The organism is Methylocystis sp. (genome assembly GCF_021731785.1).
Classification (GTDB): domain Bacteria; phylum Pseudomonadota; class Alphaproteobacteria; order Rhizobiales; family Beijerinckiaceae; genus Methylocystis.
Genome location: NZ_JAKFWS010000031.1, coordinates 57,672 through 112,999, shown reverse-complemented (window position 1 = coordinate 112,999; position 55,328 = coordinate 57,672). Strand labels below are relative to the sequence as shown.

Sequence of the window (55,328 nt, the reverse complement as noted above, 5' to 3'; positions counted from 1 at the left end):
CGAAACCCACAATATCCTCGCGGCGGCGAAGAGCCAGAACGATCAAAACCGGCTCGCCATCGCTCGCCTCGACGAAATCATCGCCCTCCTCACGCCCAAGGACAACGCCGGGGAGCCGACCCTGAGTGAGTTGCTCGCCCATCTGATCGCCCAGGGACGCGAACAACTTATCCTCACGCGCAAGGCCGTCGATCTCCTCATCGACATGCAGCAAAACCTGCCGAGCAAGACCGTCGAGGCGCTCGAGACGCACTTCTCCGCTCTTGCAAAGGCCTGACGATGATCACCTTTCGCAAATTCGCCGCCGGCTCCAACGGCAAGCTCGTCCGTATGTATTTCACCGAGGCCAAAATCGGTCAGTCCGCCGCACAAACGCCCGAGGCTCCCGGTCGCCCGCTCGAGCCCGGCAGCCGGCTCACCGACTATTACGCCGGCTCCGACAGCGGCCCGCAATGGCGACGCGACATGCCGCTGCCGATCGCCCGCGCCCTCGGCGTCAATTCTCATCATGCGCCGAAAGACGAAGAACTCGACCGCCTGTTCGAAGGCAAGCGCGCCGACAATGGCGAGGCCTGGTCCAAACACAAAAGAGACATCAGCGGTTACGACTTCACCTTCTCGCCGCACAAATCCGTGACGCTGGCGGCCGAATTCGCCGCCAGCCCGGCCGAATCCGCCGCCATCCGCACCGCCATCGCTCGCGCCAACGACGCCGCCATGCACTATATCGCCCGAGAAATCGGCTGGGCCAGGCGGGGACGCGCGGGCGAGAACGGCTCCGATCCAGGTGCGGTCACATGGGTCAGTTTTCGCCATTACATCGCCCGCCCGACCCTTCCTGTCCAAGACGGTCGCGACGGCGCCACCTATCTCCTGGAAGCGCCGATCGCCGGCGACCCGCACGATCACATTCACAACGCCATGTTCAACATCGTCGTCACCGACGACGGCCATATCGGCTCGCTCGACACCCAGCGCCTACACTCGCGTGTCCACGAGTTCGGCGCCTTCGGTCAAGCCGTCCTCGCCGACGAATTGCGGGCGCTCGGTATCCGCGTCGCCTATGACGCAAAAGAAGAAGCCGTCGTCATTGCCGACATTCCTCAATTCGCCAATGAGGCGTTCAGCAAGAGCCGCCATCAGGTCCTGCGCAACGCCAAAGCCTTCGCGACCAGCCAGGGCCTCGATTGGGACGACATCTCCGCTGAGAAAAAGGCCGAAATCCTTGCAGAGGCTGGCGTCGCCGCGCGCCTCGCCAAGCACGGCGAGAAAAACGATCATCAAATCTGGCGCGCCCAGGCAGAGGCGATCGGCTGGGAACACACGACCGTGTTGGACGACGTCCAACACAAGACGCTCACCGACGCCGAGCGTTACGAACAGGCCTACGCCTTCGCGGCGAAGCATCTCGCCGACGAATTCCACACATCGGCCGTCATCGACCACGACAAACTTCGCACCCACGCAGCGCGCGGACTAATCGGGGCCGGCGTCGGCGGCGGCGCGGAGGACATCGACCGCGTCGTCGAACTGATCGAACGCAAGGGCATCGAGCTCAGAGGCGAACATGTCGATCTGGTGATGGCCTGGGCCAAACGCGATCCGGCCGACGACGAGGCCAGAGAAGTGCTGCGCGTCACCAACTCCGCGCAAATCCGCATCGAGGCGGACTTGCAACGACGCGCTACGCGCGCGGCCCTCGACATCTCCGGCGCTCTCCCCACAAAAGCCATTCGCGACGCCATCGACGCCTCCGGGCTCGATTTCGATAGCGAACCGGAACACGGCGCCGCCCAGAAAGCCGCCATCTACGCGCTCGGCCAGGGCGGCGCGCTCACGCTGCTTACCGGCGTCGCCGGCTCCGGCAAGACCACGCTCCTGCAGCCGCTTGTCGCCGCCTGGAAAGCCGACACGCGTTTCGACGCGGGCGGACGGGAAATCGTCGGCGTGTCCACCGCCTGGAGCCAAGCCGACCAGTTGCAAGTCCCCGGCGTTCAATGGACGCGGGCGCTCGAACCCTTCTTGAATACTGTCGAATCGGGGGAATTCATCCCGACCCGCAACACGATCCTCGTCATCGACGAGATCAGCCAGATCGCCCCGCGACCGATGCTGCGGCTGCTCGAACTGCAAGCCAAAACCGGCATGACCATCAAGGCGCTCGGCGACCGCGAGCAGGCCCAGGCGATCGAAGCCGGCGACACGATCGAGATCATGCGCCGCGCCCTGCCGCGGACGGCGCAGCCCGAACTCCTGACGGCCGTTCGCCAGATCGACAGGCGCCATCGCCAGATCGCCGGCCTCTTTCGCGACGCCAAGGCGCAAGAAGCCCTCTCCATGAAAAGGGAAGACGGCTCGGCCATGCTCGTCGGCGGCGACTACGACCAGGTCGCCAGCAAAATCGCCGGCTTCTATCTCAATCGACGCGATATGTTGCGGGCTGGGGGCGCGACACGCAGCGTCACCGTCTCGACACTCACCAACGAGGACGCCGCCGCCATCAGTGTGGCGATACGCCACCGCCTGAAAGCGCGCGGCGAAATCGGCGATGACGAGACGATCCACAAGGCCGTCGCCCCGCGCGGCTCCAACGAACCGCACACCTTCGACCTGCCGATCGCCACCGGAGATCATCTGCGCCTCTATCGCTATACTTGGGCGCGCATCGACGGCAAGCAGGGGCCGATCGGCTATAACGGCCATGTCGTCAAAGTGCTCGGCAAGACGGACGAAGGGCTGGTTCTTCAAAACGCAAAAGGGCAAATCGGCGAGGTCGAGTGGCGACGGCTGATCGATCCGAAGACCAAACGCCTCATGCTCGGTTTTGGTCACGCTCTGACCGTCGACGCCGCGCAGGGCCGCACCTCCGACGAACATATCGACGCCCTGCCGCGCGGCAGCGCCGGCATCACCGCCTTCAAGGCCTACGTCGCCGAAAGCCGCGCCAGAGGACAAACCTGGACGATGATTTCCGAAGCCGCCGTCTACGAGGCCGAGAAAAGAAGCCGGGCGCTCGGCGACGCCAAGCCGATCGAGAGCGAGGACTTATGGCGGCGCGTCGCCGCCGACATGGCGCACAAGCCTTATAAATCGCTCGCCCTCGATCTCGTCGAGGCCTACCGACGGACCAAGGAGCGAGGGATCGACGCCTTCATCAAACAGAGCCACGCGTTTCATAAATGGGCGTCGGAATGCAAAGACGCCGGACGGCAGGCCCGGGAACGAGCATGCTCGAACATCCTCATCGACCATCTGGCGCGGCACATCGCCGAATTCGGTGAGGACGCAAAACGCAACTCCGCCTTGCTTCGCGACACGCTTCAAAGTCTCGACGCCGGGTTGCTTCAACAGCGCTCTGCGCCGCGCGCTCGACCGAGGACAGCCGATCAGCCGGCTGCCGACGCTCCTGTTCCGCGACGTTCTTCCCCCTCGCCCGGGGGCTGAACCGGCGCGCATCGAATATCTCTCGGCCTCCGGATCCCGCCATCTCGCGTCGGAACATCTCCGCGCCCCGCCACGAGTCGCATCAGGCCGCGCCAAAACGCGCGATCATACTCTTCCCGACTCATGCTGCCGATCTCCACGAAATCGTGCATCACGACCGGTGCGCCGCCGAGCGCGGCGCTCATCATCGCGTGCATCCGCGTCTTGCGGGTGCGATAGCTCGCATCTGCGAATCCCATCGTCTCGATGATCGCGATCTCATGCCCACCGTCGCCGACGCCCGTCGCGCGCAACACGAAATCCGGAATGCAGACCCCTCGTCCCACTGACGAATTTTCCCCTTCATCGACAGGTCCCAGTTCGAACACCGGCTTTTCGATCGTGAGACCGACGCCGCGTTTTTTCTCGAGCCATTCCTGGAGACTTCGCAATTGCGCAAGAGTCCGCCTCTCGTAATCGCTGTCGACGAGCATCAAATGGTCCGCGCTCGCGCAAGGATGCGCATAGGCCGACAAGACTTCCACTGGCCCGTCGTCCTCCGCACGCCCAACTACACAAGCCGCGAGATAGGGCGCTCGCGCATTGTCCGCGAGCGATCCACCACGCCCTGCCCGCTCCCCGAACACGGCGATGCGTCCGCGCACCGGAATCGGATCGCCGGCCATCGGTTCGAGCGCGCCCGAGTGAATCGCCTCGAGGCGCGCGATCAATACGCCGTGCGGACGGGTGCACGTGAAGCGTCCCGGCCTCGTTTTGCCGATCTTTTCGACTAACTCCCCGAGCTTGCGCGCACTGGTGCAAAAGAAATCCGGAAGACGCACATTGGAGTCCAAATACACGCCCCTGGCCGCCTCCCAGAGCGCCGCCGACTGGTCGCGCAGCGACGGTGGTTTCCGCCAGCCGGGCGGAATCTTCTGCAGTCCCGCGTCATCGACGATCCGAGCGAGAAGACGAGCCAGCGTCGGCCGGCTCCTCGCAACGGACACCCCAACAAACGCTCGCTCCAACTTTGGACCCGGCTCTCCGAACGCTCTCGCCAATCGGATCGCGTCATTACCGGATTCGCGCCGGTAGCTGCGCAAGATGGCGCATTGCTGTTCCGGGTCGCGGAAAAAATCGCATGCCTCGTCATGCCCCGGCCAGATCCCATCCTCATGCCGACGGATGTGCGTTTGGGAAACCGGAACCAGCACCGGAAAGCGGCCACCGTCTTCACGACAGCCACAAACGAACCACATGCCACCGCCCATCTGCTGATAGCGCGCCACGACCAAGGCCGCATCGGCTCGCGCCTGCGCCTCTCCGCCATAGCGTCCGAAGGCTTCGCGAAGAAGCTGGTCTTCGACCGGCGTCAGGCATTGCGTCGACGCATCGGCGTCTCCCTTGGGAGCCGCACGAAGCAACGCAATGTCATATGATTTGTCGTTCATCACGAGACCTCTCACGTTGATCAGGTCCCGAGATGATTTGTCGTCGAGGCGCGAATGGCCAGTCGCGGCAATTCGCGTCGTTATCGATGATCGCGCCCGCGCATGCGGCGCAACCGGAATGAAGATCAGCCGCAGCGAACCGCCACGACGATCTCCGCTTTGTCGATCACCAAGTTCAGGCGGTCGCCGCGGAACTCCATCGTATAGGCCCGCCCAAGCTCCAGTTTCCGAACCGTCGCAGCGCCGACGGCGAGGCGCGTCGCCTCTGCGAGCGTGTCGGTGTAACGCCGGCCGACGGCCGAGCCGCCGTTCAGAGCATAGCAGCCGTCGGCCCAAGCGCTCGCGCCACTCGCGATGAGACACGTCAGCGAGCCAATCGTCCGCATCAAACCCGGCCAAACCATTCGACTATTTCTTTCCCGCGTCATAGGGCCCCTCTCACGCCGCCGACGGGCTCCCCGAGGACGCCGGCAAACTCTGTGACGCCTTGCGCCAAAATCAAACCGCCCATCACCCACAAAATGCCGCCGATGCAGATACAATGTGCGACACGCGAATGAGCGCACACGCACCCTGCGCCTTTCAAAACGAGCGCGGAGCCGAACGTCCTCTTAGTGAAAGACGTGACGAAAGACATTGTGGGCAATCTCGCGGCCGATCCCCCATCCGACGCCGTGCATCACGGATTTTTCCAAACCCTTTCCGTCGCCGCCGGCATAGGCCGCGACCACGACGCCGACGAGAGCCACGGCGACCAAAATGGTAAACGCATTTCTCATAGTCGCTCCATAGCTTTGAAACCGGTTCTCGCCGATCCACAATCGACGCCGCCGTCGGCCAGCATCTTCCTGACCGCGCTCGCCGAGTAACTGCGTCGAGCCGACACGCGCAGCAACGGCAACCCGATCTCCGCGAACACCGTATTGACGAACACGTCCCGCTCCTGGCGATGGGAAAGCAGATGCGTTCGGTCGTCGACTTCGATCGCCGCCGCCGGCTCCAATGTCGCCGCGGCGCAAATCACGAAATCGACGCTCTTGCCGAATACGGGCCGCATCGCTCGCCATCGTCGTGGCTCGCGCGGGCCCGCATCGACATCGAGGAGATCGGCGAGCCGCACTTGCGCAAAAACGCGATAGTCCTCCCCCACCGCCTCGTCCAGGGCGCAAAGGAAGCGCTTCTCGTTTTGGGAAAGAAAGCGTCCGCGCCGGTAACGCGGCGGGCGCGTCCGAAGGGAGAGAAACGCCAGACAAAGGAACCCGACGGCGCCGAGCGCGATGAGCGCCGTCCCCCTGTTGCGCGCCAGCGCCTCAACGAGACCGCCGAGCCCCGCGCCAAACGCTTCGCTCCCACTAAGCATCTTCGCGGCGGCGCCGCCAGCCCCGCAGAATCCAGCGCAACAAAAGGGCGACAATAAAAATGAGCGGCGTCCACGGCGCCGCCATCAGCGCGAAGCGAAGCGCCGCCGCCGCGCTCGCCCCGATGATGTTCGCCGCGCGCCTCCACACCTGTTCGATCGGAGCCAGCGGCCCGCCGGACGGCGCTTCCGATTGAATGAAGACGCTCACCAGCTCGGTGTCGACGCGTTCCTCCAGCTTACGTCGCTGCTCGTCGATTTCTTCGATCTGCGACTGCGTGCGCGACAGTTCGTTGGCGATCTTGATCAGATCCTCCGCCCGCGTATCCGCGCGCCCCTCCAGCGCCTTCAGACGATTGCGATAATCGTCCAGCTGCTCCCGTCGCCGTTTGGTATCGGCGAGCGGCTGGCCGAGATCCTCCAACCGTGTCGCCGACCGGCTCACCACAAGATCGCTCTGATTTTCCCCCTCGACCGCCGTCGTCACGATCTTCGTAAACGCGGCGACCGACCCGTGGGGAAGCCGCACCTGGAGATTGGCGCTCGGGCGAGAGGGGCCGCCGTCGTTCAGATTCGTGCTCGCGTCCAGCAGGACGCATCGCAGTGACGCGTCGCTCGCGCATAACGACTTCGCTCGCTCGAAATGCGGCCCCACCCAGCGCGGCGCCACCACAATCCACAATTCATGGGTATAGGCGAATTTGGCGGCGTCAGTCGGGCGCGCAGTCTGAACCGGCCCAGCCCCCGCGAACGGCCGTGGGGCCTGCGCCGTCATGAACGTCTGCGGCCGCTGCCGACTCTCCGCCTGTTCCTCGTCTTGGCATCCCGCGAACGCCACAGGCAACAGCGCAATTCCCAAAATCGCCGCGCCGCGCCGAAGCGCGCCCGCACGTCTCTCTCTGTTTTTCAAGGCGACGCTCCCATGCTTCGTCTGACCGCCGGCTGCGCCTCATCGACATCGGCCCCTCCGGCGATCACGCGCATCTCCAAATTCTCGCGCAATTTAGAGGCGGTCGGAGGTGTTGGTTTCCGACCGCCGAATTCCTTCACCGCCGCCGCGACCCGCGCCATCAGAGCCGACACATTTTCTCGCGCTTTCTGCTCCGACGCTCCGGCGGTCGTCTCGATCTCGACGAGCGTGGTAAAAAGCCTGGCGTCGCCAGGATCGAGCAGCGCCACGACATGCGCCGATTCTCCCGGCGTTCCATCCACCGCCGACTCCAGCATCGGCGCGAACCGCGCCTGCCATCCGCCCGTCTCGCCAGGAGCGAAGGGAACCCTCCCGGCGGCCGCGATCGCCGCATCGACGCACGCCCGCCCGTTGCCGCCCTTCTCCAGCTCGTCGCGGAACCCCTCATACATAGCCCGTAATGTCGGCGACATTGGCTCCGCCCCACCGGCCGCGATGATCCCGTTCTCGATCCGGCTCGCGATCTCCCGAATGCGTTCCCGATGATCCTGGACCGTTTGACGCGCGGGTAGCTCCAGCGGAACAGGCCGCACCAGCCGCTTCGGCCCGGTCTTGTCCACCACCGCATGAAACACCTTGGCGTGAATGCGCCGGTCGCCCGACAGAATGATCGCCTCGCCCTCGATCAGGCGCTGAAGGTCCCGCCAGTCCACGCGCGCCACCTGCCGCACATCGGCCTGGCGCGTGTCGTGATATTCGCCGATGTCCCCGCCACGATAGCTCGTCGCCTGAGCCACATCCGCCTTGCCCGACGTCTCCTCTATCCATTGACGCGTTCGATTGGCGTCTTGCAAACGCATCGCCACGGTGAGAGCAGCGTTGCCGAGCAGCGTGTATGTTCTCTCGCCGAGCTCGGCGAAAATGCCCGAGACTTCCTGAAAGCCAAGCCAGAACGAAATATTCAGGGCGCGACCCTGCCTCAACATCCGCGCCAAATCGCTCGTCGCGTAAGACGAAACCTCGTCGAACACCACCGGATAAGGAGCGTCCGGCCCCAGCATCGCCCTCGGCGTGCTCAACATCTGCGCCATCATGCCGCGCACTGACGTCACCACGATCTTGCCCAGCCCCGCCAACGTGTCGGACGAATTCTCCAAATCCGGCAAGGAGACCACGAGTATGCGCCGATTCAGGATCACGTCGCGCATGTCGATGTCGCCCTGCTCGACTTTGAAGATGTGTCCGAGCGACACCCCCAACTGCGTGAACATTTCCGTGAAGTAGAATCGCGCATAGCCATGCTGCTTCGACGGATCGTCCGATTTCTGCTTGTTGTAGTCGAGCTCCGTATCATAGCCTGGAAGCTCCCCGAGATAGGCTCTCAGCGGGTAGACGACGTCCTGCGGCAAATCCAGCCGAATGTCCCTCGTCTTGCTCGTCGCCGGATCGCGCAGCTCGTAATCGCCCTTAACCGCCAGTTTCCAGATCACGCGCAATTCCAGCGCGTCGCGAATCTTCTCGATGTCGATTCCTATGCCCGCGTGATCCCTGATCCACGTCAAAACCGGTATAACGGCTCCAATCAGCGCGACGGCGCGGCTGCGGAACACGCCGTTCGAATCATTGGCCGCTTGTTCTCCGAGTTGGCTCACCACCATCTCGCGAATCTGGTCGGCGTTGCCCGTCGCGAAAGGATTGAAGCTGTGGCTCTCCTTGCTGCCGCTGGCGACGAGCAGATTGAGATGCAACACGTCGTCCTCGCGCCCGAACCGCCGCGCGAACGCCATCACCTCGCCGAACAGCTCGCTGTCCCCCTTGCCGTCGACCAGGACGAAGCCGCTCCCATGAGTCAGGGCGTTGCATAAGAAACTCAGGATCGCCGTCGTCTTTCCCGCGCCGGTCGTTCCCGGAATCGTCCCATGTTGGCGCGCGTCTGGCGCGGTGATCCACAATTCCTTGCCGTTCACGTCGCGGCCGAGATACACTACGCCCGCCGCCCGCCGCGGCTGCCGGTTTTTCGGATCCGGGTCATTCCAATCCTTCATCCCCGCGCTCTTCGGCAACCGCAGCGGCAATTTGACTCGCCGCGTCAGCACCAGACCAGCGTAACCGATAGCCGCCGGAACGATCACCTCGACTGCGGCCGGCTCGAACGCCATCACGCCGGCGGCGACCGCGAGCACAGCCCCCGAAAATTCGCTCATCAACGCGGCCCACGCTCGCGTCGAGATCGGCCTCAAGTCACGCAACGCCTGAGCGCCCGAGCGCTCGAACCGATCCTGCGGTCCTGAAATCTCGCGCGGGATCATGCCTCGCCTCCGAGGAGCCGCGCCGAACCTGCGCCGATCGCGTTCGCCGACGCGATGCGGCCTGGCGACGACATCAAATCCGAGCCGTCCGAACGCGCGCACGTCGTCCAGCCGCGCGCCCAACAGAACAGAGCATAAGCGGCGACATCCAAGGGATCGCCTTTGGCGACGTGTCTCGTCAATTCGGATTGGCAGGTTGTCCGCCAATCCTCATATTTCCAACCCGTCGAATGACCATATTTTTGTTGCGCTCGAACCAATTTCGCTTTCAAAGCGCTCGCAAACTGTTCGACGGCCGCCTCGGTTTCCGGATGCAACACATTCGGATCGCAATCTCGCGCTTCCCTCATCGCCGCCTTCCGTTGTCCATTGAAATCGCGACCTCGCCCGCGCTAGTCGTGCAGTCCGAAAGATGCCGGACCAGATGGCGCGCCGGACTTCGTCGCCGCCCCCGGCGGCGGCGTGATCTGCGGCGCCTGCTGCAACTCGCGGGCGAGCGCCTCCGGCAACGCAGCGGGCGCCGTATCCGTCGGATGATTAGGCGGCCGCACCGCGGCGGCGAGGCGGGGCGACGAGACTTGTTGGGCCGAAGAGACGATCCCCGCATGATAGCCGCCGTAACCGACCGCCAGCACGCCGGCCGCAACCACGAGACTGGTGAGCAACGGCCGCTTCGACCTCTCGCTGGCCGCTGGCGGCTGGTCAAATTCGCGAGATGGGGCGTCCCGCTTATCCGCTACGGGCGCAACGCCGACGGCCCCATCGAGATGAACATGCACATCGATATGAATGTGCGGCGGCTCGACGATGATTTTCGACCGGCCGTCCGCCGCATCCGAGAAAGGCGCCTCCATCAAAACCTCCTTACTTGCGTTCGCGACACATGATCGAACGGCCTCGCGCGAATAAAATCCCTCGATATTTCCGTCGCCGCCGCGAAATCCATCGATCGCCTTTCCGCCAAATTTGTCGGCTCGGATCGCCCCTCATGACTCGCTTTGCCCCTCCCGCAACGCCCCCGAACACGGATTTGCCGATATGCGAAAACTCAAACCTGTGACGCAGGGCGACAATCACGCAGCCGCCGCCCCACCGGTCAACTCGATCCTCGCCGTCGTTACGACCGCGAACTCCCTGCGCAGCCATCAGGACGATCGGAGCGCGGAGAGGGCGCGGTCGATCGACGGGAGAGACAAAGCTTCGCCGAGCATCCGTTCCGTCGCCCAATGATCGCGCGCGCCGAGCGCCTCGACGCGCGGCGTCGGATGGAGTTGCGGATTGAACATGTCGGCGGGATATCCCAACGAATGCAGCGCATACCAGAGCCGGCGGTCGACCAGCTTCAAAAACCCGAATTGCGACGGCGGTAGAACGCCCCCTTCCAGCCGCGCCGCGATCAACACGCTCATCGCCGCCGTCGTCGTGAAACCGTGCATGCTCATCGTGTCGACGAGCGGCTGTCGGAAATCGCGCGAACCAAGCAAGTCATCGGCCTTGGCGATCAGGGCAACCGGGAAAGCGAGCCCCTTTGCGGGGCCCCCGCGCCCTTCCTTGCCGGCGGGGATGAGGGACTCCGAGAGATCGCCGAGATAGGCGAGCGCTTCATCCCGTCGCTGCGCGCGATGTAGAGAAAAAACCGCCAGCATGCAGCGCAGATGCGGCGGGGCATCTTCAGGCTCGCGTCTGGGGTCGCCGAGTTGGCGCGCGAGCTCGGCCCATGCCGCCCCCTCGTTGAACCCGCCGTTCTTGTCCGTCGCCCAACGTGCGACCCACTCGGCGCGGCTCAACGCCCGATCTGCCGGCCGGGGCTCTTTGTGGTCGATATCGACCAAGCCCAAACGCCGCCCGACGAAGGCCGCCGGCGTACGAAACGTCTTAACCTGCTCGCGTATCAATCCTTCGAGATCGAGCGCTCTGGAAAACCGCTTCGCTCCTGCGCGGCTGAAACACGCCGCCGCCAGAACCAGCACCAGCCCGATAGACGGCAGAAGAAAGAAGCGCCCGACCTCGCGCGCGAGGCGGACGAGTTGAAGAAATTTCACTTTGGTCGGATCGGTCGCCATAACCTGCGCGTCGGCGACGTCATAACGGTCGGTGAACAGATGAATGAGCCTCATCTGCCCGTGCAACGTCTGCATCGCAATCGCGCTGATCTCGGCATGCATCTCCTCCCAGAGATACCAACCGCCCAATCCGATCCCGACGACAAACACCGCCACGGTCATGAGAAACGCCGCGCCGTCGCTGCCGCCTTCGTGGGAGGACGCCGAGCGCGCCATTACCTCCCCACCGCACCATTGTCGGCGACCAACTCGGCCGACGCGCGCTTCTGCAATCGTCCGGCGTGCTGCAATACTTTACGCAGATACTCCGTCTTGTGCCGCTCGGTATGTGAATGATAGAGGCCGACGCCTTCCCAAATGTCGCCCTTCGCCTCGTCGAGCGCCTGGCGCAAAATCCATGCGCCCGCTTCGATATTGGCGCAAAACTCATCGCGCAGCGCGAGGTAGGTCGCATCCACCGACGCCCGCCAATGCGCCGCGAGTTTGGGCAGCCAACTATCGTTGACTTGCATCGGACCGATGTCGACGGTCTTATTTGTGTTCTGACTGACCTCCCCGAGGCGTCCGTTCTCGACGTTGAGCAGGATCAACAAGATCGCCGGCGGAACAGCGTGAGCGCTCGCCGCCGCGTCAATGCACTCCTTGATAAAAGTCCCGCGCGCCATGTCGTCGGCCGCCCGCGTCGGGGCGTTGTGCAACGCCGCGATCGCGAGCGCGCAAACGAATATCCTCTTCATCAAATCGTCTCCGCCTTGGGCCGTTCCATCGAACCGCTCCCGGCCTGCATCGCATTTTCATCGGCATCTCCGACCGATTGCGCCGCCTCGGCCCGCCGCGTCGACGCGATCCACACGCGGCCCAGATCCTCGACGATGATCCCATTTGGCCCCGCCGCCTGAAACATCGCCTCCATCGTCGCCAGCATCACCGCCTTAAACGACCCCGTGCCGATCTCCGCGAGCTTGTAGCCGAGCAACGCGCCGTCGTCGGGTTCGGTTTTAAGTGAAAAGCCTTCTCCCCTGACTTCGCGCCACAATGCTTCGCCAGCGATCACGAACAATGGCAGCAATCCATCCGCCGCGACGGCGCAATCGAGCGCAACGCTTTCCCCCGCGAGCAACACCGGGCGTCCCTCCTTCAGCAACAGCCGCTCCAAAACCCCCTCGACCTCTCCGATATCCAGGCTCACGCCGCCCTCCTGCGCTTCCATACGGGAACCGCCGTGCGCTCGGCGCCGACGAACAGCCGCCGCGCAAGCCGCAGCACCGACGGCACGGTCAGTCCGGCCCAACGGACCACGACAAAAAACGTCATGCCCATGATCGCGATATAGAACGTCGCCCAGCTCCAATAGACCACGAACACGAGCAGCGGCAGGCATGCGCGCCCGTCGAGAAACAAGATGCGCGTCGGCAACGCGGTGTTTCGCCACATCAGCCTTCCTCTTTCAATTCATAGGCGGCCGTCTGCTCGCTGATGCGGCCTTCCATCAGCGCATTCTGGATCGATTTGGCGAATGACTGACCCTGTTCTTCGATCGCTCGTCGCGTCAGGCTGGGCCACTGCGCGGGATCCGTCTCCAGAAAGCGCGTGCGCAATTTGCGATCGAACACCAGAAACTCGCGCAGCGCCGTGCGCTTGCCGTCCGTCGATTGCGCCAGCCGCTGATTGATGACCAGCCGCAACGACTGCGCCACCGCGCTGATCAAATTCTCTCTCTCGGCCGACGGACACAGGCTCGCAATGCGCTGCATCGTCAAAGCGACGTCATTCGCATGGATCGTCGTCGTCAACGTGTGCCCGGAAATCGCCGCCTGTATGGCCGCGCTCATCGTCGCCGTATCGCGACACTCGCCGACGATGATATCGGTCGGCTCCCGCCGCATGCAGCCGCGAATGAATTCCTCGAATGTCGGCAGGTCGCGCGGGATCTCGCTCTGATTGATCGTCGAACACAGACTCTTGACGCGATCGAGCAAAAACTCCACCGGCGCGGCGCCCTCCACAATGTCGTAATGACCGTTCGCGTCGTGCAGTTTCGCGATCGTCATGCCGGCGATCAGCGTCGACTTGCCGGACCCCGTCCCGCCCGAGACGATCACCATGCCATTGCGCGGCCGAAACGCCTCCATGATGCCCGGCTCGACCAGCTGCTGTTCCAGCGACGGCGGCAAATCCGGGATCGGACGCATCACCACATTCGCGCCGAAGCGTCGGCTCGTGCGCGTCGGCGTGACGTTCAACCGGTAACGCAGCCGCTCCGAGCGGCTCACCGCGATTTCATATGTCGTGTCGAGCGCCGCGCCGCCTTGCAATCGCGCCATGCCATCCGCGCCATAGAGATGATTGACGATCTGCGCGATCTCCGCCTCGTCCAGCGTGTCGTCGTTCACCTTGCGATTGCGGCCGTAAACCCTGATCGAAGGCGATCCCCCCGTTTGAAACGAAATGCGTGACGCCCCCGCCCGATAGGCCCACGTCAAAAGCGAATCCAGCCCTGGCGCGCTCTTGCGCGGGTCCGCAACCCAACACAGGCCCGGCCCCTCCCATTCTCTCCCAGCGGCTGCATCCGTCTTTACGACATTGAGCATGGTTTCATCCCAATTGATGGCGCGCGCGACGGCGCAAGGCGCCAGCGCGCCATCGTCCAGCCATTCCTAATCTCTCGAGAACTCGCGCCATCGTCTCGACGCCGACCGCTCGGGCCGCCCATCTGTCGGCGTCGAGCTCGTAGCGCCACTTTACCGCCAGCAGCCAAATCCCCGCGCAAGCAAGCCCGATCGCGGGCGCGCCCATCGCCGCGCCGACGAGCATTATGGCCATTGCGCCGAACGGAATGAGCCAGCGCCGACGCTGGCGCGTGCGCGCAGCTTGATGCGCGAGCGTCGGACGCCACACGCTCGGTCCGGCGTCCACCGCGCCTTGCGACAGCTCCACCACCCGCGGCAACGGCCACGACGCGCAACGCGCGCGCACGCGCTTCTCCGTGATGTTGATCGCCAGCCGACAATCGCCGATGCCCGCCTGCTTCATCAGGTCTTCGAAATCGGACCATAGATCCTTTCGGTATTTCATCGCTTGCTCCCTGACGAAACAAAGCCGGCGCGCCGTCAACACACACGCATCTTTGCTTTCCTCCCCCTCTCCACAAACGATCAGTCTATTTCGGACAAGGCCCGTGGCGCTTCGCGCCCCACCGCCGCGCGTCGGCGCGCAGGCCAGGCTGATCGGTGATGCGCACGATGCGGTCGCCCGCGCGCAGTTCGTCGCGCCCGCCGTTCACGATGCTGTTTTGAAAAACGACTTTCGGATGCGCGACGAGCCCCTGACGCAACAACACCCGATAGCGCGCCATGCCGACGATGTCCCGCTGCAGCCGTCCGAGGTCGGCGAGAAAGATCTCCACCCCCTGCTTCTCGCCCTGCGCCCAGCCCTCCGCCACCCATTTGTTCCAGTAGGCGGCTTCTTGCTCGGTGCGCGGCAGCACCGCGTCATGCGGGCGCGATGGCGCTCGCCAATTCCTCACTAAATACGCGCGCCAATTGGGCGGCGCCGACGCAAGCTGCGCTTCGCGCGTGATCCCGTAGACGCAGTCGGTCTCCCGCGCCACCTGAGCGTTGTCGCCCAGGGCGAACGCGAGCTGCGCATGCGTGACCACCGGCGGCCGCATCAATGTGCGCCCGCCGCCGAGCGGCAGCACCAGCGCATGAAAATCATAGGTCTCATCCAGCGTCGGCTCATAACGCCGCAGCATTTCGTTGATCGCAAACGCCCGCCCCGCCAGCCCACCCTGCGCCCCGAACGTCAACGCCGCTTGATGCAACACATCTTCCCGCCCCGGCTCGAGACCGAGACCGGGATCTCCTCCTCCCGCCCTCACCGCCTGCAGGGTCTCAAGAGAAGGAGGCCGCTCGCCGCCGACCACTGCCGGCTCGTGCGCTGCGCCTGTGATCGGCTTGTTAAGCGGATTGCCAAGCACATGCGCCGCGGCGTCAACATCTTCCGGCGAAGGCGCGGGAGGCACGGGATAGACGGCGATGCCGCCGTTCGCCCAGGCGGGCGCTGAGGCCGGGCCTCCGGGGTAGAACATCATCGACGCGATGATCGTCGACGCCAGAACAGTCGATGCAAATTTCGTTTTTCGTGATCTAGACATGATAAATCACCTGCACGCGATGGTGTTGCGGATCGACCTGCACGGTCGCCCGATCCCCGGCGGCGTGGCCGATCGCCTGGAATATGTCATAGACGCGCTGCGGCCCCGCGCTGATGCCGATCGACACCGACGGCGCGTTGAACGGAGCATCGACCACGACGTCGTAACCAACCTCTTTGGCGAGTTTCTCCACCGCGCCTTCAATCGGGCCTTCCCATTCGAAGGCGACTACTTTGTCGAGCTCCGCCGGGACCACAGCCGGCCCGCCACGCCGCGATGGCTGCAGACGACCAAGTGCGCTCATCTCCTTGTCGACATGCGCCATGCTCCGCCGCATAGCGATCTCCGCATTTGGCATGCCCGCCACGTCGACCGTCGTTGGCACTTCATGCGCGCAGCCCGCGAGCGAGACCAACAAACCTGACAAGATAAGACGTCGATCGCCTCGCATGTGCTTTGCTCCGATTGTTCGGGCGATCACGCTAGCCGCCGTCTGCGCGAACGCCGAACCAAACCCGATGGGACAAATCGACGGTTCTTCATGCGGTGCAGGCGCCAGATCTCCGCGTCCTCAGCGGCCGAACCCACGCCGTCCTCCGCCGGCGCGCGAGAATTGCTGCGTTCGAGCCGTGAAACACAGCGCGACGCCGCGCCGAAAAGAACCACGCTGTTTGGACGAATCTGAATGCGCACGCTGGCCATGAACATTTCTCCCATCGTCAAGTCGATCTTTCACGATGCCGATCGTCCGTCTGAAGCGCGCGAATGACAAAGCTCTCATGCGGCGAAACCGAAATCTTTTTGCCATTCCAACCCGACGCCGGACAGCCTATTGCGCGGCGATCTCCAGATGCTCGTTGCGCGCGTCCCCGTAACGAAGCTTGGCGCCGATGCCATGGGCGTCCGCCAATTCGGCGGTCAGTTCGTCGACGACCCCCGACTCCGCGCGCGCGTCGAGTTCGCCGCGCCTCAACCGTTTGGCTTTGCGTTCCTCGATCTCCTTCTCGGCCGAACCGCCTGGGAATATCTTGGCGAGGCGGCGCAGCGCCTCGCGGAAGCCGATCCGGTCGTAGAGACGATTGCGTAGCGCCCGATCGCCAGGCGTCGTCGACAGAGCCCAGAGCTCGATCGGTCCAAGCGTGTTGACCAACATCTGCTCGTATTTGGCGTTGTCCGCTTGCAACACCGCCAGAAACGGCGCCCCTGCCGCGCCCGGTCCATGCAGCCGAAACCGCACGACGTCGGCGCTCGCATCGGACAGATGGAAACGCTCAATGATGTCTTCGGCCTCGGTATCGTCGCCGGCGCGCAAAACGAAGCGTCCGGTCGATTGCGCGACGATCCCGTCTCCCATGTCGCTCAATCTTTGACTCGCAAAGCCCAATTGCGTGTTGTGCTTGCGGCCTTCACGGACATCGAGTTCGGCCTGCGCCCTCACCTGTGGACTGCCCTGGGTGCGGTGCCACTCGTCGTAATCGAGCCGCTTTACAGATTCGTAGGTTTCCTGGAATCGAACCTGGTGGTGGCCGCGCACATGCTCCGGCACCAGAGGCAGATAGTCGGGCTTGAGAAAAAAATTGCGCGCGATGATGTGCCGGCCCAGCATATACATCATCTCGGTCTGACGGTTCGCCGCCGCCGAACCGGACGGCGCCACTTCCGCCAGATCCATAACGATGACACGCGCCGGCCCGAAATCGAGCTTCGTCGGGCTGTTCAACGTCGGAAACTTTCGAATCACGTCGTAGATGTAACGCTCAAACAGATCCGACGCCTGCTCGGCCGTCAGGGAGATCGTCAACTTGCCAAACATATCCTTCACCTGATCCGTACGCACGGCGCCGATCAAGTCTTGCAACAAGGGGACGGCATGACGCTGCGCAATCTCGGCGAGCCGGTATTCCCTGACGTTGCATAACGCCGTCACCACATCGCGCCAGTGCGGCTCTTCGTGGTGCAGGTCGATCCGATATTTTTCGATCGCCGCATCGACCGCAGGCTCCACGTCGCGGCGGTAACGTTTCGGCGATGCGCCCGGAACATCCGTGCAGAGACGATAGGCTTCGTCGATCACGATGCCGATCATCTGGTTCATTCCCTCGAAAGGCGTGCTCTGATCCGGCGGCAGCGTGATCAACGCCAGAAAATTCTGCAAAAATGCTTTTTCGAGCGGCAGCGGATATTCGCACCCCACCTGCAGATCGAACACGTTGAACTCGAAGCCTGGCGCAAACTGCATCCTCGTGAAAATCGCCTCGTGCCGACGACTCGGCCCCAGCGCTTCTTGCACCAGCAGCACGAACCCTTCCGCCGAGTCCCCGATATCCAGCTTGCCAATCAGCGGCAGCTTCGCGCCGCGCGCCCCGAGCGCCGCCGGGCTCAGACACAGGCCGAGATTGATCGTATTCGCCAGAACCGACTTTCCCGACCCCGGCGGCGCAACGAATATGTCGGTCACCGCGGGCCGCTTCGAACCGCCGGAGGGATCATACGGCCACATCGCGCCATTTGGCTGACGAAAGAGGATGCTGCCTCTCTCCCACGGCGACGCCGTCCGGCCCCACGGCAACATCGTGAACACATCCCCGACCAACGCCACCGACGGCGGCGCCGTCGACGTCAGTGCGAGACCGGGCACGCTGCTCATGACGCCCTCGAGCGGATCGCCGATCGCCGTCGTCGCCCGGCAATTGCCCCAGGCTTCCAGACGCTGTTTCAGCGTCGACAGACGAAGTCTCAACTTCCCAACTTCGCCAAACGGTGCCCAGGTCGCGAAGGACGCGCGGAGCCGCACGGCGATGTGATTGTTGGCTTCGCGCTCATGGTCCAGAAACTCGAAGGCGCGTGTCACATCCTTGTTTCCGGGAAACATCCACAAGAACTTCGCGCCGACGCGCTTCAGCTGCATGTCGGAATTGCCGCCCCCCTCGATCACAAACGACACCCGCCACGGAATGCGGTCCTGGCCGAGCCGCGACGAAAGTTCGACGAAAGGTCGCGGATCCTCCGGACCGAGCGTCATGTCGACGGCCCCATAATCGAAGAGGCCAAGTTCGACGCGTTGCCCATCGAGCACGACCGCGTCGGAGTCGAAAAAGTGGTCCCGCAGCGGCGGCCACATCAGCAGTTCCAGAGGCGGCCGCTTGTCGCCCTCGTCGGGCCAGCGTGGTCGGAACCCGTCGCCGACGAATATCGGACGCCAAGAGGAGCCGACCGTTTCGCGATACATGGCTTCGCGCGCGACAATCACGCCGTCATGCGCCGAGATTTCCGTCGCCGCTACATCCAGGCCTTTCAGCGACGACAGCACGCGCGACACGAACCCCGCATGGCGCGCCGCCATCACCTCGCTGCGCAAAAAGAACTTTTGGGCGTCGCCGATCTTGTCGCATTTCTTGGCCAACGCCGCCTGTTCCTCCTTCATCTGCTTGCGCTCTTCCTTGGTGAGCGCCCCGGCGCGCGTCCAAAGAACGAAATACGCCGCTTCCCAACGCATAGTGCCGGTCCACAGCTTCTTGCGTTCATCGAGAATGTCATGGAGATCGAGTCCGATCTCCCTCGCGACTTCCCGGCACGCCCCCATATTGACCCGTTCGATTTCGACCGCCGCGAGATCCGGGTCTGACGCATACCAGCCAACGATCGCATGGCCCCTGTTTTCCAGAGTGCCCGAAATATCGATGCGCATGGCGTTCGCCAACCGCTCGATATCGGCGCGCGTCGACATGCGCCGCATCCCGCCGAGCCGAATGAAACTCAGATAATCGCCTTGCTTGGTGACCAGCGCGTTGGCGTGCGACGTCTCGATGTCGCAAAAACTCGCCAGCGGCTGTTTCACCATCAAGGACACAGCGGCGAGGCCGCGCGAAATCAAATTCAACACCAGAATTCCTCCGAGTCCGATATCTCGATTCGCGCTTCCCCTGACCTTGCGCGAGCTATTTGACCGCGCCCGCCGCCCTCATGCCTTCGACGATCGACAACGGCCCAGCTTCCCATCCCAAGTTCGTAAGCCGCACCACGTCTTGCGTCTCCAATTTGCCGGAGCTGTCGGCGATCTCTCCGACGCGCGGAAACGCCGCCCGTATCTCGGGCGCCGCGGACCAATCGGCCGCATCAGCGATCTTGTATGTGTAGGTTACGGTCGCCTCGGCGTAATCGCCGTTCCGGCGCGGCCCTTCCCATTTCAGGACCGACCCGAGCGCCAACTTGCCGTAGCAGAAATCTCCTCTCTTCACGGTTTTCGCCGGCTCGAACATATTCTCGGCGATATCCTTTTCCTGATAAAACGTCTCGCCCTTCGTCGTCAGACTATACGTCCACATCTTCACTACGCCGCCGGTGATTTGCGGTACCTCCTCGATCTGATCGTTCTTCAACAGCCCGGCGCGCACCAACACGTCGAACCGGCGAACAACCGCGTCCTCCCGCGTGATGAATTGATCGAGCAACCTCGTTAGGCTGTACCCCAAACACACGTCTTGCCCGAGAGCCTTCGACAACGCCGCGCCGAAGTTGCTCTCGTTGGCGGCGCGCTCATCGCCGCAACCCGCCAAAGCGACGATGAAACAGATCGCCGAATATCGAAGTCCAGTCCTCATTGCGTAAGGTCCTTTTCCTGAAACCGCCGAGCGGCCGATATGTCTTGTCGTTTCGAGTTGCTCTTCAAAGTCTCGACCAATTGCGGATAGACGTCGCGCCCGTTCCAAAGGAAGCGCCCGAGCGGAAGCAGACGCGCGCCGCCCAGAAGCTCCGCGCGGCGGTCGTAAGAACTCGGCGACAACCGCAGCAGCGCCTCCGCGAGATCGCGTGGCGACGTCGTGCCGATGCGCCTTAGCGCCGCGAGACCGCGATCTTTCAACGCGGCATAGGCCGAAGCGGCGACGCGCGCGGGCGGGGGGGCGGAAAACGAAAGCCGGTCCAGGCACAGCGGCCTGCCATGCTTCGCCAATGTCAGATGAATGTCCCAGACGAGCGCGTTCAGCACGCCCTGCGTCACTTCCGGCAGCCAGATTAACGTCGCTTCGCGATCGATCTCGGGCCGCTCGAGATGCTGCGTCAGATGGCACAAAGGACAACTCGACGCCGAAATTCCGCAATCTTGGTTGGAATGATCGTCATCGAGATGAAATCTCTCTTGCCCGATAAAGATCGGGCCCCCACAAAACCGACATAAGCCGAGAACGTCTCCGCCCTGTCGCTCACGCCCCGAGACAACGCGGGAACGCTCTCCCCCGGTCGCATTCACGGACCCGGCGCGAACCGATAACACCAGCGGCTGCACGCGCATCACCGCCCCATCATGCGTTGTTGCTTTGTCGACAATCGCATACGTAATCGCTCGCCTGTTTTAAGAGTGAAAACGCCCTTGCCAGTTCTCGGCTTCACAGCCGCTGAACCGGCAAGAGCTACGACGACCCGCGCCCCGCCGATGCGCCGAAAAAACTCAGAACCCCAGTCCGCGCCCGAGAGCGACGGACCACGCGCGAACCGGCTGGGAAGCGGGGACAGACGCATCACGCCTACTGGAACGTGATCACGCCAGCCTGATCGTTCACCTTCGCGCCCGCGCCGGTCGTCGTGTAGGAGGCCTTCTGGATCCACGACCCGCCCGCCACGAACAACCCGGTCAACACGAGACCGGTCAGTCCCGCGGCGACCTTGCCGCTCTCGCGGTTTTCCGGCTGACGCGATTGCCACAAAAACCAGACGCCAGCGACGAATGTGACCAACGCCGCCACATACATCGCCGTCGAGCCGGCGAACCCACCGGCCGTTGAAAATTCTTTGGCGATGTTCTGCACCTGAGCGCCGAGCGTCTGGCCCGCCGCCTGCGCATAAGCTGCCGTCGCCCCCATCGAAACCGTGAGCAACGAACCGGCAGCCACCGCAGCCAGGCGGGATTTGAGTTTGGGAAAAGTCAGCAACTTCGATCTCCTTTGGTGACGAGAGCAGATGGTCTGCCCTCGAGGCAAAGGATCCGACGCGAACGCGCGAACGACGAAATTCTTTTTTTGCAAGTCAAATTCTTTTTTTTGGTTCGGCGTTCAAGCCGCGCTGTACGTCAAAAACCAGATCCCCGCGCAAAGCGCCAATCCGATCACCGCAATCATCGCAATATCGAACAACCCGTAACGGCGGGCGTTGGAAGAAAAGTGCCGCGCCCATCGACGCAGCGCCCAGGCGAAAACGCAAACAGTGACCGCCGCCGCGCCCGTCAACAACCCGCCCATCCTGAACGCGAAGTCCAGCGGGATTTCTCCTTGCTCCCCCAGTAAAGCGACAACGCCCACTGCCAGATAAAGACCCACGACCGACAATAGCCCCGAATAAAAGAGGACCCAGCCGCTCAACGAGATCGCCGTCGGCGAGTTCTTGATGCTTTCCAATGTCGACATTGCCCTTTTGTCCTTTCCTTTGGTCTCCGCGTCTTCACGCCAACAGCGTGAAGCCGATTGCGCACGACACAAAGCCGGCGATCGACAGCAGCACGCAGCTCGCCAGGTCGCTTCGCAACGTGACCAACACGCCTTGTTCGGGTCGGCTATCCCAAAATCCGAATTTGTCCCATTTGTTCAGACGCCAGCCGCACAGCGCCAATCGCGCGCAGGCAGAGACAAAGCACGTCGTTGAAAACATCAAAGACGCCAGGGATAGACGTCCGACGCTCTCCCCAAATATCCAAAGCGCGCCGACGGTCACGCCCAGGGCGCAGAAAAACGCCAGATCGATGATCTGGTTTCGTCTCACGGCCGCTTTTTCCACATCGGCCAACCGTTCTCGGTGAGGAAACTGCATCTTCCGATCTTTCACGCTTTGAAAACGGCCACCAGCCAACTCGAAACCGTGACGATGTTGATGAGCATGATTCCGAACACGAATTGGACTCCGCATCCCCCGGCGCTGCGCCTGCTGCGTCCGCCGATCACGGCGTTCCAGGTCAACATCGCGAAAAAACAAGCCATCGCCCCAAACGCCTGGAAAAATCCCTGGAACAACTTGACGACATTGACGACCGCGTCGCCCGGTGTCTGACCCAGCACGCCGCTGCTCACCGTCGGCGCGGTGTAGCTCGTCAACGCCGACACCTGGACCTGCAGATTCGTGCCGGCGGTGTTGTTGGCCATTGTGAGAATCGACGGGAACGACGCGAACGCCCCCGACAACAGCAGCGCAACGAATGGAACCCACGGACGGCCGCGAAAGGGGTTATGCGGATGCGCCTGCATCCAAAACCCCCATGTGGACGACAGGAACAGGCCGATCGCGGCAAGATAAGAAAAAGTCGGCAATAGGATCGCGATCGCATTGCCGATTTGACCAGCAAAATTTACAAGTCCCTGCACGATGTCGCCTCCGTCGGATCCAACCTTTTAGCGGATCGAACCTTTCTCGGTCTGGACGACCCATTCGCTCCCGCGCTGGCTGATCTTTGTGACGCGCCCATATCCCGGAACATTGGCGCCAACCGCCACTTGCAACGGCAAAACATCGTCGCCGCTTCGATCAATCTCGGAGAGCATCGCAAGACCAGGCGACGCTGCCTGAACACGATAGCGGGCGGCCGGCGGCGCGGCGGGCGCTTCCGTCGATAACGACGCTGTAATCACGCCCTTCTGGGCGCCTGAAGCCGGCGACGGCGCGGAATTCGTTGGCGAAGCGTCCGGCGGTGTGATGGATGTCGCTTTCGCGGCGTTCAGAGCCCCCTGCGCTTCTCCGAGATTGAGGCGACGTTCGAAGTCCGCGAGCTTTGCCTCTACCGCCTTAGTCGACTTCTGATGCTCGCCTGCAATCTTCGCCACTTCCTCGCGCGTGCGGCGCACCAGTGTGGAGACCTCGGTGATCATGCTGTAGAGCTTGGTTTCGTCGACAGGCGCCGCCTTCGCGTCATCCCCCTTAATGGTCGCGTCCTTCACGACCGACGCGACGCGCGGCCCATCTTCCAGCTTCTTCTTCGCGCTCGCCTCCGTGTCATGCGCGGCGACCGCCGCGACCGTTTGATTGGCGGGACCCACCGCCGCCCCGCCGACGGCAGGTGATTTTGCTGGCTCCCCGGCGGACGTCGCCAGTCCCACTTCGCTCACCGTCGGCGCGACGACAGCTGCGGTTTCCTTCGGCGCCCCGACGCCCGAAACTGTCCCAGAAGTTGCATCAGAGGCTTTTTCTCGATCTTTGGACCGCGCTCCGCTTTCCCACAAAGACTCGACTTCCTTGATCAATTGCTGCGTCGGCGCGACGGCCGGACGCTCCACAACCACCGGCGCGACGTCGCGTCGCAGCGCGGTCGCCAGTTTCGCCGCCGGCGCCATCAGCCCCGTTTCCGAAACGGGGGCCGCAGACGAACCGTCCTTCCCATCGGGCCAAAACGCGACCGCTCCCATAACGACGGCGCCGAGCGCAATCGCAGACGCGCCCCCGAGAACGTCGGCGCGCCGCCACATCGGCTTCGGGGACGAAACGGGACCATCTTTATCGTCCGCCGCCAATGCCGGCTCAATTCCTTCCGGACTTCTCCCCTCGCTCTGGCGGTCAGTTCCCGCAATCGCGGCGAGGCCGTCTGACAGAACCGCCTGAAGCCGCGTGAAGCGCGACGAAACCGCGTCCCCGACGCCCTTCGCGGACACCCTCCATTTATGCGTCCCCGGGCTCACTCCGGACACCGTCTCGACATCCTGGCCCAGCACGCCGAGCATGACGGCGTCGGCGTCTTCGCCGGCGGGAAAATTCAGTTCAGCAGCAGCGTCGCTCATCGTTTCCTCCTGTGACCGGTAGATCGAAAGATTCGCAGGCGCCCGCGCGAATGACGCAATGCGCGGCGCGAATTATTTCGTGTTGAGGCCGGCTGGCGAGAACGTCTCGGCGGACGTCGGCGCCACGACGTTTTGCAAAAACACGACGCCGACGCCGGCGTTCGCCGCGAGATACACCGTCGAGGTCTTTGGCGTTTGCATTTGCAGCGTTTGCCCGACCTGCGCCCCCGCCGCGCCCGCTGCGATTCCCGCCTGTTGGCGGAAATCGAGATTGCGATAGCTCGTCGCATAGCCGCCATACGGCAGGAACTGCATCGTGGACCCCGATAGGGCGATCGCCTGTCCGAGCCCAGCGACGAACGCCGCCGCGGCAGGCAGCGCGAAGCGCTCGAAGTAATGCTGATCCACGCTCGTCGCGACGGCCGTCTCCATGGAGTCCGGCGCAATCACGAGGCCCCGCACCTGAATGGCTTGCCCGTGATGTTCGATCGTGTGCACCTGCACGATCAATCGATCGGTGTTTCCGAACAATGAACTATTCATCTGATTCTTCGAAAACATCCCGATCATTCGGTCGCCCGCCAAAGGCCCGGAGTCCGCCTCCAAAACGATCGGCCCGCCGGTGTCGGAATTCACCGAAACAATCGTATGTGCGTAAACGCCGCGCCCCGCCGGAACCAGCACCATCTCCGGCGCGGGCCGCGCCTGACGCGATTGCGGATAACCGCGCGGGGCCCGTTCCGCGCCGTCCTCGTAACGCGCTCCCGGCGGCACATCGCCGACGACGTCCGCCGCCGGCGTCAGCACAAGGTCGGTGCGCGGCGGGCGCGCTTCCCACTGCCGGAACAAATCTCCGGCCGCCTGCTTGTATTGAGCATCCTCGGCCGCGCCCGTCGTCTCGCTCGTCGACGCGATCTTTTCAAAGCGCGCCGGTTCGTCGTGCGATTCTTCTGGCGGGACATACGTCGGCGCCGGTTCGGGGACCGGACGAACGACAGGCTGCGGCGGCGGCTCCTCTTTCGCGGTCTCCACCGCGGCGGGCGTATCCACGATCTTCAGCGGCACGCTCGCCGGCATCGGCGGCGTATAGGATTCACCGTTCGCCAAGGCTTGTCGCGCCTTGTCCTGCGCGTGGCGCAGGAGCAACGCGTCTTGCGCGGCATTGCTCTGCATCCCGCCCGGCAACGCGTCGACCTCCGGCATTTTCGCGACCGATGATTCCGGGGCAGGCGGATGAGTAATCGACGACGCGCCGATTGCGAGCGCCGCCATCGACACGCCGACGCCGGCGATGGTCAAGAGCCGCGCCGGCCCTCCCCTCCCGGCTCGATTGAACCCCCGCAAAAGCGACAAGAACGAATTTTTCGACACAAAACCAGACATCTCAATCCTCCGTAAGGGAAGCCGACACGGTGCGCCCGTAGTGGGACAGCAGCACCACCGGCGTCGCCGGCACCTGATAGACGGTGAGACCGCCCTCGGCCGCCTCCGACGCCGTCCATTCCGGAGAGATCAGCGTGAGGCGCGTGCGCAAATAGACGCGGTCGCCGAGCCGCCAGGCGCGCAATTCATCCGGAGAGACGCCCTGGACCGAGAGCGGCGTCGCCTCCGCTGGCGGCACGCCGTCGAGCATCGCGGTCAAGAACGGCGCGGCGGTGTCGGGCGCGGGCCCGCGAATAGCCCCCGCTTTGGCGTTGGGGCCGCGATCGGCGACCTGAATGCTCATATCCGCGTCATAGCGGCCGCCGCCGCCGACCAATAAGAAGCTAATCGGCTTCGGCGCTCCCTGCAGCGTCACCACCAAACCGCCGCGCGGCTGCAACGACATCGGCGTGATTTCCAGGACGTTCGAGCCCTTCTTCGGCGTGCAAACGTAAAAGCCGGTGGCGGCGACCGCCGGCCCTCCGGAGTTCGGGCCAGTGTTGCAATTCGACCCGTCCGCCACAGCCGCCGGATTGGAGTTGGTGTCCCATTCGATCGGCCACGGTTCGCCGGTGCGGTCGAAAAACGACAGCGCGGTGGGATAGCCCTTGACGGTCTGTATGATGTTGACCGCCTGGCCCGGCGTGAAAGAAACGGTTACACGCCGACTCCCCGGCGCTGCGAACTCCGTCGTCGCCTGTTCCTGCGCGCGTTTGTTGTCGCCGAATCTCTTGCCCAAGTCGCGGATCATTCCCGGCGTCATCGGTATGATATTGGCGACGCGGTCGGACGAACCGGTCGCCGCCTCGGCCTGCCCCCCGCCTTGGCCCCCGGCGCCGTTCGCCGAGTACGGCAGACTCGCCGCCTGTTGCGCCATGCACGGCGAAGCAGCCGCCAGAGCGGCGGCCACTCCCAATATCGTCGATCTTCGCCACATGCGCGTCCCTTCCCTGTTCACTGCCGAACCGCCACGAACTCGTCGATCGCCAATCCGTCCGGACGATCCTCGGCGTTCGTCCGCACGACGAGCGCCTTGATCATCAAATTCTGCGTGTTGCTCTGATTGCTGTTTTGACAGGTCTGAACGATCGGAACCTGGATGCGGTAGGCGAGCGCGTCACCGACGCTCGTGACTTCGCTAATGATCGCCGCCCGCTGCGCCTGCGCGTAACAGAGCAGCATCGCCCGCTTCATGGCCTCGAAATTTTTCGTGTCCATGAGGCTCGTGGCGAAGGAGTTCCAGCCTCGCACCGTGAATTTACGAGTCGCCGCGCTCAGTTGCTGCGGGTAATCGTTGTAGTTCACATTGTAGGGAGCAAGGATCGCCCGCGTGGACCATTCGAGCATCTGCGCATCGTCGATGACCGGACTGTCCAACGCCGTCACCGCGCGCGTCTGCCGACCGTCGATCACGAAATATTTCGGCGTCGGAGGATGCGTCCACACATACACGTCATGGACCACGAAGGCCGTCAGCAGAACCGACGAACCGATCGCAAGCCCAATGCACTTGCTGACGAGAGACGCCTGAAAATCCGGGTCGGATAGTCTGCGGGTGATCGCTGCATGTTCGTTTTGCATGGAGCGATATTCGCCGCTCAACGCGCGAACGCGCACGCCATTTCAAATCACTCCTGCATTGTTTGGTCGCTCGACCGCGCAAAGACACAGGCCGGCAACCCAGTTGACAACCTACGGGCCGGTCGAGCGATCACATTGCGCGCATTCGCATCCAGCAAAATCTCGGTTTGACCCGACAGATTGTCTCTGCATAGACATCGCCGGAGACCAGAACGGAGCGTCGCGATCGACCCCTCTGCGGCCCAACGACGCGCCTCATCCGCACATAGTTCGTAAGTCGCGCGCGCCGCCTCCCGCGTCGGCTGTTCGCGCACGACCGATGCAGAAGGGCGCGACGCCATGCGGCCGCATGTTGCAATTGCGCTGATTTGATCGAGCGGGCATTTCGTGCAGTGCGCGCGGACGCGCTCGCCGGAACGCCAATCCTTCCACATGTCGAATTGGAGACCGGAAAAGACTCTCAATCATCAACGGATCGAATCGCGTCGTCCGCGTGGTCGCCAAAATCGCGCCATCAAAACGCGCATTGCGACAGACCCGTCGTCACATGCGCAAAAAAAAGGGCGCGCGCCGCGATCATGTGCGCGCCAGCGCGATGGCTTCAAGACGCCAAGGAAACAGGGATTGGCAAAAAAAATCGGTCTCTCTACGGCGAGCGCGAATCTTCGAGGCATTTCAAACTTGGTAAACTAATCGACTTCCTGTTGATCGTATAGACGACAACATTGGCAGGCACAGCGGGCGGCGACGCCGCTCTCTTTTCCGCCGCCGCCCTCTCTCGTTCTCGTCGCTTACGGCGCGCGTTTTCGTCGCGGAGTTTACAGTGCCGTAGCTGGTCCTTGTCGTTTCTGAAATACAATCGCCGCTCCTCCACGCCGAAATGCGGCCGGTACATCCCATCCAGCCGTTCCCTGAACGTCGCAACGTCGAATTCGGCGTGGATCAGCAGCTTCTTCGCCGTCGACAGATGCATTTTCAGCAAATAGGATTTGACGGTGCTTTCGCTTTTTTCGCCCATGGCGCTCACCATCGACGCGACCATTTGTCCGCCGAGCGCCCGCACCGCCAACTCCACGGTCCGGGGGACGTCCTTATGGCGGCCATACAGCACCACGTCCCGGTAGACCTGGCGTTCCTGGAACGCCGCGATCGCCGCCGCAACCGCCGGCTCCAACGCGCGCGGCGGGGATGTTGCGGCTGAGGCCGAATTCTTGTTGGATTTCGTGGATTTTTTTGCCGAGCCGCTGCGCCGCGCCCGTGCTAGCCGCTGACGGGCGGGCGCCTCCTGCGCGATTGCGGCGAGATCATCTCCGCCCACCGCTTGCGCAGAGTCACGGTCGTTCGCGACCACCTCCAGGGTCGGGCGTCCACTGTCGTCCCGATCCAGCGCCTCCACGCCATCAATGCACGGATTCTCGGGGCCAATGACAGCGACCAACGATGTCGCCGTATCGGCGCAGGCGATTACCTCGTCGACTTGCTGTGATCCACCCTGCGACGGCGTCGTCCGCGCATGAACTGGATCGCGTGAGGGAGGGTCGGCGACGGCGGGGCGCGGTCTGGTCCGCCTCGCGCGCCTGACCGGCGGTGCGGCGGCGTCCGCATCCCTTGTCTTGCGTGATTGTTTGGCCGATTTCCGACGCCGCGGCGCCAGCCCGATGCGCCGGCGCTTGCCGTAGACAGCGCCGCGCGTTCGCCCGACGAGTTCGGCGATAGCCGCAACCGGAATGCCACACAACCAGGCCGCGATGAGCAGCATGTGGTCACAGGCCGACCAGCCGCCCCTTCTCGCCCTGAGCGGTTTTTCGAGTTGCTCGGGCGCGACGACGATCCCGCGCGCCGCTATCTCGTCGAGTATCTGCGTTCGCGCGCACCCGAGATACGTACTTATCGCCTCGAGCCCGAGGCCCGCGCCGATCATGCCCTCGAGGACACCGTCGGCGCTAACCAGCGCCGCGCCGACGAGGGCAAGGAAAAAGCCAGCCCATTCGACCCCGAGCGCTCCGCGCGGGTTCTGAACCGAAGGCTGACTTTGGCGATGGAGCATGAGATCCGGCCCGGCGAATAGCACCGGAGCAGATCAATAATACCTTATATTCATACAGTCAAGAATAATCTATATATTCCCCTTGCCCCCTCATCCCTCCTTCGTCACTCCGTTCGCTTTCTTTGGTTTCTTCTCCAATCGCCGACGAACCGAAGACACCAAGGTTTCAATCTCCTCCACAAGCTGCGTATCTCGCCTTCCACGAGCCTGAAGCGCTTCGGCCAATTTTTCGACCACACTCACGAGATGCGTCAACGCCTCATCCGACGCCTCTTGAAGCTGCACCTCTGGAAAGAAACTGCCAATCGGGGTGTTAAACTTGATCGCGAACCGGTTCAAAACCGCCACGGTGATGTTTTGATTCCCCGCCTCGACCAAATGGATATAGCCTTGGTGTAGGCCAACGGATTCCGCCAACTGCGTTTGGTTTAACCCCGCGGCCTTTCTTAACATTCTTACACGTTCGCCGATCGCCTCCAGCAATTCCTTGCTCTCATTACTCTCATCCGTTTCTTTTCTCCTGGCCATCTCTCAACCACCCCATAATCCACCCAACCGAATCACCCTAATCGCGACCATTCCCATATATGTTATATTATGTTGCCAGCGCCATCCGCCGCTGCTTTCGATCGCCCTCGCGCGAGGGCTCACCGCCAGTGAGCCGCGCAAGACATTTTCCTCCGCATTCGCGCGCACAGCCTCGACACTCCGGATTTCCAACGGAGGTTCTAGGTCATGCGTTCAATCCCGGTCCTGCCGATCATCGCCCTGTTTTCCTCGCTCGGTCCGGCTAGAGCCGACTTCGCCATGCTGCCGCCCGAGTCGACGACGTCCGACCCGCCCGCCGTGATTGAAGCACCGTCCACCGCCGACCCCTCAATCAGCAAAACCGTTAAACCGGTTGAAAAGCGGCGCGATGGTCACACTCCCAAGACGATCTCCGCGCGCGGGTTCGGCAAGAAAGTCCCACTCGCTTTCGCCGTCCGGCAAATCGTCCCCGCTCCCGTCAAAGTCAGTTTCGGCCCCGGAACCGACACGGCCGCGCTCGTCGACTGGCAGGGCGGACGGCAATGGCCGGTGGTGTTGCGAGAGGCGGTTCGGCCGCTCGGCTTTCGCGTCACTGTCCGTGACAACGCCGTTTCGATCGCTCGTTGAAAAAACACGATCGTCATTCGCGCGCTCGCGACGGATCCTGTTTGCAACAACGGAGACCCGATGCCCGATCTCAGCACCCGATCCATCTCCTGGCTCGATCACGAGGAACTCGACGCCTGGAACGAACTCCCCGTCGCGGCCCGTCGCGCGGAGTTGAACCCGACCATCGAAACCGCCGTCGTCGCGCTCGGCGTCGCCCTCGACGAGGCCTATGCTCTCGATCCGAAAGGCTTGTCGAAACGTCTCAAGACCGACCCCGCGCGGACCACTTTCCACTCGGTTCTGGCGCAGCTCGGAAGCGCCCGCCTCCTCCGCCTGCTCGATTGGATGACGGAACCAAACAAGCCTTACCGAGAGGCGCTGCTCGCTGGCCTCTTCACGCCAAACGCCGGCGGAGCCTCCCAAGCCATCCAAAAAGCCGTGCAATTCGCCAGCCGACGCGCGCTTCTCACTCGCATCACCGCGGCCGTACGCATGTCCTCGCTCGTCATCTGCGCAATCGAACACAAACAGGACAGAGCCGCACGAAAGGTCATTTGATGAGCAAGAGATTTTTCACCCTCGTCGCCCTGCTCGCCGCCATTTCCACCGGCGCGCTGGCGCAATCCTCTCAGCCGACCGGCAGCGCCGCCTGCTCGACGCTCTATCAGCGAGCGGCCGACACCGCCGCCGCCCGCATCGCCGCCGACGACAAAGACATCGCCGCACCGCAGTCGATCAAGTCGCTGACCTGTCTCGACAACATCCTCAAGGGCGTCGGCCTCAACGTGATCGTCAACCTGCTCGATCCGACCAATCTGTTCAACGCCATCAAGGGGCAGATCTGCAACGCCATCACCAACGCCTGGCAAAATGCCCTCGGCAACAAGCAGTGCGGCATCACCATGTCCGGGTTCAATCTCGGGTCGTTCAACTTCGGCGGCATCGGCGGCGGCATGGGCGGCGGACTCTCCTGTCCAAAACTGAGTTTCGGCGGCGGTGGTCCCCCCATGGGCTATATCGGCGTCGGCGGAAGCGGCGGAAGCGGCAGTCTCTATGTCAACGGCGCAGGCCGCGCGCCGACCGGCTACACATTGCCCAACACGATGGGCCTTTGGTGAGGACAACCCATGAAAAAAGCCTCTCTTCTCACGTCCACGACGGTCGGCGTTCTCATCGGCGCCGTCGTTTTCGGCGCAAGCCCCGCCGTTTCTCAAATGGCGGTCATCGACATGACCGCCATTGGCATCCAACAGGGGCTAAAGGCCCTCCAGGACCAGGCCAACGGGATATTGAAAAGCATAACAGGCCAACTCGGTTTGAGCGGACCTATCGCCAGCCTGCTCGGCTCCAGCACCTATGGGGACGTCACCACCTTGCTCCGTCAGGGCTTCACGCAGAACGCCAACTACTCCAAGGCGCAGATCTCGGCCCAGCGCGACATCGCCGACGCATCCAATAACGCCATGGCGCGGTTCGAACGCGACAAGCGCAATGCGCAAATCCGCGACGAACACGTCGTCAATCCGCTGCATTGCGCTCATCTCGACAATGGGCAAACGATCACTGTCGGCGCCGGACAGTCGTGGAAAGTCGCGACGGCGATCCAGGATGTCGGCGACGAGCGCGGCGAAGCCAAGAAAGGCCAGCCGGCCTATTACGGAACGTCCCAGGCGGTCGAAGCGATCAACATGCTTCACTACGCGCGCTATTGCTCCCAGGACGAAGCCGCCGCCGGGCTCTGCGCCGCGTCGAAACGAGAAAACGCGGATCAACGTGCCTCCAGCCTGTTCGGAACCGGCACATATGACGGCCAGGATGGCGTCAACGCCGCCAATGATTACGTCACCAACCTAATCCAGCCGATTGTTCCCACGGCGCAACGCGGCGCCCAGTTGGCCTCTCTCGACGGCAAGGAGGCCTCGGTGCGCCGCCGCAAATACGAAGCACGCATGTCGCTCGCTCGAAACGTGATCAACGAAGTGCTCGCCGCACAATCTCCCTCCGTGCCGCTCAACGCCCAGCAGAAAAAACAGATGAAGGACGAGGGCCTCGACCCCGTCGACACGGGCTCCTGGCTGCAGGCGCTGCAACTCGACGTGCATCGCCGCTACAGCGACGTCAACTGGGCCGCGCAACTCCAAAGCATGCCGCCGGCGGCGGTCGAGCGCGAGATCGCCAACGAGCTCGCCGTCACCAATTACCTGCTCCTCGAAAACTATCGCATGGCGATGAAGAACGCCGCCGTCAACGCCACTCATCTCGCGTCCGCGGCGGAGCATGATGTCCGACCAGCCGTCGAACTTCCGACTCCGAACATGGCGAATCAATAAGCGACAGGACGAGATCGGGACCAAACCCCACTCGCCGTTGCGCCAAAAACTTTTCAACGCGTTTCATCCAAGGAACATCAAATCATGGCCGACCAACCAGACCAGGCGCCTCGACACGACCTCGATCCCAAGCTCGCTGCCGCGCCGCCGCGCCACATCGAATCGTCGAAGCAGGAAACAGAACCCCCCGCCAAGGACACGGCAGCCGCCGATCGCAGCTCATCGATCGGTCCTGGGACGGACGAACCGACCGCCGGGCCCCCAGCCGGCCCGGACCGAGGCGTCGAGCAAAAGAGATCAGCGGTCAGAGAAACAGCCGATCTCATTCAGCGGCTCGAACAGCTGCGCCCGCAAATCGAAGCGCGCGATCCCAGACTCGCGGCCGCAATCGACAGCGCCTCTCGCTCGTTTTGGGAAAAGCCTCTCGACCGCGTCGACAATCCTCGCTTCAAAACCGAGCTCGCCTACGCGCTTCAGGATGTCGAAAAGCTGAACGGACCCATCCCCATCCAGCAGAATATTCGCGACGAGTTGACCCGCTTGGCCGAGACCAGCCCGGGGCTCCAAAACGAACAACTCCAAAAACTCCTGCAGCGCACGCCGACCATCGACAATTCCGAACTGGTTGCGAGGCTACGCGACAAGGCCGTCGAAGTCGCCCGCAAAACCGACCAGAACACCAAAACGATCCAAAACGACGTCAACGCGCTCTCCTACGAGGTGCTGGTCGCGCCGCGCCTCCAAGCCGCTGCGTCGGCCTCCGCACACCCCGCCGCGCCCGACAGCGCGCGGCCCGCCGCTGAACACCCGGCGACTGCGGCTCCCGCCGCGCCTGCCGGGTCCGACGCGGCAAAACCACCACGAGACTGGCCACAGCCGCCGGCCGCCCGTTCCGTCGATCCCGAAATCTCTCCACCGACCGCCAAATCGCAGCGCATCAACGACCCGATCGCCCAAATGGCCGCATTCGACCCTGATCCTGATCCGGCGCCGAACCGACCAGCAGAAACGCCCGCGCCCACAAAACCGGCAGCATCCCCCGCTCAGCCCGCAGACCCAAAGCAACCCGTCAAAGCGCCCGCCGCCGCCGCCGCGGCTCCCGCCAACGACGACAACAACGCTCAAAAGCCGGCGCCACATCAAAACTCTCAAGCTGCCCCCGCGGCCGCGCGAGCAACGCAGGCATCGCGTCCCGAGCCGACAGAACCTTATTCCGAGCCCGAGCCGACCAAACATGAAATCGAGGTCGTTCAGCAAAAGCTCGTCATCGGCGGCCTGCTCGGCAAAACCCTCGGCGCGGCCGGCAAGGCCGCCAGCGGCGTCGGCAGAGTCCTTGAGGGGGTCACCCTTCAATCCCCCAGCGATGCGCGTCGGCAAGCGCAAGCGCAGCCGCAGCAAGAATTGGATCGAGCCGAAGTCAAGCAGAGCCTTCAGAACTTCGAATCATCGCGCATGAAGGCGCGCCGCGACGAAAAAGCCATCGACGCCGCCGAGAGATCCGCGCACGCCGCCGTCGAGGCGCTCGAGGCCTTCCGTCAGACGCCCGGCGTCGCCGTCCTCAACCGCATCCAGGAGGCCGCCAAGAACAACAAGGGCGGCATGCAGGCGGTTATCGAAGGGATGCAGGACGGCGGGCCCTTTGAGGACCTCCGCAAGGAATACAACGCCGCGCTCAAAGACAACCGCGCCTTTGGCTCCGGCTACGAGCGCGCCGCCGAAGCGCTCGGGCAATACGGAAAACACCGGGAGACGATCGCCGAGACGCTCGCCTCCCATCCCAAAAGCGCGCAATGGAGCGCCTTTTTCGAAAAACTCGATGGGCAAGTCGGCGAGGCCGCCGCCAACACTCCCGGAAAGAAAGAGGGGAAAAGCGCGCTCGAACATCTCGGCGATAAGGCCCGCGAACTCGTCGACAAAGTCCTCGAAAAGATCCGCAGCCTGTTCCGCCACGACGCCGACGCCAATTCCCGAGCTGCGCCGAGCCCGAGCCCGGGTCCATGATTGCCCATGACCGCATTCGCGCACGCCCGTGACAGCTTCGACACTTCCTCAAACCGCGAGGACATTATGTCGCGCCGCCTCTTTGCCGCCTTCTGGATTGCCCTGATCTCCCTCGCTTGCCTCACGCCGGCGCTGGCCCAGGCCCCCGCCCCGCAGACTTATGACGTCAGTTGGCAAGCGCTCGATCCCGGCACGGATTGGGCGGCCGAAATGATCAGGGCCGTCTTCCCGATGAACGGAAGCCCGTGCACGGGCGGAGGGCAGGCGGGCGGAGCGCAAGGGGGCGGATGCACCGGCGCCGCCGCCACCGTCATCGGCCACCTGCTCGGCCAGCTCACCGGATTCACCATGGCCCTCGCCATGGCCTATCTCAGCTACCTCTCGATCCACAATATTTTTCGCGTGGCGGAAACGAGCAATCTCCTCACCAATTCGATGACCGCGCTGTTCGCCGTGCGGATCGGCTTCGCCGCCATCATGATGTTCCCAGTCAATTCCGGTTACTCTATCGGCCAGGCCGCCGTCGTGCAGACCGCCATGTGGGGCATCGGCATGGCGAAGTCCGTCTACGACAACGCCATCAAGGCCATCGGCCCCGACGCCATGATCATCGCCACGCCGATGATCCCCGGGACAAAGAGCGTCGTCCTCGGCATCATCGAAAACGAACTCTGCCGCGCCCTCGTCAACGAGGCCACCGCCAACCCGCAGATCGCGCCGGCCCCCACTCCCACCACGATCTCCGGCAATTCAGTCACCTGGGCGTACAACTTGTCGCCGGGGAACCAGAGCGGCTCACCCGCATGCGGCACCATCACCGTCAGCGACCCGTCCGCCGGCTCGCAGCCAATCGTCGGTGTCGACACCGACATGACCGCGCAGCAGAAGACGATTCTCGAAGGGATCATCGCCACCATTCGCAAGGATGCCGAAAGCGTCGCAAAAAACTACTGGCAAACCAAACAGACATCCGCGCTCACGCCGCTGCAGGCGACCTTCACCAACGCGACAGACGCCTACAAACAACAACTCACAACGGCCGCCACTGACATCCAAAAGCAACTTCAAAACGCCCTCAAACCGCAGGACGCCCGCGAAGGAAAAATCGGCCTCCCCAGCAACACCAGCACCAGCCTTTCATCGCTCGGCTGGGCGTCCGCCGGGTCCTATTATCTCACCTTCGCTCAACTGAACGGACGCACCCTCTCCCTTCTCGACAATATGCCCATCGTCAACGGCCCGAACTACAACGGCTTCAGCCAATCCCTCAAGACCGACCTCGCTCCGCTCCTCGGCGCGACCACAAAATTCGCCTCCTCGCTGAAGACTTACGTGAACACGGTCGACGGCGACACTCCTCCAACCGGCAATTCCGATACTTTCGGCACTGCAGCCTCGAGCGAGGGCCGGTCGTGGATCGAAAGGATATTTCGCTCGATCAATCTCAGCGAACCTCTCTTGAACTTCATAGCAAACCACATATCCCCGACCGGCAATCAATGGGCCGATCCCTTCGGGGGGCTCATCACCCTCGGCCAATACCTCGTCAATGCCTCGCTGGCCGCCTATGGCGTCGCCATCGCCGCTTCATCTGGAACGATCCAAACAGGCACCGCAGTTTTTTCTTTTCTCACAGGCAACTTTGCCGGAACCGCCGCCGCCATCACCGCCGGCGCCCTTGCGGACATCTTCAAGGCTCTCTTGACCCCCCTCTTCTTCGGCCTCCTCGCCCTCCTCATTCCGGGACTGATGATCGCCTATGTGCTGCCGCTCATCCCTTGGGTCATGTGGATCGCCGGCGTCACCGGCTATCTCATCCTCGTCATCGAAGCGGTCATCGCGGTGCCGCTAATGATGTTCGCGCATATGACATTCGACGGAGCCGGCCTGCATGGCCGCGCCATTCAGGTTTATGAATTGCTGTTCAACGTCCTGTTCCGCCCCGTTCTCATGCTTCTCGGCCTCTTCACCGGCTTTTTCATCTTCTCCTCGATCTCCTGGCTCATCCGAATGAGTTTCGGCGTCGCCGTGCACTTCGTTCTCGAGAAGGGCTGGTTCGTAACGAACCTTATCGGCCTGATCGTCCTGCTCGCCGTGTTCGTTCTGCTGCATATCATCGTCGCGATAAAGTCCTTCGCCATGATCTCGCTCATTCCGCATCATGTTCCCAAGATGCTGGGCTTCTCGGCGGCCAATCGCGTCGACATGGACGAATTCAGCAAGGCGGCGGCGTGGACCGGAACGCGGCGAACACTCCAAACCGTCGACCAATACGCCCAGTCCCGACTGGGCAACTCGTCGGGATATTCCGGCGGCAATGGTGTAGGATCTCAGCATACCGGTTCTCAGAAACTCCTCTCCAACGGCAAAGGAGAATCGGGCACGAAAAACGCGGGCATGGATTCGACGATGAGCGCACAGACCGACCTTGGCGATCACAATACGGGAGCCTGACATGCGCGACGATGACGAACCTGGCTCGGGGAGCGGCCTCCTCTGGTATGAGGTGGGCCACTCGGATGGCTATTACTCCGGAGAAAGCCACGGTCTTCGCCAGGGCAAAAGCCGCGGTTATGACGCAGGGTGGTCGGACGCCGTCCGTCAGATCAATGCGCGCCAGGAAAACGAACGGCGCAACGGCGTTCGCACGATTCACATCAATTATTACAACTCGTTGATCAACGATCTCAACCAGCGCGGCCGGGACACCGCTCGATTGCAGGACGAGATCACGAAACTGGACGAAGAGATTTCGTCGTTGAATTTCTCCGTCCGCGATTTGAAATGGTCTATCTACACACAGAATCGCGAGATCGATCAGCTTAGGCGTGACTACGCCGAGAAGGACAAGACCGTATCAGACACCGAAGCCAGACTGCGACAGGCTCTCAGATATGGCCGCGGATTGGACCGATACAACCTGGCTTTGCTAAAAGCCGCCGAAGAAGGCAAAACCGATCGACCCGAATACGAGGATCTCAAAGAAATCATTCAGATCATACGCGACAATTGGATCCGCAACGAACCACACGTCGCTCTCCCAGAAACAGACCGTCTCCTCGAACTCTTAAGCGCTCTCGAACGCTAACGGCGCAAGATTATCCATCGCGTTCGCGCGCGCGCCGATGATGATGGCCTCCTAGACAGGAGCCTATCATGCGAAATCTCCCCATCGCTTTGTTTTGCCTTTCCATCCCGCTCGCGGCCTGCTCGTCCGGAAATGTCCGCACCCCGAGCAGCTACAACGCCCCGCCCTCCCCTGCGGTCCTTCATCCATTCTACGATCCTTACGCCGCTTACGGCGAAGCCAACGCCACCTGGCGGCCGCCGGTCATCGATCGCAACGGCACGGTCGTCAAGCCATACGAGCCCTCCACCCAAGGAACCCGCCCAGACTACGAGCACGCCCCTTGGGCCTATGGGGCTTCCGGAGATAGCAGGAGCGCCCCTCCCGGCACCTTCTAAGCCGCTCGGCCCGCTCGCTCGCCCATGCCGCTGTCCGCCTTCTGTCGCCGCCTCGCCGCGCCACAAGCGCGGAACGCGCGAGTTGGGGTTGTAAAAACGCCCAGCCCCCGGCGGCTAAAAAATGAGGCGGTCTAGTGACGATCGCCGCAAACGCCTCCTACATGCTAGGATAGGCCCATGACCAGCCAGCTTTTATTTGACAAGCTCGCCTATATCGACCGGCTCAAGGCCGCAGGAGTCGATGAGAAGCAGGCGCGCGCCCACGCCGAGGGGTTGGATCAAGCGCTGCGGGAGGAAGTCGCGACCAAAAGCGACATCGCGAAGCTCGAAACCAAAATCGAAAAAGCCAAGAACGCGATTTTGATCACGATCATAACGGTTAGTTTCGCTCTCTTGGGCGCGATCTTCGCGCTACAGCGCGTTTTCCCGCCGGGATAATAGCCCCGCGCTGGCGAAAGCTCTCGCGGATATGCTGGCGGGGAGTCGGATAATCGGCGCGCACTGCGCAGAAATTTTTATACGCCTGCTGAAGGTCTTTCAGCGCCTGCTGCTCGGCTGTTTGCGAGACCTCGCGAACCCAGTCGAACTCGGCGCGAAGGGCGGTCAATTCGCAGAACTGCTTCACGAAGCCAAAGAACCGGCGCTTGTCTCCTTTGCGCCCGAAATTTTTCCTTTGAAAAAGCCCGGCGTTGTAGACGGCGCGACAGACTCCAGCCCAGCGGGAGAAGGTCCGAGCCTGTTCCGGGGCTGGGTCGAGTCGGACGACGAAGTCTCGCTCGCCCGCCGGGAGACGAAGTCTGGCTCAGCTCGGCCAGAACTGCCCAGACGTATCGAGATATTCCCCCGCCGTCGCCAACCGCCGCATCCGGATCTGATAATTCTGCAACGCGCTCCTGAACGCTATCAGAAATAGGAACACGCAGAACGGCGCGAATTCCAGCACAGGAAGAATACGCCACGACGACCACGGCGTAGTCGCCGCCTCGAACAGCCAAAGAAGGAAGAAGACCCAGCCGAACCCGAAGGCGATATAGGCCGCGACCGCCGTTTGCCGCTGTCGGCGCCACAACACGGCCTCTAGCTGATGTAACGACAGTCCATGCAGGAAGGCCGTCGCTTCGAGATCGAAGCGACGGTCCTCATGCAATCGAAACCTCGGGTCGCCCGGCCGTCCCTGACGCACCGCCGCAATCAGTCGCCCAATCGCCCGCCCTCCTTCGACGACTTCGTCTTTCGGGAAGGCTCGAGTCGCCGGCGCTCCGAGCCGCTTCACTCCCCGCCAGGTCCGGCCGAACATTGACGGTCTCTTCCCGACGGTCGGATTTTCCGTTCGATTTCTATCGCGCAGCATGGTTCTCGCCTCCCATCGATGCGATCACCGCATTCCAATCCTCCGGCAGGCCGTCGATACGGCCCTCCGAACCATCCGCCTTACGCCAGATGACCGTCGGCGTGCCGCGCAGACCGATCGCTTCAGCTGCCATCATATTGGCGCGCAACTTCGCCTCCGCCTCGCCCGAAGGCGGCCCGTTCAGATCGCCGCGCGACCAGGCCGACACCATCTGATCGGCCGGCTTGCTCAACATGGCCAGCGCGCTGGTCGTGCTGCGGCCCTGATCCTCATAGTCCAGGACGGAAAGCGGAATGATCGCCGCCTGCACACGCCCGCTCGCAACAAAAGGCTGCAGCTGCTGCAGGGCCTTGACCGAATAGCTGCATAGCGGGTCGACAAAAACGAACAGGCGCGGCGCGGAAGCCGCGCCGATCACACCGAACGTCGTATGCTCCGCGAGTTCGAGCGGTGATCTTTTCGACCCATCAGCGTCGCCGTCCGGCGCGCCTACTTCCTTGCCGATCGTCACGGTGGGCGTCACGCCGGGGATCGGAGCGACTTGCTCTCGAGTGATGTTCTTTCCAGTCGCATCCCACATAACTCCCGGGATCACTCGTTCGCCGTCCGGAGTCGCGTAAAACACCTGAAATTGTCCTCCATTGCGAACGAACAATCCGTGCACGCCATGGCTGACGCCAAGATCCGTGATTTGCTGTCCGCCGTCCGCGATCGCGCGCAACGTCGCCGCCGACAAATTCGTTTGTGCTCCGGCGATGACGGCTTCGCCATCCGGCGTCACCTGGAGAATCATGAATTCTCCGCCCTGGCGCGCGACCACGGCGCGCATGTCATGCGCCCTTCCCGCGTCGAATAGTTTCGCCCCGCTCTTGTTTATGTGCCTCAGGACCGGCAGTTGTTCGATCGTCTCCGGCGCGACTGGCGTCAGCGGCGGCGACGATCCGGCTCCGTCAGCATTGGACATCGACGATTCGGGCGCAACAGGCGGGACATTTCCCGCCGTCGACTCCTGCTGACCATCCAACGTCGTCGCCGGATCCGCCGACGCCGTCGACGTCAAAATCAGAGCAAAGATGAAAAACGCTATTCGCATTGGGACCTCCTTTTACACTCAAGGAGGCTAACGCGGGTGCGCGCGAACGGTCAGCCGGTTCGCGCGCCATCCCCGCAAAGTGCGCGCGCGATTCCTACCAATGGGTCAATAGAGTTTTCGCGCAAATCCAGGTAGGCGATCAGAACCGACGCCGCTTCCTCCCAACCCTCCGGGCGCTGAGGAAATATCCGTGCGATCGCGAGCACACGCTCGTCGATTTCGAGATCATGGTATAGCCTGCCCCATTGCGAACCGGCATCTTCTTCGTCCCGAACTTCGCTCAACCACGGCGGCATCTTTAGGAACCGCCGCACCTCGACACATTCGGCAACGAATGCCATTTTCTCGAAATACGCCTCGTCGCGATCGGCTTTCGCCATCGGTGCGTCGACGGCCTTTTCGACCGCCCCAACACTCGCCTCTGCCTCAGTGGTCGCCTCCTCGGGATCGGCTCCCACCATCGGTATGTCGCCGTTCTTTTCGATCCTCGCCTCTACTCCGCTCTCCTCAAAAACGATGGTCATGCCGCCGCTTCCTTTCTCGTATGAAATTTTCGCGAGACTCAATCTTCGCGCTTAAATCCCCCGGCCCATTCCAAATTGTTAAGCATTTATGCGAACTTAAATGCGCGCCGACATGTCACGCAACCCCTCCCGTTGCGTCAGGCTACAGGTTTTTCGGGCGTGAGTTATTATGTCGCACCGCACCCCCCTTGCCCCGGGGATCAGAACGCGGGGGGCTCCCCGACGATTATGGCTGGCGGTTCGCATTCGCGCATCGCTGCATCAATCTTCCGTCCGCGCGAGCGCCCAATCCGATCCGTGAGCGCTGCGCGACGCGTTTGAAGACAAACAGAGGAAACGCATATGAACGATTACGATCGCCGCGAAGATGATCGTCGACGTGACGAAGAACAGCGACGCTATCGCGAGGAAGAGGACCGCCGACGGCGCGACGACGAAGACCGCAAACGACGAGAGGACGATCGTCGCCGTGACGAAGAACAACGACGCTATCGCGAGGAAGAGGACCGCCGACGGCGCGACGACGAAGACCGCAGACGACGAGAAGACGACGCTCGCAGGAGCAGATGAACTGGTCGAGCCGGGGCGCGCGGTCTTCGCCCCGGCCCCCCGTTGGGCCTTTCACTCCGACTGAAACCACGCCGCGTGATCTCCACAACGTCGGCGACAACCTCGACAGAAACCAGATGAAGCCCCACGAAATCCTCCATGCGCTAACCCACGCCAGCTTCGACGACGACGATCCGCCGCGAAAGGCGCTCGCGGCGGCGTCTCGGCAACGCCGTCGAATGACGCCCATCTTCCTGGAGGAAATAGAGACGTATCTCGACGCCTCGCCGAAAACCCAACGCGAGCAACCGACCCCGATCCCATTCATCATGCTGCTGTTTGCCGAATGGCGCGAGACGGACGCCTATCGTCCGCTCGCCCGGCTTCTGCGCTGCAGCCAATTCAGCAGTCGCTTCGAACTAGAAGACGCCCTCGACGTTCTGGCCGATCCCGTGATGCGCTCGACCTTCGATGGCGATCCCGTCCCTCTCTATGAGTTGGCGCTCGATCCCGACGCATCGATGCACACGCGCGCCGTTGTCATGACCGACACGATCTGCGCGCTCACCATCGCCGGCAGGATCGATAAAGAATCGGCGGCCGATTTTCTCATAACGCATTCGAGCAACTCGGCACGGCCCCGGCGCGCGTCTGGGACGGATGGGCGAACCTCATTGCCCATCTCCAGTTCAGCCTACTGCGGCCACTGGTCCAGCGGGCCATCGAAGCCGACCGCTTCGACGACCCATTGTTCGACTATTACGATATGGCAACGTTCGATGAAATGATGGATGATTCCGCCGCCAGCCCCGACAACCCATCAGGCGCCGACATGAAGCCGTTCGGCGACGTCGCCACCGAACTCCTGGCCCGCCGTCACACTTTCTGACGTCAGACGAAACACTTGCCGGCGACAACGCGCTCCCCTATCCAAAATAGCCTTGCCGCCGCGCTGGCGCGAATAGGAAGTCGAGCGCGGTTTAGTTCGGAATTCATTTCAACAGGAGGGGCGCGCCGCGCCATCGGACGCTTTGCGCACAGGACTCTTCTCAGCGGAAGAAATGGAACGCCGACGCCTCGTCATCCGCGACGCGCATCACGAGAACCTGATCGAAGGCTTGTCGGCCGACGCGGACGCCGAACCGATCTTCGACGCATACATCCGCGGCGAAATCGAACTCGACGATATTTTCCTGCGTATCAAGGAGCTCTATCGACTGCGTTGAACATGGGGTCATCGTGGAAGAATTCGATGCGCGCATAAGCGCGCATAAGCGCGCGATTGAAGCCGCCGCCGCGCGGCTCGCACTGTGCAGGAGTAGCCCAATTCACGTTTGGCGCCTTGCTCATCCAGCGACTGCCGATATCTCACACAGCCTCTGATGAACTCCGGCCATTCCGGTATCACAGGGATCAGATCAGTCTTTTCCGGCAACAACCTCCAAAGTAAAGGATGATGCCAACAAAGTTCGTGTAGGCGACGCCATCCAGCCGATGCCGCCCGAGTTCTTCTGATATCTGACCCCAAAAAGGAGATTGATCATGCGCACGCTTAGAACCGCCACCTTCGTCTCCCTGGACGGCGTCATGCAGGCCCCCGGCGGGCCGGAGGAGGACCCTCGGGGCGGCTTCGAGTACGGCGGCTGGACCTTCCCCTTCTGGAACGAGAAGCTGGGCGGACTGATGGACCGCGCCATGGGCGAGGACTACGACCTGCTCCTGGGCCGTTGCACCTACGAGATTTTCGCCGCCTACTGGCCGCACATGAACGACGAGATCGGCCGCAAGTTCAACGCCGTGAACAAGTACGTCGCCACCGGCCTCGACACGCCGCTGGACTGGGCCCACAGCCATCGCCTGGAGGGTGACCTGGCCAAGGCCGTGCGGGCGCTGAAGGCGACCAAGGGGCGGGACCTGTTGATCCAGGGATCGAGCGAGGTTATCCACACCCTCCTGGCCAACGACCTGATCGACCAGCTGACCATCCTGACCTTCCCCGTCATTCTGGGCCGGGGCAAGCGGCTGTTCGACGAGAATTCGCGCCCGCACGCCTGGACGCTGGAGAGCAGCGATACGTCGACGACGGGAGTTATCGTCGGAACCTATCAACGCTCCGGCAAGGTGCCCACCGGCTCGTTCGCCGACGACAATCCTAGCGCGGCCGAGCTGGAGCGCCGCGAACGCTGGGCGCGCAAGGGCTAAGTCGCAGGGCAATCGGGAACAGCCGACCCAAGGCCTCCCCGTTCGGGGACGGGACACGCCAGGCGCTCTCTACCGTCTGCGAAAGTGCCTGAAGCATGTGGTGGTCGACGGCGCTGGCCACTGGCTTCAGATCGAGCAGCCAGCGCAAATAATATGCGGGCGGGAGGCCCGGTGCAGTTGCAAAATCCATGTTGATCACAATGACTAATAATTAATGAGCGGGGCTTGGAGTAAGCGGCCATGTTCCAGATTTGGCAAATTCTCACCATCGTGCTCGTGTCGGTCGCAGTGGCGCTGACATTAGCCCACGCGCTTGAACTGCCAGGAAAGCTGCGGCTCGACAAGGAGACCTATGTCACCGTGCAGACGATCTATTATCCTGGATTCACGATCGGCGCAGTGTTCGGCGAATTCGGCGCAATGTTGGCTACGTTGGTCCTGCTCGTCCTCACGCCATTTGGGAGCGCGGCATTCTGGTTCACGCTCAGCGCCCTTGTATCGTTGCTGATCATGCATGGCCTCTATTGGGCGTTCACGCATCCGGTCAACAAATTCTGGCTCAAGGACCAACAACTCGCAGGAGCCGGCGCAGCCTTCTTTGCCGTTGGCGGAGAGACGGGCGCCAAGTGGAACGATCGGGATTGGGCGTCGGCGCGCGACCAATGGGAGCATTCCCATGTCGCGCGCGCGGTCTTCGCCCTGCTGGCGCTGATCGCTCTCGTCACGGCGGCCACCGTCTGACTGGCATATCGCGAAAGAAGAGCGACGCTGCCGCCCCGTCATTTACAAGCGGGAGAAATGAATGGACGAGGACCTCGAACACATGAGCAAAGAGGCGTTGATTGCCGAGGCTCGACGACTGCGTAAGGGCATTCGCGAGCACCGAGACAGCACGGGACACGAACTTTGCTGGCATCACCCGCAGCTCTGGGGTCTCCTGCCGGAACGCCTCGATCCCGCCATTGCCATGCCGCCATGGCCCAAGTTCCTCCGAGGAGGCGTCGCATACAGGGAATCGCTGGAACAACAACGACCAAACGCTTCCACTCATGATCGCGAGTATGGCGAGTAAATTGTAGCCGCCAGCAGCGGCGGCAAGGCGGCGCCACGGAAGGACTTCGGCCGTGAAACCACGCATTGCCGTAATCACCATCGGCGTCGATGATCTGGAGAACTCCCTTCGTTTTTATCGTGACGGTCTTGGATGGAAGACGGAGGGAATCATCGATCCTCTGGCCCCGCCCGGACGTTCCGCCATAACTCAAGACTTTTGAGACATATGGGAAAAGCTGGAAAATCAGCGGCTTGCCTGGTGCGAAAATCAGCGTCAGAATCCCCGTCAAAAACGAGGGGGGCAGGTGCAGGTATTTGACATGATGAAACCCGAGGGGCGGGTTTTTCTCAAAAGCGAATTTGGTCTCATCAGCGATCGCTGGCCGTGCTTTTCTTTTAGCAAGAAGAACGTCGGACAACGCCTCCAGGCCGAATTTCGGCCGGGTCGGGATATCGCGATCTACGTCGGAACGACGAGCGCGGAGATGACCGAAGACCCAGATCATCGAAGCCGTTTGATTTCCGCGGTATCGATCGAGCCAAACCATATTTTGAAAACGAGCTTGATTGTCCCCCCTGACCAGTGGGCCCTCACGACCGCTCGATTTGGCGAAAATCCATGGCCGTATTCCATGGCCGTCCTCGACGCCGCAGTCATGACAGGGCCGCCATATCCGGAAGCGCGCGTGTTGACGCCGAAGGCCTACGCGGCTCTGGGCGCGATGGAGAACCGGGGCAATGTCGTCGAAGCCACCGGCGCGGAGCGGGAAGCGGTCATGGCGCTTCAGGTTCGGCGTATCGAGCTGCATCTTTCCGAGCCGGTTCAGCGCTACATGCGGCTCATGGGTGGTCTCTCGGATACCGTCGAGAAGACTATCAAGCAGGAAGCCGCGAGAATGGCTCTTCTGATTCAGGCGCGGGTCAAGTCTGGCGGCGAATACACGACGCGCCAAAATCCGCTTCGAACCGCCCCCAATGTTTCCGACCTGGTGGCTTTGATCATGCGGAAATGGACTGACGATCAAAAGGGCAAATGTGCGCTTTGCGGAGGCCCTCTTACCCAGACGACCAGCAAAATGCTGCAACCGTCGGCAGATCGGATTGACAGCAGCAATATCGCCTATGATGACGCCAACACGCAGATCACGCACTTGGCGTGCAATTTGGCCAAGAACGAATGGGGCCTGGACGAATTCAAGGACTGGCTGGCGATCGTTCGGGACGTTGAAGTGATCGAATAGGCAAGCGCGGACACGCAGGTGTCCTTTATCTTACACTTGACCTGAGGCCGCATGTACGACGATCGAGACAAAAGCTTCCACAATGACTGGCGGATGACCTTCGCCCGATTAAAGGCGCGCGGCGACCAGCTCAACGACCTGGCGCAGCGCGGGGTCGCCGCCGCCGACCCAGCCCGGCAGGCGGCCCGCGCCGACTACGCCGCGCTTGTCTGCAAGCTCAAGACTGTATGGAAGGCCCATTATCTGCAGCCGCGTTCGCAACGGGCGTCGAGCGCGTTGCGCGATTAGATAAGGATCGTCGCGTGTCGCGCTTGCCGCCCTTTGACGTCGTCGTCTGGGTCAAAAAGACCGATGACTTTCTCGAGCTGCGCGACGCGCTGATCGGGCTCGCGGTCACAGAGCCCGATGAGTCGACCGACTACCAGGGCATGGTCGACTTCCATTGGGGCTTTGAGACCTACGCCGAGGCTGACAGTCTCGCGGCGCCTTTCGCCATGCTGCGCGAGCGGCCGGAAATCGCTCTGCTGCGGCTCTCGAATTTGGAGAACCCAAGCGCCTCCTTCACCTTCAAAGACGCGCGCCATGTTCGAAATTGAATCTGAAGGCCGGCCAGCCGCCCTGCCGGCGACCATACCGAGCCATGTTCCTGCGCTCGTGCAGGCGGCGGGCGAGCGCGCGCAGACGCGTTTCTGCGAATTCTTTATCGCCAACATCCGCAACCCGCACACCCGGCGCGGCTATGGCCGGGCGATCGGCGAATTCCTCGCCTGGTGCGAGCAGCGCGGGCTTGCTTCGCTCATTGACATCGCGCCGCTGCATATTGGCGCCTATGTCGAGGCGCTCACCCGCAGCCACAGCGCGCCGACCGCCAAGCAGCGCTTGGCCGCCATCATCGACAGCCAAAGCGTCAAGACCACGGAAGCCGGCGGCCCGCGCGGCGTAAGCATCCGGTGAGGCACGTGGGCTGATCATTTTCAGCCAAGGACGGCTGCGCGTAGATCAGGCGGCGAGCTTTTTGGCTTGTAGGTCGGCGGCCCAGCGCCACGGTAGCAAGGCGGCGAGATCGGTTATCTTGTGATCGTTGATGCGGGCCAGCACATCGGCGAGCCAAGCCTGTGGGTCGACGCCGTTGAGCTTGGCGGAGGCGATCAGCGTGTAGATCACAGCGGCGCGCTCACCGCCGCGATCCGAGCCGGCGAACAACCACGATTTTCTTCCCAGCGCGACGCCGCGAAGGTTGCGCTCGGCGCAATTATTGGTCAGGCAGATGCGGCCGTCGTCGAGAAAGCGCGCGAATGCGCTCCAGCGTCTGAGCATGTAGTCCATCGCCTTGGCAACCTCGGCGTGACGCGACAGCCGCGCCCTCTCGCCGCGCATCCATGCCTCGAGCTCGGCGACGAGCGGCGCGACACGCTCACGGCGAATGGCCAGACGCTCCTCGGTGGGGCGGCCATTGATCTCGCGCTCGATGTCGAAGATCGCGTCGATGCGTTTGACCGCTTCCAGAGCGAGAGGCGCGATCGCGGTCTGCTTGCCGAGCGCCTTGTTGCGGGCGTTGGCGGCGATGTCCGCGAGCACGAAGAACTTGCGTCTCCCATGGCTCCAGCACGCGGCTTCGATGATCCGCCCCGGCGACCTCTCCGGCGCATAGAGCCGTTTGAAGCCGGCATAAGCGTCGGCCTGAAGGACGCCGGCAAAACGCGCTAGATGGCGTTCTGGATGCTCGGCAGTGCGATCGCGCGAGTAGAAGAAGACCGCCGCCGGCGGATCGGCGCCGCCGAAGGGCCTGTCGTCGCGCACATAGGTCCACAGTCGCCCGGTTCGCGTCTTGCCTTTGGCAAGGACCGGAACGGTCGTCTCGTCGCCATGCACGCGCGCGCCAGCGAAGACATGGTCACGAATGAGATCGCAGAGCGGCCGCAGCAGCGAGGCGCAGCCGCCGACCTGATCGGCGAGCGTCGACAGGCTCAGCTCCACGCCCTCATGCGCATAGCGCGCCGACTGGCGGTTCAGCGGCTGATGCTGTCCATACTTCTCGAACAGGATCATCGCCAGCAGGCTCGGCCCCAGAAAGCCGCGCGGAAGCGGATGAAAGGGCGCCGGAGCCTGGGCAATCTTCTCGCAGTCGCGGCAGGTGAACTTCTCTCGCACGTGCTGGACGACCTTCCATTGCCGTGGAACGACCTCCAGCGTCTCGGTCACGTCCTCGCCGAGCTTGTGCAGACGCGTTCCACCGCAACATGCGCATGCCGTCGGCCCCGGAAGAACGACGCGCTCGCGCGGCAGATGCGCCGGAAAGGGCTGGCGCGAAGGCTTTCTTCGCGAGAAGGCGCGGACCGCGGTCGTCTTCGCCGCATCGGCCTTTTGTTCGGCGGCGAGCTCGGCGGCGGCGGCATCGCCTTCGAGCTCTTCGAGCTCGAGCTCCATCTGCTCGAGCAGCCGCGCCTTGCGCTCGCTGCGCGTCCCATAGAGCTCGCGTCGAAGCTTCTCGATCGAGAGCTGCAAATGCGCGATCAGAGCGGTCGCGTTCGAAGCTGTTGCGCGCGCCTGCGCCAGCTCCGCGTCTTTGTCGCGGAGCATCGCCTTCAAAGCCTCGACGTCGTCGGGAAGAGAATCAGCGGCGCTCATGGTCACGATCGAATCACAATGGCGCGCGCCGGCAAGACTTATCGCTGGCCATCCACTCGAAAAATCTCAGCCCGCTGCCTCCGGGCGCCATGTGTATTGTGGAGCGCGCCAGTCAATGCCGGAAAGAAGATAGCCGAGCTGCGCGGAGCTGATCGTCACCGCGCCGGATGAGGCCGACGGCCATATAAAACGCCCGCGCTCCAATCGCTTCACGAAAAGACATTGACCCTGGCCGTCATGCCAGAGAATTTTTATCAGATCGCCGCGGCGCCCACGGAACACGAATAAATGTCCGCCATTGGGATTGCGGCGCAGCGTCTCCTGAACGATCAGCGCCAGGCTCGCATAGCCCTTGCGCATGTCGGTCTGGCCGGTGACGAGCCAGACCCGTGCGTCCGCCGAGACCGGGATCATCGCCGCAACGCCTTGACCACGCGCGCCAAGGCCGACGCGTCGACATCCGCGCCGACCACGATTCTCTCGCCCATGGAAAGCATGATCTCCATTCGGCCGATGGTCCCGGGCGCCGATGAAAGCGCCATGGCCGGCGTCGACGTGATCGTCACCGGTAAAACCGCAGGCTGCTCGCTCGCATCGCCGGCCGCGAACCGCCGCCGCCAAGTGAACAGCAGATTCGCGTTGAGGCCATAGCGCCGCGCGACCTCCGCCACCGACGCTCCTTCCTCCAAGCTCTCCGCGACAATGCGGCGCTTCGCGTCGTTCTTCCAATAGCGCCGCCGGCCCCCGGAACCCGCAGCCTCGTCTTTTTCCGCCTCGGTCATCGGAGATAGTGTCCATCATCGATAGTGGACACGATCCCCGCGCCACGCGCACGACTATCGCCGCCGTCAGCCCCAATCGCCAGACGGCCCTCGGCGGAGGCTTACCGCGCGGCTTCGATGCCGGCAAGAAGATCAAGGGCCGCAAACGTCACATCGTGACGGACACGCAAGGCCATATGCTCACCGGGATCGTGCACGAAGCGAGCATTCAGGACAGGGATGGCGCGCCGCGCGTCATCGGCTTCGCCTGCGAAAGCTTCCCGACCATCACGCATATATTCGCCGACAGCGGTTACGCCGGCGAGAAGCTTGAAGCCGCTCTGGCTGGTGAAGACGAATGGCCCCGTCATCGAAATCGTCAAACGCCCAGATGCCACAAAGGGCTTCGTCCTCGTTGCACGGCGTTGGGTCGTCGAACGAACCCTCGCCTGGCTTAATCACTGCCGAAGGCTAGCCAAGGATTGGAAAGCTTCCATCGCCTCATCTGAGGCCTAGTTGCTCATCGCCTCCATCAGACAGCTCTCCCGACGCATCGCTAGAAACGCATAATCAAGGTGTTAATTTTGAGTCCGACTCTTAGAACGGCAGGGTAATAATATGAGAAAGCCATTGAATTGCGCTCTCCACCACGTGGCCGAGGGTTCCGCCAATCGACGGGGCGACCTTCCCAACCCCGTACGCGCCGATGACAACGCCAACGGCCTTTCCGCTAGTGCTTCCAACCTCTTTAGAGAAGCTCTCAATCGCCACGTCGAGCTTCTTGCCAATCCAGGACACGGCAGCCGATAGGCGGGAGGTCGCCTTCGCAACCTCAAGGGCGTTCGGCTCAGGCTTTACGAGTTCTTCTCGTATAATTGCGCTTGCCTCGCGGATGTCAGGCACAAGGTCAGTGCCAAGCCCGCCTTCTTCTGAAGGGGGGTTGTTGTGCCCGATCCCACCATGCGCCTGCCGGGGCAGCAGGCGTTCCAATTGTTCGAGGCGGTCAAGGATTTCTTGGCGTTGGCGCTTCTCCTCCACATCGCCGTAACGAGCTGTCTCACCGCGCTGAAGCGCGGCGATAATTGATTCAATATCAGGCTGTGGTGCAGCGGATTCGCGCTCTTCCCGTTCTGCCTCCCACTCAGCCCTTACCTGCTCATGGTCGGCATGATTGTGGCTTGGAGCCCACTCAGTGAGGCCGTCGCTCTCAATTTCTTCAACTACGTCTTCGATAACCTGCTCAGATATAAACGAACCAAATTCAGCCTCTATTTCTTCTCGCGCATCATATGGGCCACCCCAAATGTAGAGATATCCACCTTCTCGACCGTTATAAGGCGTCTCTTGGGCGGGGTCTTCGAAGTGATGATGGAACCACGCAAGAAGGTACTCGCACTGCTTTGCCTTTCCAAGGCGTTTGAGACGCGATGGCGTCACGCCGACTTCAGGGTCGTCGGCAGAGAAATAGAGTTTTCCTTTCGCCATTATCCGACAATCCACTTTTCGGCGCGAATGAGTTCAAGAAGGCCCATGCAGGGCGGTAGACCCAAAGCCGTTACAACATCGGGAATGTTCGGGCGTTGTGCGCTTCCCGTGGGCTTCTCGTCCGTGACGATTTGCAGGCTCTCCACTTGTCCCAACGCAATGACGAAGGGGTCGGCGGATGTCCGCAATTTCCGTTCGCCGACTAAGCGCGGAAACTGGGCCAACACGCCAGCAGCGGCGATCTGAATCTCGTCTTCGAGTTCGCGGAACATGTACTTCCGTTCCGCAAGCCACTTGTGCAGCTCGTCGGAACGCTTCGCCGTTTCGGTTAGCACTTCCGTGGGGGCGACCAAGCGCCCGTCCTCAATCAGTGAATCCATGAGCCCCCAGAATCTCGGAAAGTTCTCTGGGGGGTATCGCTCTTGCCACGCGGCTATGAGGGCGCTTGTGTCGATGCAATATATCGTCATTCCCCCCTGCTATTCGGCCACCTGAAAGGCGGCATGCTCAAGCGCGGGGATGTATTTGACCTTGGCTCCCAGAAAGCTCGAAACGTCGTTGAGGGTAATGCGTTTGCCGTAATAGCTGCGCAACACCAGCCGCGTGAAACCGCGACCGTTCCAGCTCATCAGCATGATGTGTCGTTTGATCTGAATGGGCTTTTTCTGCGCCGCTTTTTCCTTTGCGAGCCGCCGATATTCTTCTTCGAACGCTTCATGCCGCTCTTTGTAATAGTCCCATGTTGCGCGCTTCATGGTCACGAAACGTAGCAGCAGCGCCTGACGACTGACACCGATTGCGTCTCCGATCTTGCGCAATTCGTCGTCGCTCCATTCGCGGACATCCCTTCCAGCAGCTTCTTCGAACAACATCAACAAATCACGCGGCATCAAAGTTGCCGCCGCGACAGCATCGCAGAAGCGTTCAACCGTGCGGCTTGCCGGAGCGAGCTGGGGGTCTTCAGCCGCGCCATTCGAAATGGCGCTTTCCCCTAACAGGACATGGCAGAGTTCATGGATAAGCGTGAACGCCTTGCCCCCCTGGCTGTAATCCTTGCCGTTGACGACAAGGACAGGCAGTTCGCGGTTGGCAATCGAAAACCCGCGCATTTCCTCAAGCTCGACGCTCCAATGTGGCCCGCTGATAACGAAAACGAGTATGTCGTTTTCCTCCAGCCGTCGGCGCCAGAAATCGAATGCCCTCCCCTGCCGCGCCGCGCGTTTCTGCGCTTCGCTGTCCACGTTCAGAAACTCCCGGATTGCGCGGCCAACATTTTCGGGATTGTCGCGCGTTGTCGCCTTCAGTGGGAACCGCTGCGGCTTGTTGTCGAGTTCCTGAAACAGTTCGAGCGCCAGCTCGCGGCGATCGTAGGCGCTGCGAATGTGATAGGCGAGGTTCGCCGAAATCGGCTCGTCGTCAAAATGCGCGAGCCTGCGGAAATCCCGCAACGGCGCGAAATCCTTTGGCGGTTCCGGCAGGTAAAAGACCGCCAAAGGGAAATGATATTTTCCCGCAAGCGCGCGGAGCTGCCCCAAGGTTGGTACATCGGGATTCTCGTCGCTTTCCCACGCGTGAAGGCGCTCAACCGGGACATTTGCCGCTTTCGCGGCATCTTCCGGTTTCACCTTGGCGCGGCTGCGCGCCCATCTCAGCATCGCCGGTTTCACGAGGGCTTTAATGGTGGCCATGACCGCCCCCGCCCATTGTGCGCGGCATTGCTGCGGCAGGCGCGGCATCATTGGCCGCGCGTATTGCCCGCCACAGCGTCGAGCCGTCCACGCCAAGTAGCGCGGCCATACCGGCGCGAGTCTGCAAGCCACCCTCTATCGCTTCGCGCGCATGGGCGACCTGTTCCACGGTGAGTTTGCGGGGGCGACCGACATGCTTTCCGCGTTTCTTCGCCGCCGCAATCCCTGCGTTGACGCGCTCGACAATCAACGTTCGCTCAAATTCCGCCAACGCGCCCATAATGTGGAACACCAGCTTTCCGCCCGGCGTCGTCGTGTCGATGCTTTCCGACAACGAGGCAAAGCCCGCACCCCGCGCGCCCAGCTCCCTTATCGTTTCAATTAGATGCGGCAGCGACCGCCCGAGCCGATCGAGCTTCCAGACAACCAGCGCATCATTCACGCCAATCCGCTTGAGCGCGGCTTCAAGGCCGGGGCGTTGCGTGGCGACGCCCGACACGCCCCTATCCTCGAAGACTTCCATGCAGCCCGCTTTCCGCAGCGCGTCACGCTGAAGGTCAAGCGATTGCTCGTCGGTCGAGATGCGGGCATATCCGATTTTCATGGGGGGATTCTGCAATAGGGTTTTGCAAAAGTCGATAGGTAAGAATTTCAGTAATTTATGGTGGGAAGGATGAACGTTGCAAAAGGTAGAGGTTTCGCAATGAGTTTCCGCCGCAACGATCAAAGCCACGAAACCCTTGCGGAGATTGGCCGCAGCTATCACGTCAGCGGCGGGGCGATTGCGAGGCTGACGTAATGTGGAATCTACCCCAGCACGATTATGAAGAAATTCGAGAAGTCGTCGTAGATGTCCTAAGCAAAGCGTCTACAAACGGTGTCAATCAGTTTGCCGGCGTTTTAGAACACACAGCACGCACTTTGGCGCGACGACATAATGCGCCCCCGCTTCCAACTGGAATGGCTTACGCCGGTGCGGACAGTCAATTGCATCCCAACGATTCCAATATCGTTCTTGAGGTGGTGTGGGACTTATTTCGGCAGGGAGTTGTTACTCTCGGCCTAAACAGCAGCAATCCTGGGTGGCCGTGGCTCCGCCTTAGTCGTTTTGGACAGCAGGCCTTACAGCATCAAAGCCCCTTTCGTTTCCACGATAGCAGCGGCTTTTTGAAAGTTCTACATGCTGAAGTGCCGGATATATCCGCAGCGGCAGTCGTCTACTTAGAGGAAGCCGTAGCGGCGTTCTATGCAGATTGCCTGTTAGCAAGTCTCGTCATGCTTGGCGTGGCCGCAGAAATCGAATTTCTGCGGCTTGTAGAGGTGGCAGCCAACAGCCCCACTCATGGATCGAGGTTTTTGCCTGTGACAAAGCTGCCATTCATTCGAGCGAAAATCACCAAATTTCATGAGTTGCTAAATCCAATAATCAAAACACTTTCACAGTCGGCGACAGAAGACTTGGAAGTGAACCTCACGGCTATTCAGTCAGCAATCCGCATAGCGCGCAATGAATCCGGTCACCCGACCGGCGCGAAGCCCCCGACCCGCGAACAAGTCTATATGTGGCTCGTGATTTTTGTTCCATTTGCGCGGCAGCTCATGAGACTTCGGAAAGAGCTGGTATAGGGAGGCCGATGGTCATGCCATTGCTTGGCGTCGCGACGCCGTGCTGTTCCACAATGAGCGTTCTGCGAATCCGCGAGGTTTGATCGCCGCTGGCGAGCGTCCTGACGCGCGTGGCTCCCTCCCCGTTTTTCCGGCCAAATCTCACGCATGACAACGTCCTTTGCCATGCATGACCGTGATCCACTGCCCGAGACTGACCGTCCACCGTGGATGGAAAGCCGGCCTTAATCGGACAGACGCGGCCCTTTACTAGGGGCGCTGCCCCCCGCGCGCGTCAAGTCTTGCACCTTTCAGTAGTCTCAAGGGGCGGAATCTTGCCACAGAAACCACCACAACCTATGGTCCTTGTGTCCGGTCAGATAGAAACCGAAACATGAGCGCATCGAGCTCTTCATCAGGCGCAACACCAGGTTTGCGCTGGATGGTGATCGACCTGAACAGTTATTTTGCGTCCTGCGAACAGCAGGAGCAACCGGACTTGCGTAACAAACCGGTCGTCGTTGCGCCGCTGCTCGCTGACACTACTTGCGCCATCGCCGCCAGCTATCCGGCGAAGGCCTTCGGCATCAAGACGGGAACGATGATCGGCGACGCGCGGCGCCTCTGCCCGCATTTGATCGTCGTTCAGAGTCATCCCAAACTCTATGTCGAATATCATCACCGTATCCTCGACGCGATTGAAAGCTGCATTCCGATCGGAACCGTGATGTCGATCGACGAAGTGG

At 62.2% G+C, this 55,328-nt stretch carries 63 protein-coding genes and 2 pseudogenes (2 of these 65 cut by a window edge); 26 read left to right on the top strand and 39 right to left on the bottom strand.

Going from position 1 to position 55,328, the window contains the following annotated elements; all coding sequences use genetic code 11:
- Together QZ964_RS06510 and mobF are read left to right on the top strand one after the other, a co-directional pair.
- Positions 1-277: the 3' portion of a hypothetical protein gene (locus tag QZ964_RS06510; RefSeq protein WP_292530113.1), read on the top strand. It extends 41 nt beyond the left edge of the window; 277 of the gene's 318 nt are visible here — the last part of the coding sequence; its start codon lies beyond the left edge, outside the window; the stop codon is at positions 275-277.
- A 2-nt stretch (positions 278-279) separates the two neighbouring features.
- Positions 280-3,444 (top strand): MobF family relaxase, encoded by a 3,165-nt coding sequence (gene mobF, locus QZ964_RS06505; RefSeq protein WP_292530111.1) that lies wholly within the window; start codon positions 280-282, stop codon positions 3,442-3,444.
- On the opposite strand, the gene QZ964_RS06500 is transcribed toward mobF, so the two are convergent.
- The 27 genes from QZ964_RS06500 to QZ964_RS06370 form a co-directional block, all read right to left on the bottom strand.
- Complete coding sequence (locus QZ964_RS06500) at positions 3,387-4,874, bottom strand: hypothetical protein (RefSeq protein ID WP_292530102.1); 1,488 nt, start codon at positions 4,872-4,874, stop codon at positions 3,387-3,389. The two genes, mobF and QZ964_RS06500, sit on opposite strands and share 58 nt — an antisense overlap.
- Before the next feature lie 125 nt (positions 4,875-4,999).
- Entirely contained in the window at positions 5,000-5,260 is a 261-nt protein-coding gene (locus tag QZ964_RS06495; protein WP_292530100.1) for an I78 family peptidase inhibitor, read from the bottom strand.
- Positions 5,261-5,485: 225 nt separating this feature from the next.
- Positions 5,486-5,653, bottom strand: coding sequence for a hypothetical protein (locus QZ964_RS06490; RefSeq protein ID WP_292530098.1), 168 nt, complete (start codon positions 5,651-5,653; stop codon positions 5,486-5,488).
- Complete coding sequence (locus QZ964_RS06485) at positions 5,650-6,234, bottom strand: DUF2726 domain-containing protein (RefSeq protein ID WP_292530095.1); 585 nt, start codon at positions 6,232-6,234, stop codon at positions 5,650-5,652. The genes QZ964_RS06490 and QZ964_RS06485 overlap by 4 nt, the downstream gene beginning before the upstream one ends.
- On the bottom strand, positions 6,227-7,141 hold the full coding sequence (locus QZ964_RS06480; protein WP_292530093.1) for a DUF4349 domain-containing protein: 915 nt from the start codon (positions 7,139-7,141) through the stop codon (positions 6,227-6,229). Before QZ964_RS06480 ends, QZ964_RS06485 begins: the two co-directional genes overlap by 8 nt.
- A complete protein-coding gene (locus QZ964_RS06475) occupies positions 7,138-9,450 on the bottom strand; it encodes a TraM recognition domain-containing protein (protein WP_292530091.1) in 2,313 nt (770 codons plus the stop codon). Before QZ964_RS06475 ends, QZ964_RS06480 begins: the two co-directional genes overlap by 4 nt.
- Positions 9,451-9,842: 392 nt before the next feature.
- A complete protein-coding gene (locus QZ964_RS06470; protein WP_292530090.1) occupies positions 9,843-10,304 on the bottom strand; it encodes a hypothetical protein in 462 nt (153 codons plus the stop codon).
- 291 nt (positions 10,305-10,595) lie between these two features.
- Positions 10,596-11,729 (bottom strand): hypothetical protein, encoded by a 1,134-nt coding sequence (locus QZ964_RS06465; RefSeq protein WP_292530088.1) that lies wholly within the window; start codon positions 11,727-11,729, stop codon positions 10,596-10,598.
- A complete protein-coding gene (locus tag QZ964_RS06460; protein ID WP_292530086.1) occupies positions 11,729-12,250 on the bottom strand; it encodes a lytic transglycosylase domain-containing protein in 522 nt (173 codons plus the stop codon). The genes QZ964_RS06465 and QZ964_RS06460 overlap by 1 nt, the downstream gene beginning before the upstream one ends.
- Complete coding sequence (locus QZ964_RS06455) at positions 12,250-12,702, bottom strand: hypothetical protein (RefSeq protein WP_292530084.1); 453 nt, start codon at positions 12,700-12,702, stop codon at positions 12,250-12,252. Before QZ964_RS06455 ends, QZ964_RS06460 begins: the two co-directional genes overlap by 1 nt.
- Positions 12,699-12,947, bottom strand: a complete 249-nt coding sequence (icmT, locus tag QZ964_RS06450; protein ID WP_292530082.1) for an IcmT/TraK family protein — start codon at positions 12,945-12,947, stop codon at positions 12,699-12,701. Before icmT ends, QZ964_RS06455 begins: the two co-directional genes overlap by 4 nt.
- The gene (locus QZ964_RS06445) at positions 12,947-14,104 is read right to left on the bottom strand and encodes an ATPase, T2SS/T4P/T4SS family (protein ID WP_292530081.1); all 1,158 of its coding nucleotides are present in this window, start codon (positions 14,102-14,104) and stop codon (positions 12,947-12,949) included. The genes icmT and QZ964_RS06445 overlap by 1 nt, the downstream gene beginning before the upstream one ends.
- 4 nt (positions 14,105-14,108) lie before the next feature.
- Entirely contained in the window at positions 14,109-14,588 is a 480-nt protein-coding gene (locus tag QZ964_RS06440) for a hypothetical protein (RefSeq protein ID WP_292530079.1), read from the bottom strand.
- 85 nt (positions 14,589-14,673) lie between these two features.
- Positions 14,674-15,669 (bottom strand): type IV secretion system DotC family protein, encoded by a 996-nt coding sequence (locus QZ964_RS06435; protein WP_292530078.1) that lies wholly within the window; start codon positions 15,667-15,669, stop codon positions 14,674-14,676.
- Entirely contained in the window at positions 15,662-16,027 is a 366-nt protein-coding gene (locus QZ964_RS06430) for a DotD/TraH family lipoprotein (protein WP_292530163.1), read from the bottom strand. The genes QZ964_RS06435 and QZ964_RS06430 overlap by 8 nt, the downstream gene beginning before the upstream one ends.
- A 471-nt stretch (positions 16,028-16,498) precedes the next feature.
- The gene (locus QZ964_RS06425) at positions 16,499-19,552 is read right to left on the bottom strand and encodes an ATP-binding protein (protein WP_292530075.1); all 3,054 of its coding nucleotides are present in this window, start codon (positions 19,550-19,552) and stop codon (positions 16,499-16,501) included.
- Between the two features lie 55 nt (positions 19,553-19,607).
- On the bottom strand, positions 19,608-20,270 hold the full coding sequence (locus QZ964_RS06420; RefSeq protein ID WP_292530073.1) for a hypothetical protein: 663 nt from the start codon (positions 20,268-20,270) through the stop codon (positions 19,608-19,610).
- Entirely contained in the window at positions 20,267-20,740 is a 474-nt protein-coding gene (locus tag QZ964_RS06415) for a hypothetical protein (RefSeq protein WP_292530072.1), read from the bottom strand. Before QZ964_RS06415 ends, QZ964_RS06420 begins: the two co-directional genes overlap by 4 nt.
- Positions 20,741-21,191: 451 nt before the next feature.
- Entirely contained in the window at positions 21,192-21,596 is a 405-nt protein-coding gene (locus tag QZ964_RS06410) for a hypothetical protein (RefSeq protein ID WP_292530070.1), read from the bottom strand.
- 120 nt (positions 21,597-21,716) lie between these two features.
- Positions 21,717-22,058, bottom strand: coding sequence for a hypothetical protein (locus tag QZ964_RS06405; protein WP_292530068.1), 342 nt, complete (start codon positions 22,056-22,058; stop codon positions 21,717-21,719).
- 43 nt (positions 22,059-22,101) lie between these two features.
- On the bottom strand, positions 22,102-22,563 hold the full coding sequence (locus QZ964_RS06400) for a hypothetical protein (protein ID WP_292530066.1): 462 nt from the start codon (positions 22,561-22,563) through the stop codon (positions 22,102-22,104).
- Positions 22,479-22,898: a hypothetical protein gene (locus tag QZ964_RS06395; RefSeq protein ID WP_292530064.1), complete on the bottom strand. Its 420-nt coding sequence runs from the start codon at positions 22,896-22,898 to the stop codon at positions 22,479-22,481. Before QZ964_RS06395 ends, QZ964_RS06400 begins: the two co-directional genes overlap by 85 nt.
- A gap of 144 nt (positions 22,899-23,042) precedes the next feature.
- Positions 23,043-24,419: a hypothetical protein gene (locus tag QZ964_RS06390; protein WP_292530061.1), complete on the bottom strand. Its 1,377-nt coding sequence runs from the start codon at positions 24,417-24,419 to the stop codon at positions 23,043-23,045.
- A gap of 72 nt (positions 24,420-24,491) precedes the next feature.
- Positions 24,492-25,718: a DotG/IcmE/VirB10 family protein gene (locus QZ964_RS06385; protein WP_292530059.1), complete on the bottom strand. Its 1,227-nt coding sequence runs from the start codon at positions 25,716-25,718 to the stop codon at positions 24,492-24,494.
- 85 nt (positions 25,719-25,803) lie between these two features.
- Positions 25,804-26,778: a DotH/IcmK family type IV secretion protein gene (locus QZ964_RS06380; protein ID WP_292530057.1), complete on the bottom strand. Its 975-nt coding sequence runs from the start codon at positions 26,776-26,778 to the stop codon at positions 25,804-25,806.
- Positions 26,779-26,795: 17 nt separating this feature from the next.
- Positions 26,796-27,458, bottom strand: coding sequence for a DotI/IcmL/TraM family protein (locus QZ964_RS06375; protein ID WP_292530054.1), 663 nt, complete (start codon positions 27,456-27,458; stop codon positions 26,796-26,798).
- Between the two features lie 610 nt (positions 27,459-28,068).
- Positions 28,069-29,181 carry a hypothetical protein gene (locus QZ964_RS06370; RefSeq protein WP_292530052.1) on the bottom strand — a complete coding sequence of 371 codons (1,113 nt, stop codon included), beginning with the start codon at positions 29,179-29,181 and terminating at the stop codon, positions 28,069-28,071.
- A 51-nt stretch (positions 29,182-29,232) separates the two neighbouring features.
- Between QZ964_RS06370 and QZ964_RS06365 the strand changes: the two genes are divergently transcribed.
- Complete coding sequence (locus QZ964_RS06365) at positions 29,233-29,490, top strand: hypothetical protein (protein ID WP_292530049.1); 258 nt, start codon at positions 29,233-29,235, stop codon at positions 29,488-29,490.
- Positions 29,491-29,559: 69 nt separating this feature from the next.
- Here QZ964_RS06365 and QZ964_RS06360 read toward each other — a convergent pair whose 3' ends face one another.
- Positions 29,560-29,997, bottom strand: coding sequence for a helix-turn-helix domain-containing protein (locus QZ964_RS06360; protein ID WP_292530048.1), 438 nt, complete (start codon positions 29,995-29,997; stop codon positions 29,560-29,562).
- Between the two features lie 207 nt (positions 29,998-30,204).
- Between QZ964_RS06360 and QZ964_RS06355 the strand changes: the two genes are divergently transcribed.
- The 9 genes from QZ964_RS06355 (at position 30,205) to QZ964_RS06315 (ending at position 38,840) form a co-directional block, all read left to right on the top strand.
- Complete coding sequence (locus QZ964_RS06355) at positions 30,205-30,624, top strand: hypothetical protein (protein ID WP_292530046.1); 420 nt, start codon at positions 30,205-30,207, stop codon at positions 30,622-30,624.
- A 60-nt stretch (positions 30,625-30,684) separates the two neighbouring features.
- The gene (locus tag QZ964_RS06350) at positions 30,685-31,164 is read left to right on the top strand and encodes a hypothetical protein (RefSeq protein WP_292530044.1); all 480 of its coding nucleotides are present in this window, start codon (positions 30,685-30,687) and stop codon (positions 31,162-31,164) included.
- Positions 31,164-31,724 (top strand): hypothetical protein, encoded by a 561-nt coding sequence (locus QZ964_RS06345; protein WP_292530043.1) that lies wholly within the window; start codon positions 31,164-31,166, stop codon positions 31,722-31,724. The genes QZ964_RS06350 and QZ964_RS06345 overlap by 1 nt, the downstream gene beginning before the upstream one ends.
- A 9-nt stretch (positions 31,725-31,733) precedes the next feature.
- Positions 31,734-32,936 carry a hypothetical protein gene (locus tag QZ964_RS06340; RefSeq protein WP_292530041.1) on the top strand — a complete coding sequence of 401 codons (1,203 nt, stop codon included), beginning with the start codon at positions 31,734-31,736 and terminating at the stop codon, positions 32,934-32,936.
- Positions 32,937-33,020: 84 nt separating this feature from the next.
- Complete coding sequence (locus tag QZ964_RS06335; RefSeq protein ID WP_292530039.1) at positions 33,021-34,937, top strand: hypothetical protein; 1,917 nt, start codon at positions 33,021-33,023, stop codon at positions 34,935-34,937.
- Positions 34,938-34,943: 6 nt separating this feature from the next.
- The gene (locus QZ964_RS06330; protein WP_292530036.1) at positions 34,944-37,391 is read left to right on the top strand and encodes a DotA/TraY family protein; all 2,448 of its coding nucleotides are present in this window, start codon (positions 34,944-34,946) and stop codon (positions 37,389-37,391) included.
- 1 nt (position 37,392) lies between these two features.
- On the top strand, positions 37,393-38,025 hold the full coding sequence (locus QZ964_RS06325; protein WP_292530033.1) for a hypothetical protein: 633 nt from the start codon (positions 37,393-37,395) through the stop codon (positions 38,023-38,025).
- A 68-nt stretch (positions 38,026-38,093) separates the two neighbouring features.
- Positions 38,094-38,402: a hypothetical protein gene (locus tag QZ964_RS06320; RefSeq protein WP_292530031.1), complete on the top strand. Its 309-nt coding sequence runs from the start codon at positions 38,094-38,096 to the stop codon at positions 38,400-38,402.
- Positions 38,403-38,579: 177 nt separating this feature from the next.
- A complete protein-coding gene (locus QZ964_RS06315) occupies positions 38,580-38,840 on the top strand; it encodes a hypothetical protein (protein ID WP_292530029.1) in 261 nt (86 codons plus the stop codon).
- Here QZ964_RS06315 and QZ964_RS21490 read toward each other — a convergent pair.
- The 4 genes and pseudogenes from QZ964_RS21490 to QZ964_RS06300 form a co-directional block, all read right to left on the bottom strand.
- Positions 38,782-39,159, bottom strand: a pseudogene (locus QZ964_RS21490) (helix-turn-helix domain-containing protein); the annotation flags it as partial. The gene QZ964_RS06315 and the pseudogene QZ964_RS21490 sit on opposite strands and share 59 nt — an antisense overlap.
- Before the next feature lie 45 nt (positions 39,160-39,204).
- The gene (locus QZ964_RS06310; RefSeq protein ID WP_292530028.1) at positions 39,205-39,699 is read right to left on the bottom strand and encodes a hypothetical protein; all 495 of its coding nucleotides are present in this window, start codon (positions 39,697-39,699) and stop codon (positions 39,205-39,207) included.
- 40 nt (positions 39,700-39,739) lie between these two features.
- Positions 39,740-40,846, bottom strand: a complete 1,107-nt coding sequence (locus tag QZ964_RS06305; RefSeq protein WP_292530026.1) for a hypothetical protein — start codon at positions 40,844-40,846, stop codon at positions 39,740-39,742.
- Between the two features lie 50 nt (positions 40,847-40,896).
- Positions 40,897-41,370, bottom strand: a complete 474-nt coding sequence (locus QZ964_RS06300; protein ID WP_292530023.1) for a hypothetical protein — start codon at positions 41,368-41,370, stop codon at positions 40,897-40,899.
- Between the two features lie 367 nt (positions 41,371-41,737).
- On the opposite strand from QZ964_RS06300, the gene QZ964_RS06295 reads away from it, so the two are divergent.
- From QZ964_RS06295 to QZ964_RS06245, 11 genes are all read left to right on the top strand, one after another.
- The gene (locus QZ964_RS06295) at positions 41,738-42,004 is read left to right on the top strand and encodes a hypothetical protein (protein ID WP_292530020.1); all 267 of its coding nucleotides are present in this window, start codon (positions 41,738-41,740) and stop codon (positions 42,002-42,004) included.
- Between the two features lie 52 nt (positions 42,005-42,056).
- Entirely contained in the window at positions 42,057-42,707 is a 651-nt protein-coding gene (locus QZ964_RS06290; protein WP_292530017.1) for a hypothetical protein, read from the top strand.
- A 273-nt stretch (positions 42,708-42,980) separates the two neighbouring features.
- Entirely contained in the window at positions 42,981-43,145 is a 165-nt protein-coding gene (locus QZ964_RS06285; protein WP_292530014.1) for an antitoxin VbhA family protein, read from the top strand.
- Positions 43,146-43,461: 316 nt separating this feature from the next.
- Complete coding sequence (locus tag QZ964_RS06280) at positions 43,462-44,121, top strand: dihydrofolate reductase family protein (RefSeq protein WP_292530012.1); 660 nt, start codon at positions 43,462-43,464, stop codon at positions 44,119-44,121.
- A 240-nt stretch (positions 44,122-44,361) separates the two neighbouring features.
- Entirely contained in the window at positions 44,362-44,862 is a 501-nt protein-coding gene (locus QZ964_RS06275; protein WP_292530010.1) for an anthrone oxygenase family protein, read from the top strand.
- Positions 44,863-44,923: 61 nt separating this feature from the next.
- Positions 44,924-45,193 carry a hypothetical protein gene (locus QZ964_RS06270; RefSeq protein WP_292530009.1) on the top strand — a complete coding sequence of 90 codons (270 nt, stop codon included), beginning with the start codon at positions 44,924-44,926 and terminating at the stop codon, positions 45,191-45,193.
- Positions 45,194-45,245: 52 nt separating this feature from the next.
- Positions 45,246-45,395: a VOC family protein gene (locus tag QZ964_RS06265; RefSeq protein WP_292530007.1), complete on the top strand. Its 150-nt coding sequence runs from the start codon at positions 45,246-45,248 to the stop codon at positions 45,393-45,395.
- Between the two features lie 411 nt (positions 45,396-45,806).
- A complete protein-coding gene (locus QZ964_RS06260; RefSeq protein ID WP_292530004.1) occupies positions 45,807-46,415 on the top strand; it encodes a hypothetical protein in 609 nt (202 codons plus the stop codon).
- A 51-nt stretch (positions 46,416-46,466) separates the two neighbouring features.
- The gene (locus QZ964_RS06255; RefSeq protein WP_292530002.1) at positions 46,467-46,703 is read left to right on the top strand and encodes a hypothetical protein; all 237 of its coding nucleotides are present in this window, start codon (positions 46,467-46,469) and stop codon (positions 46,701-46,703) included.
- Between the two features lie 14 nt (positions 46,704-46,717).
- Positions 46,718-47,011, top strand: coding sequence for a hypothetical protein (locus tag QZ964_RS06250; RefSeq protein ID WP_292530000.1), 294 nt, complete (start codon positions 46,718-46,720; stop codon positions 47,009-47,011).
- Positions 46,998-47,369, top strand: coding sequence for a site-specific integrase (locus QZ964_RS06245; RefSeq protein ID WP_292529997.1), 372 nt, complete (start codon positions 46,998-47,000; stop codon positions 47,367-47,369). The genes QZ964_RS06250 and QZ964_RS06245 overlap by 14 nt, the downstream gene beginning before the upstream one ends.
- Before the next feature lie 45 nt (positions 47,370-47,414).
- On the opposite strand, the gene QZ964_RS06240 is transcribed toward QZ964_RS06245, so the two are convergent.
- The 3 genes from QZ964_RS06240 to QZ964_RS06230 form a co-directional block, all read right to left on the bottom strand.
- The gene (locus QZ964_RS06240) at positions 47,415-49,043 is read right to left on the bottom strand and encodes an IS66 family transposase (RefSeq protein WP_292529994.1); all 1,629 of its coding nucleotides are present in this window, start codon (positions 49,041-49,043) and stop codon (positions 47,415-47,417) included.
- Between the two features lie 66 nt (positions 49,044-49,109).
- Positions 49,110-49,457: an IS66 family insertion sequence element accessory protein TnpB gene (tnpB, locus tag QZ964_RS06235; protein WP_292529992.1), complete on the bottom strand. Its 348-nt coding sequence runs from the start codon at positions 49,455-49,457 to the stop codon at positions 49,110-49,112.
- The gene (locus tag QZ964_RS06230; protein ID WP_196399007.1) at positions 49,454-49,825 is read right to left on the bottom strand and encodes a transposase; all 372 of its coding nucleotides are present in this window, start codon (positions 49,823-49,825) and stop codon (positions 49,454-49,456) included. The genes tnpB and QZ964_RS06230 overlap by 4 nt, the downstream gene beginning before the upstream one ends.
- 56 nt (positions 49,826-49,881) lie before the next feature.
- On the opposite strand from QZ964_RS06230, the pseudogene QZ964_RS06225 reads away from it, so the two are divergent.
- Positions 49,882-50,320, top strand: a pseudogene (locus tag QZ964_RS06225) (transposase).
- An 81-nt stretch (positions 50,321-50,401) separates the two neighbouring features.
- On the opposite strand, the gene QZ964_RS06220 reads toward QZ964_RS06225, so the two are convergent.
- Genes QZ964_RS06220 through QZ964_RS06205 form a run of 4 tightly spaced genes read right to left on the bottom strand, consistent with a single transcriptional unit; the run spans position 50,402 to position 53,581 of the window.
- On the bottom strand, positions 50,402-51,289 hold the full coding sequence (locus tag QZ964_RS06220) for a HEPN-associated N-terminal domain-containing protein (protein WP_292529986.1): 888 nt from the start codon (positions 51,287-51,289) through the stop codon (positions 50,402-50,404).
- Positions 51,289-51,759 carry a DUF4411 family protein gene (locus QZ964_RS06215; RefSeq protein WP_292529984.1) on the bottom strand — a complete coding sequence of 157 codons (471 nt, stop codon included), beginning with the start codon at positions 51,757-51,759 and terminating at the stop codon, positions 51,289-51,291. Before QZ964_RS06215 ends, QZ964_RS06220 begins: the two co-directional genes overlap by 1 nt.
- Before the next feature lie 9 nt (positions 51,760-51,768).
- Positions 51,769-52,977 carry an ImmA/IrrE family metallo-endopeptidase gene (locus QZ964_RS06210; RefSeq protein ID WP_292529983.1) on the bottom strand — a complete coding sequence of 403 codons (1,209 nt, stop codon included), beginning with the start codon at positions 52,975-52,977 and terminating at the stop codon, positions 51,769-51,771.
- On the bottom strand, positions 52,964-53,581 hold the full coding sequence (locus tag QZ964_RS06205; protein WP_292530161.1) for a recombinase family protein: 618 nt from the start codon (positions 53,579-53,581) through the stop codon (positions 52,964-52,966). Before QZ964_RS06205 ends, QZ964_RS06210 begins: the two co-directional genes overlap by 14 nt.
- Positions 53,582-53,775: 194 nt before the next feature.
- On the opposite strand from QZ964_RS06205, the gene QZ964_RS06200 reads away from it, so the two are divergent.
- On the top strand, positions 53,776-54,603 hold the full coding sequence (locus tag QZ964_RS06200) for a hypothetical protein (RefSeq protein ID WP_292529980.1): 828 nt from the start codon (positions 53,776-53,778) through the stop codon (positions 54,601-54,603).
- A gap of 373 nt (positions 54,604-54,976) precedes the next feature.
- A protein-coding gene (locus QZ964_RS06195) for a DUF4113 domain-containing protein (protein WP_367119232.1) crosses the window boundary here: on the top strand, positions 54,977-55,328 show its start. 890 nt of this gene lie beyond the right edge of the window; only the first 352 of its 1,242 coding nucleotides appear in the window; it begins with the start codon at positions 54,977-54,979; its stop codon lies off the right edge, out of view.

Excerpts from the sequence above, each read along its gene's own strand:
- QZ964_RS06255 (WP_292530002.1), top strand. The coding sequence starts at position 46,467 with ATGTACGACGATCGAGACAAAAGCTTCCACAATGACTGGCGGATGACC.
- QZ964_RS06360 (WP_292530048.1), bottom strand. The coding sequence starts at position 29,997 with ATGGCCAGGAGAAAAGAAACGGATGAGAGTAATGAGAGCAAGGAATTG.
- QZ964_RS06350 (WP_292530044.1), top strand. The coding sequence starts at position 30,685 with ATGCCCGATCTCAGCACCCGATCCATCTCCTGGCTCGATCACGAGGAA.
- QZ964_RS06215 (WP_292529984.1), bottom strand. The coding sequence starts at position 51,759 with ATGACGATATATTGCATCGACACAAGCGCCCTCATAGCCGCGTGGCAA.
- QZ964_RS06465 (WP_292530088.1), bottom strand. The coding sequence starts at position 11,729 with ATGGCGCGCTCGGCGTCCTCCCACGAAGGCGGCAGCGACGGCGCGGCG.
- QZ964_RS06475 (WP_292530091.1), bottom strand. The coding sequence starts at position 9,450 with ATGATCCCGCGCGAGATTTCAGGACCGCAGGATCGGTTCGAGCGCTCG.
- QZ964_RS06335 (WP_292530039.1), top strand. The coding sequence starts at position 33,021 with ATGGCCGACCAACCAGACCAGGCGCCTCGACACGACCTCGATCCCAAG.
- QZ964_RS06500 (WP_292530102.1), bottom strand. The coding sequence starts at position 4,874 with ATGAACGACAAATCATATGACATTGCGTTGCTTCGTGCGGCTCCCAAG.
- QZ964_RS06380 (WP_292530057.1), bottom strand. The coding sequence starts at position 26,778 with ATGTGGCGAAGATCGACGATATTGGGAGTGGCCGCCGCTCTGGCGGCT.
- QZ964_RS06370 (WP_292530052.1), bottom strand. The coding sequence starts at position 29,181 with ATGCTGCTCATCGCGGCCTGGTTGTGTGGCATTCCGGTTGCGGCTATC.
- QZ964_RS06460 (WP_292530086.1), bottom strand. The coding sequence starts at position 12,250 with ATGAAGAGGATATTCGTTTGCGCGCTCGCGATCGCGGCGTTGCACAAC.
- QZ964_RS06300 (WP_292530023.1), bottom strand. The coding sequence starts at position 41,370 with ATGACCATCGTTTTTGAGGAGAGCGGAGTAGAGGCGAGGATCGAAAAG.
- QZ964_RS06260 (WP_292530004.1), top strand. The coding sequence starts at position 45,807 with ATGGCCGTCCTCGACGCCGCAGTCATGACAGGGCCGCCATATCCGGAA.
- QZ964_RS06340 (WP_292530041.1), top strand. The coding sequence starts at position 31,734 with ATGAAAAAAGCCTCTCTTCTCACGTCCACGACGGTCGGCGTTCTCATC.
- icmT (WP_292530082.1), bottom strand. The coding sequence starts at position 12,947 with ATGTGGCGAAACACCGCGTTGCCGACGCGCATCTTGTTTCTCGACGGG.
- QZ964_RS06240 (WP_292529994.1), bottom strand. The coding sequence starts at position 49,043 with ATGAGCGCCGCTGATTCTCTTCCCGACGACGTCGAGGCTTTGAAGGCG.
- QZ964_RS06445 (WP_292530081.1), bottom strand. The coding sequence starts at position 14,104 with ATGCTCAATGTCGTAAAGACGGATGCAGCCGCTGGGAGAGAATGGGAG.
- QZ964_RS06355 (WP_292530046.1), top strand. The coding sequence starts at position 30,205 with ATGCGTTCAATCCCGGTCCTGCCGATCATCGCCCTGTTTTCCTCGCTC.
- QZ964_RS06245 (WP_292529997.1), top strand. The coding sequence starts at position 46,998 with ATGTTCGAAATTGAATCTGAAGGCCGGCCAGCCGCCCTGCCGGCGACC.
- QZ964_RS06220 (WP_292529986.1), bottom strand. The coding sequence starts at position 51,289 with ATGGCGAAAGGAAAACTCTATTTCTCTGCCGACGACCCTGAAGTCGGC.
- QZ964_RS06205 (WP_292530161.1), bottom strand. The coding sequence starts at position 53,581 with ATGAAAATCGGATATGCCCGCATCTCGACCGACGAGCAATCGCTTGAC.
- QZ964_RS06440 (WP_292530079.1), bottom strand. The coding sequence starts at position 14,588 with ATGAAATACCGAAAGGATCTATGGTCCGATTTCGAAGACCTGATGAAG.
- QZ964_RS06495 (WP_292530100.1), bottom strand. The coding sequence starts at position 5,260 with ATGCGGACGATTGGCTCGCTGACGTGTCTCATCGCGAGTGGCGCGAGC.
- QZ964_RS06435 (WP_292530078.1), bottom strand. The coding sequence starts at position 15,669 with ATGTCTAGATCACGAAAAACGAAATTTGCATCGACTGTTCTGGCGTCG.
- QZ964_RS06270 (WP_292530009.1), top strand. The coding sequence starts at position 44,924 with ATGGACGAGGACCTCGAACACATGAGCAAAGAGGCGTTGATTGCCGAG.
- QZ964_RS06280 (WP_292530012.1), top strand. The coding sequence starts at position 43,462 with ATGCGCACGCTTAGAACCGCCACCTTCGTCTCCCTGGACGGCGTCATG.
- QZ964_RS06200 (WP_292529980.1), top strand. The coding sequence starts at position 53,776 with ATGTGGAATCTACCCCAGCACGATTATGAAGAAATTCGAGAAGTCGTC.
- QZ964_RS06210 (WP_292529983.1), bottom strand. The coding sequence starts at position 52,977 with ATGGCCACCATTAAAGCCCTCGTGAAACCGGCGATGCTGAGATGGGCG.
- QZ964_RS06420 (WP_292530073.1), bottom strand. The coding sequence starts at position 20,270 with ATGAGGACTGGACTTCGATATTCGGCGATCTGTTTCATCGTCGCTTTG.
- QZ964_RS06345 (WP_292530043.1), top strand. The coding sequence starts at position 31,164 with ATGAGCAAGAGATTTTTCACCCTCGTCGCCCTGCTCGCCGCCATTTCC.
- QZ964_RS06485 (WP_292530095.1), bottom strand. The coding sequence starts at position 6,234 with ATGCTTAGTGGGAGCGAAGCGTTTGGCGCGGGGCTCGGCGGTCTCGTT.
- QZ964_RS06395 (WP_292530064.1), bottom strand. The coding sequence starts at position 22,898 with ATGCAGGCGCATCCGCATAACCCCTTTCGCGGCCGTCCGTGGGTTCCA.
- QZ964_RS06285 (WP_292530014.1), top strand. The coding sequence starts at position 42,981 with ATGGAACGCCGACGCCTCGTCATCCGCGACGCGCATCACGAGAACCTG.
- QZ964_RS06430 (WP_292530163.1), bottom strand. The coding sequence starts at position 16,027 with ATGCCAAATGCGGAGATCGCTATGCGGCGGAGCATGGCGCATGTCGAC.
- QZ964_RS06400 (WP_292530066.1), bottom strand. The coding sequence starts at position 22,563 with ATGCGGAGTCCAATTCGTGTTCGGAATCATGCTCATCAACATCGTCAC.
- QZ964_RS06470 (WP_292530090.1), bottom strand. The coding sequence starts at position 10,304 with ATGGAGGCGCCTTTCTCGGATGCGGCGGACGGCCGGTCGAAAATCATC.
- QZ964_RS06390 (WP_292530061.1), bottom strand. The coding sequence starts at position 24,419 with ATGAGCGACGCTGCTGCTGAACTGAATTTTCCCGCCGGCGAAGACGCC.
- QZ964_RS06275 (WP_292530010.1), top strand. The coding sequence starts at position 44,362 with ATGTTCCAGATTTGGCAAATTCTCACCATCGTGCTCGTGTCGGTCGCA.
- QZ964_RS06295 (WP_292530020.1), top strand. The coding sequence starts at position 41,738 with ATGATCGTCGACGTGACGAAGAACAGCGACGCTATCGCGAGGAAGAGG.
- tnpB (WP_292529992.1), bottom strand. The coding sequence starts at position 49,457 with ATGATCCCGGTCTCGGCGGACGCACGGGTCTGGCTCGTCACCGGCCAG.
- QZ964_RS06290 (WP_292530017.1), top strand. The coding sequence starts at position 42,057 with ATGAAGCCCCACGAAATCCTCCATGCGCTAACCCACGCCAGCTTCGAC.
- QZ964_RS06305 (WP_292530026.1), bottom strand. The coding sequence starts at position 40,846 with ATGCGAATAGCGTTTTTCATCTTTGCTCTGATTTTGACGTCGACGGCG.
- QZ964_RS06315 (WP_292530029.1), top strand. The coding sequence starts at position 38,580 with ATGACCAGCCAGCTTTTATTTGACAAGCTCGCCTATATCGACCGGCTC.
- QZ964_RS06320 (WP_292530031.1), top strand. The coding sequence starts at position 38,094 with ATGCGAAATCTCCCCATCGCTTTGTTTTGCCTTTCCATCCCGCTCGCG.
- QZ964_RS06330 (WP_292530036.1), top strand. The coding sequence starts at position 34,944 with ATGACCGCATTCGCGCACGCCCGTGACAGCTTCGACACTTCCTCAAAC.
- mobF (WP_292530111.1), top strand. The coding sequence starts at position 280 with ATGATCACCTTTCGCAAATTCGCCGCCGGCTCCAACGGCAAGCTCGTC.
- QZ964_RS06325 (WP_292530033.1), top strand. The coding sequence starts at position 37,393 with ATGCGCGACGATGACGAACCTGGCTCGGGGAGCGGCCTCCTCTGGTAT.
- QZ964_RS06490 (WP_292530098.1), bottom strand. The coding sequence starts at position 5,653 with ATGAGAAATGCGTTTACCATTTTGGTCGCCGTGGCTCTCGTCGGCGTC.
- QZ964_RS06310 (WP_292530028.1), bottom strand. The coding sequence starts at position 39,699 with ATGTTCGGCCGGACCTGGCGGGGAGTGAAGCGGCTCGGAGCGCCGGCG.
- QZ964_RS06230 (WP_196399007.1), bottom strand. The coding sequence starts at position 49,825 with ATGACCGAGGCGGAAAAAGACGAGGCTGCGGGTTCCGGGGGCCGGCGG.